The following is a 55,761-nucleotide window of genomic DNA, read 5'->3' as shown; positions in this document are numbered from 1 at the left end:
TGGCTACAACCGTTACCGTGATCGCCAGATAATTACCTTTCGATGAAGGCCGCATATCCATCTTGCCTGCGTGGAAGCTAGGATCATGTACCACCACCACCTCCAGCATCGTCTGCGCAAAGTCATCATGCATCGCCCCCATGATTTTGATGGGGAAGTCGCTTGGGTATTCGATCAGGCTCGCGGCGGGATCGACAGGAGGCAGCATTTGGTTTGACATGATCACAACATTCAGAAAGTGTTAAGCGGCTTTGGCAAGCTGATAGGCCGCATATAGTTTCTGATAGATGGGGCCGGGCACGCCGTTTCCAATAGTCTGCTCGTCTAGCTTGATGACCGCAAGCACTTCTTTGGTCGCGGAGGACAACAACACCTCGTCCGCTGCAAATACTTCGTCTTGCGTGATTTTGCGGGCTTGCAGCGGAATGCCGCCAGCGGCACACAATTCTTCAATTAGTCCGTAGCGTATGCCCTCCAATATCAGATGATCTTTTGGCGGACCGGACAGAACGCCATCTTTGACAATCCAGACATTCGACGCCGATGCCTCGGTCAAAAATCCATCGCGGAACTGAATGCTCTCGGTGACGCCATGTTCTGCTGCATTCTGCGCTGCCAGCACGTTACCCAGCAAAGAGATGGATTTAATTTCGCAACGTAACCAGCGTTTGTCTTCCATCGAGACACAAGCCACACCTTTGGCTCGCACCGCGTCGGACGGTAACACAATCGGGTTGGTCATGATGAAGATCGTCGGCACCATCTCTTGCGGAAACGCATGTGCGCGCTTGGCCACGCCACGCGTCACTTGCAAATACACCATCTGATCATCCGCCGGATGCGCATTCATCACCTGCGCGATCAATGCCAGCCAACCTGCTTTGTCATGCGGATTTGGAATACCGATCGCTGCCAGGCTGCGGAACAAGCGCGCCAGATGCTGATCAGCGCGGAACATTTTACGACCGTACACCGGGATCACTTCATAAATACCATCACCAAAAATAAAGCCGCGATCCAGCACAGGGATCTTGGCTTCAGAGAGCGGAGTCAGGCTGCCGTTGAGGTAAACAAGTGGGTCGTTCATGATGGGATACCGGGTGAGTGATGGAACCTCATTCTTACATAAGCTGCTGATAGGATCGATGCAAAGTTAGCATATCTATGGGTGATAAAAAGCTATTGCATGTTCTGTTTAACGAAACCAAGTTAGGTTATGCCGAACGATTTCTACAGGTTGTTATGATGTTTTTATCAGTCTGGCCAGTAGTTTATATAAAGTTTAAAGCAAATGAAGTCATGAACAACGAGCTTATATTTACGGTTACTATTTTGAATAAATAAAAATAACTGGTTTATCCTCAGGAGACAAAATGGATTTGCTACAGCCCTTATTGATTACACTCGCTTTCGTTATCTTCTTGGTGTTAGAGATCCTCACCGGTCGATTTAAAAAACTCAACGTTGCCAAAGATGATTGGAAGACTGAGATTTTAGTGCCTGTCTTGCTACTGGTGTTGATACAGCCCGGCATCTTGTTTGGCATTCTGTGGATAGGGCAGCATTATTTTCCTGAGTACAAAAATAGCCTTTCGTTCTTGCCGTGGTGGGGGATGTTTTTGATTCTGCTAGTTGCTGATGATATGACGCAATACTGGTGGCATCGGATTTCGCACACGCCTTTGCTGTGGCCACTGCATCGCGTGCATCATTCCGCCAGCTATATGAGCGTTCGTATTGTGTATCGAAATAATTTTTTATATTACGCGATGATGCCGGGAATTTGGATTTCCTCTGCATTGATTTTTCTTGGATTTGCCAAGGTGTATGTGGTCTATGTCGTCCTCAAACTCTTGGTCATTATCGGTGCTCACAGCGCAGTACGCTGGGATGAGCCTCTGTATCGTTTCCGTCTGACAAGACCATTAATGTGGCTGCTAGAGCGCACCATCTCTACACCTGCCACGCACTATGCGCATCATGCGATTACGATGGATGACGGTATAGGTCATTACAAAGGCAATTTTGGTAATTTCTTATTCATCTGGGACATCATGTTTAAAAGCGCCTTAATTACGCGCCAATATCCCCAACAAGTTGGCCTGATGGACGATGTTCAATATGGGAAAGAGGCTTGGCATATTGAAGTGTTTTTCCCAGTGTTTAAATCTAAACGATCACATTCTGCGTTGGGTAAAGAGCGAGTGATTGTTGAATAAATGTATTTTTCTCTGGAATCGCTGAGTACTTCGTCAACAGCAATTCCAGATAGAGAATGCAAAGAAACAAGAAATCTCTTTAGGTTTTTGCAGTGTATGCCAGCACCAAATTCTTGTGCTGGCTTCCTTCCAGATCAAAATAAGTAATGCCTTCTTCAACAAAACCCATGGCAAGATAAAAATCAATTGCGCGCTGGTTTTGCGCGTTTGCCATTAGCCATAGCGTATCGAATTTCCCTTCGATTTCTTGTAAGGCGCTTTGCAGCAGCGCCCGTCCTATGCCTTTAGCTGTGAAGTGCTCCTGCACATACAAGGTCTCTAATTTAGCGCGTCGCTGATCTGCTGGTTTGTCGCTTAGGTCAGCCATGGGTTGATCCATGAGGTGATCCATGTTAAGCGTCGCATAGCCGAGTAAATTGTCGTTATTTTCAGCGACCAAGACGCGCTGCTTGTTGTCTGCGATCAGCGCGCGCATTTTTGTGACAGTAAATTCTTCCAATATATAGCGGGCAATAGGATCAGAAATGCCATTTTTTGCATACGTGTGCAACCAGACGTGAATGCCGAGCGCTTTCAGACGGATGGCATCTGCAGGTTCTGCGGCGCGGACTGTAAAGGAGGTGCGGCTCATTGGTTTTAAAGTCTTGATTTTTGTGAAGGTCAAATCAGAAAAACTCTATTTTAATCTCGATCAATAATAAGAAAAAAGGACAAGAACTGCATGAGCCTTGTCCTTTTTGAGGATGCGTTGATGAATCAATCCATCAGCGCATCTGAAAGCTATCGCTTACTTAAATAGCAAGCGTAAAGAATCCCAGGCGCGACCAAAGATACTTGCCTGATCGACTTGCTCCAACGCCAGTACTGGAAATTCTGCGACCGGTTTGCCGTCCAACATCATCTTGACTGTGCCAACCTGACTATTCAATGGGATAGGAGCGACCAGCGGATCTTTGCGTTCCAGAGCAGGTTTCAGTTTGGCGGCAGCACCTTTTGGCAAAGTCACGTACAGATCACGCGTGAAGCCGATTTTGACTTGGGCTTGTGTACCTTTCCAGACTTCTGGTGTGGCGATGGCCTGACCTTTTTCATACAGCTTGACGGTATCAAAATTGAGGAAACCCCAGTTCAGCAGTTTTAAACTTTCTTGCGCTCTGACCTGATCGCTGGCAGTGCCTGTGACGACAGAAATCAGGCGACGCTGACCGCTACCATTAGGGCGAATCGCGGAGGCAATCAGGCAAAAACCTGCTGCTTCGGTGTGGCCCGTTTTCATACCATCAACGGTTGGGTCTAGCCACAATAAGCGGTTGCGGTTTGGTTGGGTGATTTTGTTATACGTGAAGCTTTTGGTCGAGTAATAGGTTTTATAAAACTGTGGGTGATCATTGATCAGGCGCGCAGCCAAAGTCGACAAATCTTGTGCCGTAGAATAATTCTCAGGGCTAGGCAAACCATGTGGATTAGCGAAGTGGCTGGACTTAAGGCCCATACGCTCAGCTTCTTTATTCATCTGGACGACGAAAGCTTCTTCACTGCCCGCTACCGTCTCCGCCAGCGCGACAGCGGCATCATTACCCGACTGAACGATGAGACCGTACAGCAATTCATTGATGGTGACAGGCTTGTTTGGCTCGATAAACATTTTGGAGCTGCTGGCATCGACCTTCCATGCGTGAGTCGATACGTTAACAGACTGATTCAGATCGAGCTTTTTATCTTTGAGCGCAGAAAACACCAGATACGCGGTCATGATTTTGGTCAGCGATGCAGGTTCAATACGCAGCGTCGCATCTTGTGATGCGATGACTTGATTGCTGGTGGTGTCGACTAAAATCCAGGATTTAGCGGCAATCGTGGGCGCTGGCAGACTTTGGGCATTGGCAATGCAACTGACAGTCAGGCTTGACAATGCGCTGGCAAGTACGAGGACAGCGGAGGAGCTGACGGAGAGGAATCTAGCGAGAAATTTTTTCATTGAATCAGTAAAAAAGTAGCATTGAAAAGTAAAACAGTAAGGACGTTCATCGTCTAGCGGACAAGTTTGGTCTAGCGTGGGTTAGCCTGCATTGGCAGACTCATCCCACAAATTGACGACATAATTTTTTATATGTTGTAGTTTGCGATGGAAGAAATGATCTGCTCCCGGGATCACAATGACGGGAATATCTTGTGGTCGTGCCCAATCAAAAACGGCTTGCAGCGGGATCGTATCGTCGAGTTCGCCATGGATCAAAATCGTATTGGCTGGTACATCCGGCATCGGCCATTTGCCTGCCGCGGTACCGATCAATGCCAGTCTCTCTGCTGGCGTGCCTTGCGCAATCAGCTTCTGTTGCAATTGTGCCTGCACAAAGGTACCAAAAGAAAATCCGCCTAAGGCCAGCGGCAGATCAGGATAACGCGTCCGCATCTGCGCCAGAAGTAAAGCCATGTCATCAGTTTCCCCGACGCCGTTGTCATGCACACCTTCTGACTTGCCGACGCCGCGAAAGTTCATCCTGACTGCGACATAACCCAAGGTAACAAAAGCACGTGCCAGTGTTTGGGCGATTTTATTATCCATCGTCCCTCCAAACAAGGGGTGCGGATGAGCAACTAAGGCAAGCCCGCGTGGTGCTGGAAAATGTTCTGCATCAGGTAAATCCAGTGCACATTCCAGCTGACCAACCGCACCTTGCGAGAAAAAATATTCTGTTTGGGCATTCATATTGTTAAATCTTCAAACTTAAATCTTGAGGCGCTCTACCGTACCGCCACCGACCAGATCCACTTCGATAATTTCATCGATGTCGGATTGGTCGACGAAGGTGTACCAAGTACCTTGCGGATAAATCACCATCACTGGACCTTCTTCGCAGCGATCCAGACATCCCGCCTTGTTGATGCGAATTTTGCCGTGACCGCTGAGGTTGAGTTGCTTAATCCGTTTCTTGGTATGTTCTTGAGCAGCCTGCGCGCCACGATCAGCGCAGCAAGGGCGGCCATCTTCACGTTGGTTCATGCAGAAAAAAACATGCTTTTCAAAATACGGTGCGTCGGGAGTTTTGGAATTATTAAGAGTATCAGCCATGATCATTTATCGTGTTCTGAGGTGAGTGAGCGCATTTGATGTAGACGAATGCATAGGCGACTATGATACACGCTCAAACTAGGATCAAGCTCAACGTAAGCAGATCGGAACACTTCGTTACGTTTTTTATTGATGATAGTTATTTACTCTTGATGGATGTTTTTCTGCTCAGCAATATCCACAAGCTGATGAATGGCCAGAGCAGACATAAAAATTGCGCAGCGCCGTTAAAGTTAAGAAACTTGCCTTGCACCCAGGTTTGCAGCGTGACCGTAAAGTAAGGATTGCTGGGGATCAGGTTAATTACCGTTAAGCTAATCACCAGCATCAAAATCGCTAGCCGTCGCTGCACCTGGTGCGGTGCGAACGAAAATCCGTACAACATAATCAGCGCGATCAATAGGCCGCCTTGTGCGCCGGGAGTAAGCCAGGCGAAAGCATATTCCGGTTTAAACAGTAGGGCGCTTGCTAGTGATTTGATGCCAATAGCCGCTAGTAAAAGTAAGCCTGATAAGCGGACCTTGGGCGCATGGCGATTCAGAATAAACAGGCAAATCAGTACCGCACTGGTACAACCGCAGGCCGTGATAATGGTTTCTGCCAGCAGGAATTTCTCTGGACTGAGTTCTATCCCGTTGAGTAGCATGCCGCCCAAGTCAATTGGCATATCTAAAAAATCACTCAGCCAAAACGATAAAATCGGCAGGATTTGACCCAGACCAAACAAGTAGGCTTGCGGGTAAATTTGTGCCATTGGCCACAAGCCGAGCACTAGGACTTCCCGGCTGGCTTCCCCATACAGCCATTGCTTGCGGAGTAATCGCAAACGTCCTTTTTCTAGCAGCAAGGGGATCAGCAGCGCACCGAGTATGGACCCCAGAATAGCGCCGCCAGAGTTAGTCAAAAAATCCAGTAAGGAGGTCACGCGGCTGGGCAAAAAATACTGCGTCGTTTCCATGCTAGCCGAGAGTACCGCGCCAGAAAACGAGGCAATCAACACGGACCAGCGCCGCCTGCACACCGGATATAGCGCAAATACAATCAGCATACCTAGTGGCATGTAGCCGATCACGTTGGTAACCGCATCAAAGCCAGTCCAATAGCGTGGCCACTGTTTTATCACATCGGTCAGTGCTGCCAGATTATCGTTTTGCCAGCCGGAGAAAGGGTACAGACTGGCATAAACAATCAGGAAGGCATACGCAAGCAAAGCGACCCGCGCAAATGGCGAGGCCTGGCGCTGGATTTCAAGTGGCGTTTCAATCTGCGGCTCGATATTTTTTGACGACGTATTCTGCATTGCGATGATCGAGAATGAGGGTTGAATCAATATACTCCCCATTATTTTTTATAAATATACCGGATTGTCCAGGTATCGTATGGACACTCAATATATACCTACTACCAGTATATTAAGAGCACTATATTATTTTACGTTTTGTTCCTGACTTTATTCCCATCTCCCGCTTGCGGGAGATGGAGCAAAAGCGACTTCGATTTTATTTCCATTTCTAGCAATGTGAACAAAACAAATTCTCTCTAGTTCAACCTTAATGTCTGCATCCATGTAATCACGTCGCTGATCAAGGCATCGCTGGCAGTGACCATGGCTTTTGCACCGCCCGGCGCATCCGCAGTTGGCGTTACGACCTGCTGCTGAAAACTTCGCTGCGCCAGTAGATTACGTCCTTTGAAGACGGTAGCGAGGATTTGGATTTGCGCAATGCTACTGCTAGCGGAGGAAAACAATTGTGAAAACTCATCTAGATCCATTTGCAAGACTGGCAAACTGCTTACTGCATCCCGGCTGGCGATCACGGTACCGCCAGCCGCGGCGATTCTGGTTTTTAATCGCTGTGTCAGCAATTGCGCTGGAGGCATGCTCCAGCGATGTTGCGCGTACGGGCGCGCTTGCTGCGCATTATCGTATTGCAGCCGGTATAGCATCGCTGTGCTGTCTAGCGAGGCGGGGGCATTGATATCTGCCAGACTGATAGCCAATGTGGGAGTAATCGCAGTCGATGCAGACGCCGACGCAGATAAAGGCCCAAAGTCATAACTTTGCTTCTGTGCCGGAGCGCTTGAGCAGCCTGTTAAAACTATTGCCAGTGCAATTAACATCAAGCTATACGTCCGTATGACACCAGAAAGTGATGGATAAATCTGCTTGTGATTCATGAACAATCCTTATTTTTTATACGCGATTACTTCGGTGCGACAAAGCCCGGTTCACCAGGCCCTGGTGCTGGCGCTGCATTGCCAAATAACAGACTTTGCGGGCGCTCATTGAGTGCATCGGTGGTACGGTTGATCGCGCGCAAACTGCTGCGGGCATCGTTGGTGATGGCATTGATTTTGGGCAGGGTTTCTTGACTGATGCCGGCGCTGATTTGTTCTACTGACTGGTTGAGCCTGGCTAAAGGGCCGTCTGGTGCCTGCATGCTGACCGTGAACTGGTTGATATTATTGCTGAGTTTGCTGGCATCGCCCGACAAGGTTTTGATCGCAATCAGAGTGCTCTGGGTTTGCTCGGCAAGTGCGGGCAATTTGTCCAGCGCCGGGCCAAGTTTTTCCGGCACGGTTTGCCAAGCGGCGGCGGCTTTGCCGATGTTTTCTACTGCGGTGGCGATGGATTGGCGATTATTTGGATCGAGCAACAGGTTCAGGCGCTTAGTCAGTTCTTCGGTCTGGTTCAGGATGGCGACGCCACGTTGCTCCAGATTTTGCATCATGCCCGGGCGTAGCGGAATCCGTGGAATCACATCGTTTTGAGTCGAAGCCAGTAGTGGTGCATGATCTGCATGAATATTGTCTTCATCCAACTGCACAAACGCAATACCGGTCACGCCTTGGTAAGCCAGTGTGGCATAGGTGGATTTGGTCACCGGTGTGTCTGACATCACTTCAATATGCAATAAAATCTGACCAGGTGTGGTGGGATCAAAGCTGATATTGCTGACATTCCCCACTCGTATGCCTTTGTAGCGCACCGCGGCTTGCATGTTCAATCCGGCGACCGACAATTTGGTCGCAATTTCATACGGTGTGCGCTTGATTTTATCTTTGCCCAGCCAGAGCGCAAAGACCGCAGCCAGAACCAATAAGGCAATCGTAAAAAAACCTGCCATCAGTGCGTGAGATCTGTTTTCCATCAGGTATTAACTCCTTTGCCGTGCGCATCGTCCACGCTACCGCTGTTGCTCTTACTATGACTATGATCACTGCTATCTTTGACATCAGGTGACGTGAATACTTCCATCGCTCTGCAACCACGTCCACCCAGAAAGAAGGTCTGAATAAACGGGTGCTGAAACGCCACCACTTCTTGCGGTGTGCCGATGGTAACGACTTTTTTCTCTGCTAACACGGCGATCCGGCTGGACAAGGCGAATAAGGTATCCAGATCATGCGTCACCATAACGACTGTCAAATGTAATTGCTGACGCAGGGATTGGATCAGCTTGACGAAACTGTCAGAACGATCAGGGTCCAGCCCGGCCGTTGGCTCGTCCAAAAATAATAATTCGGGATCAAGTGCCAAGGCACGTGCCAGCGCAATCCGTTTGATCATGCCGCCGGACAAATCGGCGGGCATTTTTTTCGCATGTTCAAACCCAATCCCCGCCATGTGTAGTTTGAGATACACCATGTCGGCAATCAGACTCTCCGATAAGGTACGGAGTTCCCGCATCGGTTGGGCGACGTTATCAAACACGCTGAGTGCAGAATACAAAGCACCATGCTGAAACAGCATGCCAGAGCGGCGTCGTAAAAAATCCAGATTGTTGGTGCTGGGCGCATGGATGTCTTCATCAAACACGCGAATATTGCCTTGCGCCGGTGTCTCCAAGCCCAGCATCTGGCGCATTAAGACCGTTTTGCCCGAGCCCGAACCGCCAACGATCGATAAAATTTCGCCTTGCTGCACTTGTAAATTTAAATTGTCATGCACAACCGCGTGACCAAACTGGGTACGCAGATGCTGGACATCGATGATGGAATTGGAGGCAGTGGGTGTAACCGAGGCAACCGAGGCAATCGAAGCAATCGAGGTAGTAGCCATCAGTAATATCCTGACTTACTAAACAGGATCGCAAATATCGCGTCAGCAATAATCACAATCGTAATCGAGATCACAACCGAGCTGGTTGTGCCTTGACCCAGACTTTCGGTATTGGGCTTAATGCGCAGGCCAAAATGGCAGGCGACCAGCGCAATCAATATGCCAAAGGTGACACCTTTGAGCATACCAATCCAGTAATTAATTAAGGCAACCGCCTCTGGCAATTTATACAGAAAAAATGTTGGTGACATCCCCAGCCGGGATTGCGCTGCCAGCATGCCACCGGCTAATGCCATCACATCGGTCCAGATCACCAGCAAAGGCATCGCAATCGCCAATGCAATCACCCGCGGCATGATTAACCTGTAACCGTGTGGTATGCCCATCACCCGCATGGCGTCTAGTTCTTCCGTCACCCGCATCACACCGAGCTGCGCAGTGATCGCTGACCCTGATCGACCTGCAACCAAGATCGCTGCCAGCAAAGGTCCTAGTTCGCGGACGATGCTCATCCCCAAAATATTTACGATATATAACTCGCCGCCAAAAGCGCGCAACTGTTGCGCCGACAAATAAGACAGCACAATACCGATCAAAAAACCAACTAGCGCCGTAATCCCCAATGCCTGAAAACCAGTACGGTACAGGTTGGCAGAAATTTCTTTCCAGGGACCTTGCAGGGGATGACGGATCAGGCGGAATAAATCCAGGATGAGCTGCCCCAATAAAATGGTCAGACCTTTTCCATGCTCGACAAAACTCAGTACAAATGTACCCAATTGGCTGACCCGCTCCCACCGTTCTTTTGGCAAGTGCGGCACTGGTAACTGGCTGACTTCTTCCAGTCTGACAAATAAGCCTTCGTGATATGTCTGCAATTGCAAATCAGCAGGGCGTTTTTTACCCCAGATTTGCCACAAAATTTGTGCGCCAATATGGTCAAGTGCGGTAATGTCGCGCAAATCCCAGCGCAAATTATTCGGCAACTCCAATGGTGTGCGCAGCGCTTGTAATTGCCTGGTCAAGGTTTGCATCAGCGCTTGGTTGCTTAGTGTGTGCGCCCGCCATGATCCTGCCAGATGGATGGTATTCGGGTTGGATGAGTGTCTGGTCAGCGAGGGAGGTGTGTCACGGGGCATACCCGCAGTGTAAGGGAGATTGAATTGAGCGGCAATCATCCTGACCCAAAATCAGCATGAGCTTGCCAAGCTTGCATTTGCAATCTGATCATGTTTCACTGCAACTTATTTCTACGTTTGTCGCTTTATCTAGCCGCCAATTTCGACGCTATCTCATTTGCTTTTTAACTTATTGACCATCCCCCAGCATGACTTCCAGTCACCATCATTCCACTGGCTACTGTGCCAATTGTGATCACCCAGCACCGAAGAATTTTTGTCCCGCATGCGGTCAAAAAACGCATATAGAAACCCCGACTCTGTGGGAATTTATTCACGAATATCTGCATCACTACATCGCGCTGGAAGGCACCTTAACCCGCACCTTATGGATGTTGATCGCGCATCCCGGCAGGCTGACGGCGGAATACGTGGCAGGAAGACGACAACGTTATATCAAGCCCTTGCAGCTATATCTGACGATGAGCTTTATATTTTTTGTGCTGTTTGGGCTGTTCGGACATCTGCCTGTCAGTGGTGGCGATATTGAGACAGCACAGACGGCTAACAAAGAGAAGGTCATGAAGGAGTTGATGGATGACCCAGACGAAGATGTCGCCGCTACAGCTGCCAGCATTGGCAATATTCTGGAATCCTCAAAAGCAAATGTAAAAAAGGATACTGACAGCGGTAAGGCTGGGCAATCTGTTGGAGAGAATGGCGTATTGCAGGAGACGCCTGAGGAATCTGCGGCATCCGAGACAGTGGAAAACACCCATGCCTCAACACCACCCAAAGTCAAATCACAGTTAGAAGGCAGTCCTATTGCCATTGCATGGATAAAGCGTGCGGCAAAACGCTTTAAGGACTATGAACATCATCCCGAAGAAACCAGAAAAGAATTAGGCAAAGAAGCCTTGCATAAAGCCCCGTATGCCGTGTTCGTGCTAATGCCTGTTTTTGCGTTCTTGTTGTGGCTGGTGTATTTCCGCCGGCGTCTGGTGTATGGCGTTCACCTGGTATTGGCGTTTCATTTGCACGCATTTACATTTTTATTGTTCTTGCTATTGATGATTCCGTTTGTGCCGTCTGAATTGCTGACGATTGGGTTCCCGGTTTATTTTGTGATTGCATTACGGCAGGTCTATCACGGTCGCTGGCTGGCGCAGATACTGCGGGCGCTGATGTTAATGGGGCTGTATCTGATCTGCGTTGGCATCGCGCTGTGCGTCTTGTTTGTGACATTGATTTAATTATTATACTTGGGTGGGTATGATAACTTTTCTTATAAGTGTCCATACAAAGTATGGACATCAAGGCTATAGATGGCAATACTCCCCCAATTTTAATAACTTTGAGTAGTCTCACGCGTTTTAAATATCTGGCAAAAGAAGAGCCATTTCTTGCGATTGTTTTAATTTTGTAGAAATAACATCATTCCTGGTTTACTATCGCCCGACTATTTCCCTCGTTTCGGGGGTATTGATCTAAAGGATGCAGTATGTGGATATTGGGCGCCATTATTGGTTTGATCCTTGGTATAGCGACCTCATCAACCAACGCTGCGGTGTTATATGTCATCGTTGGTGGTTTTGCGGCGCATGTTTTAAAGCAAGTGCTCAGTCAGAACAGTCGGAATAAAAAATCTGATGACGGCAAAAGCCAGAATGCAGAACTGGTCGAACTCAGGGGACAGGTCGCCGCGTTGGAGCGGCGTTTGCAGACGGTAGAGCGGCAACTGGCTGCATCAAGCGCCGTCAGCAAACAATCCCATATCAGCGAAGTTGAAACCGATCAGGTGCCAGCGCTTGATGTGATTGCAGAGCCTGTGATTGGTCCTGTGGCTGCCGTGCCTATGGTTCCTTCTGCTCCTATATCTAAAACAATTCAGACAAGTTCGCTGGCCGAGGCGATCAATGAGATGGCGGCAATTCTGAAGCCAGAATCCGTTGCCGCTCCAGCAGACCCGGCAGTAACGGAGCTAGCAGCGAAGCCAACACAAGCCGCCGTGATCAAAGCCAATACAAACAACGCGCAAATTTCAGTAACTGCATCGACATCGGCAACTACACCAGCGGCGACAGCACGCCCGACGATCGCACCACGACGACCACCGGTGCCGCAGATTCCGTTCCGCGATCGTTTGCCGGAACCTGTCCGTAACTTGATCTATGGCGGCAACGCGCTGGTGAAAACTGGCGTACTGATTTTATTCCTTGGGCTAGCCTTCTTATTACGTTACACCGCCGAGCGCGTTACGGTGCCGATTGAGTTGCGCTACGCCGGTGTCGCATTGGTTGGCATGTTCTTATTGGGACTGGGATGGTTCTTGCGACATAAGCGCCGAGATTACGGCTTGATTTTGCAGGGCATGGGCGTTGGCGTGTTTTATCTGACGACGCTAGCAGCGATTAAATTTCATGGATTAATTCCGGCCGAAGCAGGGTTTGGATTTATGTTAGCGGTGTCTTTGCTGGGCGCTGCACTGGCGATTTTGCAGAAGGCGCCAGCACTTGCGATCATCGCCGCGCTGGAGGGTTTTGCGACGCCGGTCTTGACGTCGACCGGTGGTAATCATATGGTCGGTCTGTTCACTTACCTGACGATTCTGGATGTTGGGATTGTATTGATTGCTTGGTTTAATGCCTGGCGTGTGTTGAATGTGATCGGTTTTGTCGGCACATTCACCCTCGCCTCGGGCTGGGCCAATCAGTATTACAGCGATGCGCAATACCCGACAGTGCAGGCATTTTTGATCGTATTCTTTTTATTGTTTACGGCGGTCGGATTGCTATTTGCGCGCCGCACTCTGATAGACGCGAAGTTGGGCTCGAAGTTAGCTGAGGCTGACAGTTTGGCTAAACAAGCTGGCGCAGCCTTGGTGCAAGTTGGCCGAGTCGACAGTGCCCTTGTGTTTGGCACACCGCTTACTGCGTTTAGCTTGCAATATCTTCTGATGAAGCCTTGGGAATTCGGAGCCGCCTTTTCGGCATTGGCGCTCAGCGGGTTTTATTTATTGCTGGCACGTATAGTTTTTTCTAAAGAGAAAACTGGGCTGGCGTTATTGGCTGAGGCATATGCGATTGTTGGTGTTATCTTTGGTACGCTCGCCATTCCGCTGGGATTGGAAGGTGTCTGGACTGGCGCGGCTTGGGCGGTGGAGGGCGCTGGTATGCACTGGCTGGGTGTGAGGCAACGTCGCCCGTATGCACGCGGGTTTTCGTATCTGGTATTGCTGGGGGCATCCTATAAATTACTCAACACCATCACGATAGATGCGACCGCTGTTGGTCACTTCTTGCATGGTTCCAGCATTGGCCCGATCTTGCTAGCAGCCAGCGCATTCGCAATGTGGTTGCAACATCGTCGTGCAGCGTTAAACACGACAGACCATTGGGAAGCAATTCCAGGTTCTCTGCTACCTTGGCTGGGTATGGCAGCATTGACTGTGTTGCCGTGGCAATGGTTTGTTCCTTCTGTCGCCGCCGCAGCCACGGCGGTATTGTCGGTCGTGACATTTGGAGTTGCTAACCGCTGGCGCTTAAAGCCTTTGCTGCCTATCGTAGGCACTTTGCAAGTAGTCGCTGTGGTCAGTTTTATCGCAGGTTTGCATCGCTCTGCCAGTAGCCTTGTTCCAGCAAACGGTGCCTTAGAAAGCGGTACGCAAGGCTTACTCACTGCGCTGGTGATCGCCGCATGTATTTTATTCACAGCAGGATGGCGCATGGCCGCAATCTTGCGTGAAGCCAAACAAAATAATCAGGCGCCAAACTGGTCCTTGGCCAATTCAGTCGCGGTGGTTGCAGGTGTGGGTTTGCTGCATCTGGCGATGTTGTTTGCGATTAATTTTCAGCAAGCCGCGTTGATATGGCCGATCACAGCTTGTCTTGCTTTGTGGGTAGCATTGAGAATGTCACATAGTGCATTGGCCGCATTTTCCCTGTTATTGCAAGTGTTCTCCGTGCCTTTATTTTTACTGTACCAAACCGATGCGCCAGCGTTAGCCCAGTTGGACGCTTTGGCCGACTCCGGATCTTTGATGAACAATTCATTCAATTTCTGGACGCCTCTGGTATTTGGTCTGGCGGCATGGTTTAGCGGTGATCGTTTACAAATGGCGGCTAAACAATCAATTGATAACGATGCCAGCATGTCGGCTAAGTCATGGCTCTCTTTGGATGTTTTACTTTGGGCGCCAGTGGTCTGGGGCTTGTTATGGTTGTTGCGCGCTCTGTTTGATGAGGCAGCGTATCGTCTTTTAAATCCCGATTTGTTTAGTTTTATCCCCACCAGCAGAATTGCGATTGTGCTGATGCTGTCTATCGTCATGTCTGTACTGGCGCGTTGGCGCAACTGGTCACAAATGGGACAGGCGACCTTTTTCACCTTACCTGCTTTGATGCTGATTGGCTTGATCGAGTTATTTAGAGCTGCTTACGGCACCGGCGTATTTATACCCTCGCAAGCCTTGGGCTGGTTGCTGTGGCCAATTGCCTTGGCGTGGCATCTACGTTTGTTATTCGTGCAAGCGCGCTGGAGTGAACATTTTTTCCGCAAACTGTTTCATGTATGCGGTTTCTGGTTCTTTGTTTTGCTGGGAGCACGTGAAGTGCAATGGCAGATGAGTAGTATTTCTCAGCCTTGGTCGGCATGGCCTATGCTGGGCTGGATTTTGGTACCTGCAATCAGTTTGTGGCTGGTGCGATCACAGTTTGTATTGCTTCGCTGGCCGCTGACCGAATTCCGTCAGGCCTATGTGGAGATCGCGGGCACACCGGTTGCCGCCTATCTGTTTTTATGGTGCTGTATCAGTAATGTTCTTAGCGCTGGCAGTGCTGCACCTCTGCCTTACATTCCCCTGATCAATCCTCTGGAGTTGGGACAATGGCTGGTCTTAGCGGCACTTGTTACCTGGTGGAGAGCGTTGCCAGTCAAAGCCTATGATGAACAATTAAAATCTACCATCAGCAAACTGGTTGCAGCGTTAGCACTGGCATTGATTACCGGCTTGGTACTGCGCACCGTCCATCATTGGGCGAGTGTGGAGTGGCAGTTTGACAGCTTATTTGCCTCATGGCTGGCGCAAGCTGCGGTGTCAATTACCTGGGCAATTGCCGGTGTCGCAGCGATGTTGTTTGGCAACCGCCGTGGTTCACGCTCTGTGTGGATGGCGGGTGCAGGCTTGCTGGTGGTTGTGGTGCTGAAATTGTTTATTGTTGAATTAGCCGATCGCGGAGGTTTGTATCGCATCGTCTCGTTTATCGGAGTGGGCGTGCTGTTGTTGGTCGTCGGATACTTTGCGCCTGTTCCAGTAAAAAAAGAGTCGTCGCATGCGGAGAAATCTGATCTGAAGCCGGATGCAGAGCCCGTTTCAAAGCCCGAATCTGGAGCTACCGTATGACGTCGCGCAATCTCTTCAGCTTGCTTGGGTGCATGGCGGTTTCTTTTGCTACACAGACCGCCAATATCGCTGCTGCCGATGTGACTAAGTCAAAGCCCGTTCAGCAAGCTACCATCACCCTCAGTGGTGACGGACCGTTTTATCAATTGAGTTTGCCAACGACGATTTATCCTTCTGCCGCTCACGCCGATTTGCGCGATGTTCGCATCCTCAATGCCAGCGGCGCCGCAGTGCCGTATGCATGGCTTCAGCAAGCGCAGCAAGATGCAACTGCGCCCGAATTCATATCAAACAAACTCCCTGTGTTTCCTTTGAAAACGGCCGTCGCTGATCAATCTGCTTCGCGTAATGATGTGCAACTCAGCTTTACACAGAAACCGGATGGCTCTTTGATTTCCATCAGTACGGGCAAGCTTGCTGCGCAAACGCCAGCATCGGCCGGCGATTGGATTATCGACGCCAGCCAGGTTCAAGGACAATTTTTGCAAGCGCGTGTGAGCTTGGCAGACAATGCGGAAGGTTTGTTTCCCTTGACGCTGGAAGCGAGCGATGATTTGCATCAATGGCGCAGCATAGGTGGTGAGCAGCAACTGGCGATACTCAAACAACAGGGCGCGACGATAGAACGACTAACCCTGGATTTATATGGCGTCCATGCCCGGTTTTTACGTTTGCGTTGGCTTGATTCAGCCCGCAGTGCGGCGATACTCTCGTTCACGCTGGATAGTGTGAAGCAGCTAGAAACGCTGTCGCCCTTGCAATGGTCTAGCCGTATTTCGGCGATAAGGTGCGAGATTCATTATTGCGATTACCTGTTACCCAAGAATACGCCGATCGATAGCCTGCGGATTCGGCTTGCAGAGATTAATACACTGGCAGATGTGCAGATTTTGGGTGAGTTACCAGCGAATACATCGGGTAATCCGGATGGTACAAGCTATGGAGAGCATCGCCTATATCACTCGCCGCTGTACGTTTTATACGTCTTGCATGCTTTGCGCCATAAGCGCCAGGCAGATGCCGCGCCGGTAGATAATTTCATTGGATTAACTCAGAGTGTCTTGTATCGCTTAAAGCAAGGTGAGTATGAGGTCGAGTCAGAAAATCTGCCCATGAACGGTGATATTTATACCCGTTTGCGCTTACAAACAGCAGGTGCGATTAGTTTGCTTGGGGCGACGCCGCCGACAATAGAAATTGCCAGTATTCCACGTAATCTGGCCTTTTTAGCGCGAGGAAATCCACCGTTTAGCCTGCAATGGGGCGTGGATCAAAAAGACAGCAGCGCGCTGCCGCTAGCGACATTACTACCTGCTTACCGTAAAGATCAGGTATTTAAAATGGATGCGGCAAGCGTGAATATCTCAGCTGCTACAACACCGGTCGAATCCGCAGCAGCAAATCCGCAGCCATCAGCGACAAAAGAGAACAAAAGTGCGTCCAACAAAATCTGGTTATGGGCAGCGCTGGCAGCAGGTTTACTCCTACTCGGCGGAATGGCGTGGTCTTTATTTCGGACGATGTCTAAAGAAAGCGGGAATTAATCGCCGCTTTCTTATCTGACGAGTTTTGGTTAGTTTTGGGTAGTTTAATTTATATACATGAGGGTGTATGGTGTAGTTGGCTGACATTGTCCATAGAATGATTGGACAATACGGCTTTCAATTCACATACTCCCCTGTTTTTTTTATTTCTCTTGCGTCAGCGGTGTCTTTTTATCCATCACCTCACGGCAATCACCTTTGAATGTCGCATTGTCATAGTTGGTCCAGCCATAGCTATCAACATAGCGAATATGGGTTTGCAACTTCGGACTTAGAAAACTCCATTCAAGGCGCTCGCCAGGGTAATGGATATTCGCCATGTCCAATAAAGAATGAAATACGTTCTCTGTGGACAGCCTGGCGTTCTGGTGTTTGTACAATTGTTTGATCTTGTCGGGATACTGGGCTTGATACGCGTCCGAGTACCACATGAAAGCCGGAATATGGAATTCATACTGCGTGTTATGGCCATGAAAGGCGAGGTTGCAACTGCCGTCATACAAGGTTTGTCCGTGATCAGATACATACAGCATCGAGGTTAGCTGCTGACTCGTTTTGAGTCGCTTGATTACCTCAGACAACATCCAGTCAACATACAGCACGGAATTGTCATAGCTATTATTGAGCGCTTGCTTGTTTTTTAGATCGGTATAGGCCGGATTGTTGATGCCAAATAACGATGGCTTCCACTGGTCGAATTCTTTAGGATGGCGATGGCTGTAATTCCAATGATTACCCAAGGTGTGCAGCACAATCAGTTTTTTAACTGCTGGGTCGTGCATGGCATTTTCCATCGGCGACAACAAAATTTGATCCAGACTGGAGTTATTCGTAAAGCCGCCTAGATTTAAAAACTGTGTGACGTCGGCTTCTTTGGCAAACACAGAGGTCGGCGTATCAAATTGCCCAAAGCTCATTTGATTTGACAACCAAAATGTTTTAAAACCCGCTTCTTTGAACGCGCTGATAAACGACTTTTCAGCAAAACCCGCTTTTAAACTCTGTGCCGCAGGCTTGCGCGAGACGATGATAGGTACCGACAAACGGGTAGCAGAGACGGCAGTTACTACATCGGTAAAACTGACGAGCTTGCTTTCCTGCTTTAACAATGGATTGGTAGCGCGCTCATAGCCGTTGAGACTCCAACGGTCATAGCGTGAGGATTCTCCAATCACCATGACGACGATTTGGGGCTGATTTTTATCGCCAGTCAGACTCGCTTTAAAGTGGAATTCACTACTCTTTTCGGCAAGCTGCGACAAATAACTGCGCTCATTCCAAAAATCCTTGCCCCGGATAACTAGGCCGAACGGCCAGGTGCGGGCAAAGGTTTCCTCGTCGTAAGGGATCTTTGCCCAATGAGGTAGTTTGGGGAGCGTCGGCAGTAGCTGATTCCAGGCTTTCTCATAGAAAGTGATCTTTTTACCTGTCACTGATGGTGCTGAGACAGATGCTGGCACTGATATTGATGCTGCTGTTGGTGCCGAGGTACTGCTGTCGTCGTCTTCATCCTCATCTTCTTCCTCGCTGGCAGAGGTGCTAGCGCTTAAGCTAGTTGACACCTTTGCGCTGGCTTTGGCGGATGCAGATGCTATGCCAACTTGCTCGCCGTAAGTCCATGTGACTGCGCCGCACAGCACTAAGACGATGACCACCCAGCGCGACTTGTGTGTCCAATCCAGCGCCTGAGTTCGTTTGCTTAACTTTAAAATACTCCACCACCAGGCAATGACGGTGATCGATACGAGTAACAATAGCCAGACTTTATTGCCTAAAAATTCAAGCGCTTCTTTCGGGCTGGTCTCTGCGATGATACCCAGATGGTGCGTTGAGATACCTTGCCCAAAAAACAGACGCAAATAGATTTCCGTTGGTACCGCAAAAAAAGCAGGGAGCAGCAACCAGTGAAACCAGCGCGGCCGCTTCATGGTTGCCCATAAGGCAAGCCAGGTGATTACTTCCATCATCACAATCTGCCAAGCCTGTTCTACGGACTTACCTAGCAGCAATGAGAAGAATGGTAATGCCGACAGTAAAAAATAGCTGACAACAATATAAATAGCGGCGGGCTGCAACAAAGGCGGCATGGTGATGGTGGTCCGGTGTGATTTGCCAGGCGCGATGCCCAGACATGCGCCAAGCGCGGTGAATCGTGAATACAGCGAAAACCGAGATTTTCCATCCGGCGCACCGGTCGTGCTATTTGAGTGCTGACGGAACATTTTTGGTCACTTTTGATGTACTTCGTTGCCAATGGCTCGCCATCAGCACCTTATTTACAACAAGCTCATGCCAAAACTGCCTTGAAAAGTGTATCCGTCATCAACTCAAATCCTAATGTTAATTCTCGGTTAAAGCGCGTAAATATAAAGGATTTAAGATGGCTTGGTGTTAATGAGAAAAACTATGTTGCAATTTATTTTCAAGCTGTTTGTGAATACGACCCTAAATGCTTGCCTTGTATTCCAGCGCAAACGGGCTATTCTGTAAGCCCAAACTTATGATCATTCCGCGCTAACTACTTGATTTGGTGCAGCTTACGCCCACACAAACAGATTGACAGCGGCAAGATCTAGGGTTTAAACTTGCGAGTTCTCGATTTTGGATGGTCTATAGCTTGCATATTTTCCCAAAAATATGGTTGGTTTACTCAGCAAAAATCGGGTGTGTCGGATGAAAGTTCGATGCCAATAAAGATTTAAGTCCCCGGGCAACCGTTTCCGGGTTTGTGTTTAACGTTGTATTTTGTTGGATTAAAAACGATGCCAACCATCAATCAACTGATTCGCCAGCCACGTGTTTCTGTACGTGTCAAAAGCAAATCACCGGCGCTGGAAAACAGCCCGCAAAAACGTGGCGTTTGTACCCGCGTTTATACGACAACTCCAAAAAAGCCTAACTCGGCTTTGCGTAAAGTTGCCAAAGTACGTCTGACTAACGGTTTCGAAGTAATTTCGTATATCGGTGGTGAAGGCCATAACTTGCAAGAACATAGCGTAGTGCTGTTGCGCGGTGGTCGTGTAAAGGATTTGCCGGGTGTGCGTTACCATATGGTTCGCGGTGCTTTGGATACTCAAGGCGTTAAAGACCGTAAGCAAGCTCGTTCCAAATACGGTACGAAGCGCGCTAAGGCCGTTAAGAAGTAATACTCTTGTAAATTAATCTCCATAAAATGGAGCAGTGTCGGCCCCTAATGGGCTGAGTAAGTGGCAGGTTATGATGGCTTGCCGCGAGAAGTAGATGAAATGTTATCTGCGACTCAACTGAAGATTGAAAAGGAATCGAAATGCCACGTCGTCGTGAAGTCCCGAAACGGGATATTCTGCCGGACCCAAAGTTCGGCAATGTAGAAGTAGCAAAATTTGTAAACGTATTGATGTTGTCAGGCAAGAAGTCTGTTGCTGAGGGCATTATTTACGGTGCGTTTAATCACATCCAGCAAAAATCTGGTAAAGATCCATTGGAAGTGTTTGCACTGGCAATCAGTAATGCTAAACCGTTGGTTGAGGTTAAGTCTCGCCGCGTTGGTGGTGCTAACTATCAAGTGCCAGTTGAAGTTCGTCCAGTTCGCCGTTTGGCTTTGTCTATGCGTTGGTTGCGTGAAGCAGCTAATAAGCGCAGTGAAAAATCTATGCCACAACGTTTGGGTGGCGAACTGCTCGAAGCTGCAGAAGGTCGCGGCGGAGCAATGAAGAAGCGTGATGAAGTTCATCGTATGGCAGAAGCCAACAAGGCTTTCTCCCACTTCCGTTTCTAAAAGTAAAAGTAAGGGGCTATTGTGTATTTTTATGCAATGGTTCTGGCAGGTAATTTGAATCAGGCCGGGCGTAATTTTCAAAAAAAATTGCGCTCGGTTTTGTCCATTAAAAGATTTAGGATTAGCTATGGCCCGTAAGACCCCCATTGAGCACTACCGCAATATCGGTATTTCGGCTCACATTGATGCTGGTAAAACGACGACAACTGAGCGCGTTTTGTTTTATACCGGTGTAAACCACAAAATCGGTGAAGTGCATGATGGCGCGGCTACCATGGACTGGATGGAGCAAGAGCAGGAACGTGGTATTACTATCACCTCTGCTGCGACAACATGCTTCTGGAAAGGCATGGCGAATAATTTTCCTGAGCATCACATTAATATTATTGATACTCCTGGTCACGTTGACTTCACGATCGAAGTTGAGCGTTCCATGCGTGTTCTTGATGGCGCCTGCATGGTTTACTGTGCGGTAGGTGGTGTGCAGCCTCAGTCTGAAACTGTATGGCGTCAGGCTAATAAGTACAAAGTTCCACGTTTGGCTTTCGTCAACAAAATGGATCGTACTGGCGCAAACTTCTTCAAAGTGTATGAGCAAATGCGTACACGTTTGAAAGCAAATCCAATTTTGATGCAAATCCCTATCGGCGCAGAAGAAAACTTCTTGGGCGTAGTTGATCTGGTCAAGATGAAGGCAATCTATTGGGATGAAGCCTCTCAAGGTATGAAATTTGACTATCGCGAAATTCCTGCTGAACTTGCTGCTTCAGCTCAAGAATGGCGCGAAAAAATGTTGGATGCTGCTGCAGAATCAACAGAAGAGTTGATGAACAAATACCTTGAAGAAGGCGATTTGTCTGAGGAAGACATCAAAACAGCAATTCGTGCACGCACTATTGCGGCTGAAATTGTTCCTATGATGTGCGGTACTGCATTTAAAAACAAAGGCGTACAAGCCATGTTGGATGCGGTTATTGAATACTTGCCTTCACCGGTTGATATTCCGCCAGTCACAGGATTGGATGAGTACGACGAGCCGACTTCGCGCAAGCCAGAAGATACTGAGAAGTTTTCAGCTTTGGCCTTTAAAATCATGACTGATCCGTTTGTTGGTCAGTTGATTTTTTTCCGCGTCTATTCTGGTATGGTTAAGTCGGGTGATACAGTATTCAACCCGAACAAGAATAAGAAAGAACGTCTTGGTCGTATTTTGCAGATGCATGCAAACCAGCGTGAAGAAATCAAAGAAGTACATGCGGGTGATATTGCTGCTGCTGTTGGTCTGAAAGATGCTACTACCGGTGAGACTTTGTGCGATCCATCTTCCATCATTACTTTGGAGCGTATGGTATTCCCTGAGCCAGTTATTTCTCAGGCAGTTGAGCCGAAAACTAAACAAGATCAGGAAAAAATGGGTCTAGCGTTGAATCGCTTGGCGCAAGAAGATCCTTCTTTCCGCGTGAAGACGGATGAAGAATCTGGTCAGACTATCATCGGCGGTATGGGTGAGTTGCATCTGGAAATTATTGTTGACCGTATGCGTCGTGAATTCGGCGTTGAAGCGACTGTCGGCAAACCACAAGTTGCATACCGTGAAACTATTCGCAAGACTTGCGAAGAAATCGAAGGTAAATTTGTTAAGCAATCTGGTGGTCGTGGTCAATATGGTCACGTAGTTCTGAAAATCGAACCGCAAGAACCGGGTAAAGGTTTTGAATTCGTTGATGCGATCAAAGGTGGTACTGTTCCTCGTGAATATATCCCCGCGGTAGAAAAAGGCGTGATTGAAACTCTAGCTTCAGGCGTACTGGCTGGTTATCCAGTCGTTGACGTTAAAGTCACATTGTTCTTCGGTTCTTACCATGATGTCGATTCCAACGAAAACGCATTCCGTATGGCAGGTTCGATGGCATTTAAAGATGGTTGTCGCAAGGCGAGTCCAGTTATTCTCGAGCCAATGATGGCCGTTGAGGTTGAAACTCCAGAAGATTACGCTGGTACAGTGATGGGCGATTTGTCCTCACGTCGCGGGATGGTCCAAGGTATGGATGAGATTCCTGGTGGCGGCGGTAAGATCATTAAGGCTGAAGTGCCTTTGTCCGAAATGTTTGGTTACTCGACTTCTTTGCGTTCTGCAACGCAAGGTCGTGCAACATACACTATGGAATTTAAGCATTATGCAGAAGCGCCGAAAAACGTTATCGACGCAATCGTGACTTCGAAATCAAAATAATCTGAATTCAGTCCATTAAAAAGTTTTAAAGCATCTGACAAGCCCACTTCATGCCGAAGTGGGTTCATTATTGATAAATCGTTCTTTTTGAAGGAAGAATAAAATGGCAAAAGGTAAGTTTGAGCGCACCAAGCCGCACGTCAACGTAGGCACAATTGGTCACGTAGATCACGGTAAAACCACATTGACGGCAGCGATCGCGACAGTATTGTCCAAGAAGTTTGGCGGCGAAGCCAAAGCCTACGATCAAATTGACGCAGCGCCAGAAGAAAAAGCACGCGGCATCACGATCAACACAGCCCACGTTGAATACGAAACAGCCAATCGCCACTACGCCCACGTAGACTGTCCAGGCCATGCTGATTATGTTAAAAACATGATTACTGGCGCAGCACAGATGGACGGCGCGATCTTGGTTTGCTCCGCAGCAGACGGCCCAATGCCACAAACTCGTGAGCACATCCTGTTGGCGCGCCAAGTTGGTGTTCCTTACATCATCGTATTCCTGAACAAGTGCGACATGGTTGATGACGCTGAATTGTTAGAACTCGTTGAAATGGAAGTACGTGAATTACTGTCCAAATACGAATTCCCAGGCGACGACCTGCCTATCATCCAAGGATCCGCAAAATTGGCGCTCGAAGGCGACAAAGGTCCACTGGGCGAAGAAGCCATCATGAAACTCGCTGATGCACTAGACAGCTACATCCCAACACCAGAACGCGCTGTTGACGGCGCCTTCCTGTTGCCAGTAGAAGACGTCTTCTCCATCTCCGGTCGCGGTACTGTCGTAACAGGCCGTATCGAACGCGGTATCGTCAAAGTTGGTGAATCATTAGAAATCATCGGCATCAGCGACACGGCAGTTACGACTTGCACAGGCGTTGAAATGTTCCGCAAATTGCTCGATCAAGGTCAGGCAGGCGACAACGTTGGTGTATTGTTGCGCGGCACTAAGCGTGAAGACGTACAGCGCGGTCAAGTATTAGCAAAGCCAGGCTCCATCAAGCCACATGCTCACTTCACAGGTGAAATCTACGTCTTGTCCAAAGACGAAGGTGGTCGTCACACACCATTCTTCAACAACTACCGTCCACAGTTCTACTTCCGCACAACGGACGTAACTGGCTCGATCGAGTTGCCGAAAGATAAAGAAATGGTCATGCCAGGTGATAACGTCTCTATCACAGTCAAGCTGATCAACCCGATTGCGATGGAAGAAGGCTTGCGCTTCGCGATTCGTGAAGGTGGTCGTACAGTTGGTGCTGGTGTTGTTGCTAAAATCTTGGCCGATTAATTCAGTCAGAGTTCGTGACTTCATTAAGCATGAACTTGTTTTGACCTAATCGTAATTTTGTTCTTTGTTTGAAAAAATGCTACGGATCTGAATTTAATATCCGTAGCTCGTTCTTTTTAGGAAATGTTATGTCTACTAATCAAAAAATCCGTATTCGTCTAAAGGCTTTCGATTACAAATTGATCGATCAGTCTGCTCTTGAAATCGTGGAAACAGCTAAACGTACTGGCGCTGTTGTTAAAGGGCCAGTGCCTTTGCCAACACGGATTCAGCGTTTTGACGTTTTGCGCTCGCCACACGTGAACAAAACTTCTCGCGATCAATTTGAAATCCGCACTCATCAACGCCTGATGGACATCGTTGATCCAACTGATAAAACGGTTGATGCCTTGATGAAGTTAGACTTGCCAGCTGGTGTGGATGTAGAAATCAAGTTGCAATAAATTTTATAGTCGCAAATAGAAAATGCTACATACCATAATTTTTAGCATTTTCAAATAAATAGTCTTGTGAAATAAAATTTAGCAAGCTATAATCGAAGGCTTAGCTGTAGATCGACATGTGTCGATCTATTTGTTTAAGTTTTTTAATAGTCAGCCTCACCCAATCGTAGGTGAGAATGGAGAAAAAAATGAGCTTGGGCCTTGTAGGTCGCAAGGTTGGCATGATGCGTATCTTTACAGATGATGGTGATTCAATTCCAGTTACTGTGCTAGACGTATCCAACAACCGCGTGACACAAATTAAAACTCCTGAAACAGATGGTTATTCCGCTGTTCAGGTCACTTTCGGCCAGCGCCGCGCATCCCGTGTAACTAAGGCGGCTGCCGGTCATCTTGCAAAAGCGGGTGTTGAAGGTGGTACTGTATTAAAAGAATTCCGTGTTGATGCTGTTAAGGCTTCTGAGATGAAGGCGGGCGATGTTGTGCCTGTTGGATTGTTTGAAGTTGGTCAGAAGGTCGACGTTCAGGGTGTGACAATTGGTAAGGGGTATGCCGGCGTTATCAAGCGCTATCATTTTTCTTCCGGTCGTGCAACACATGGTAACTCGCGTTCCCATAATGTTCCTGGTTCAATCGGTATGGCGCAAGACCCAGGTCGTGTGTTTCCTGGTAAGCGTATGACGGGTCATCTTGGTGATGATAATCGTACGGTGCAAAATTTGGTGATCGCACGTGTAGATGCTGATCGTCAATTATTGCTTGTTAGGGGTGCCGTGCCAGGCGCAAAAAATGGTCAGGTAATTGTATTGCCGGCTATTAAAGTTAAAACGAAGAACGGAGCTTAATTATGGAACTGAAGCTCCTAAATGCAGATGGTCAATCTGCTTCTAATGTTGTTGCTCCGGATACTATTTTTGCTCGTGACTATAACGAGGCTTTGATTCACCAAGTCGTCGTTGCTTTTCAGGCAAATGCGCGTAGCGGTAATCGCAAACAAAAAGATCGTGAAGAAGTTCATCACACTACGAAGAAGCCTTGGCGTCAAAAAGGTACTGGCCGTGCTCGTGCTGGTATGTCATCTTCGCCACTCTGGCGTGGTGGTGGTCGTATATTTCCAAACTCACCGGATGAAAATTTTTCACACAAGGTTAACAAAAAGATGTATCGCGCTGGTATCTGCTCGATATTGTCTCAGTTGGCCCGCGAGGGTCGCCTGAGTATTGTAGATAGTATTGCTGTTGATGCGCCGAAAACGAAATTGCTGTCTGAAAAATTGAAGACAATGGGATGTTTGGATTCAGTGTTAATTATTACTGAAGAATTCAATGAAAACTTGATGCTTGCTGCTCGCAACTTGGTAAATGTTTTAGTTGTAGAGCCTCGTTATGCTGATCCAGTTTCTTTGGTTTTCTACAAGAAAGTATTGATTACCAAGTCTGCATTGATCAAGATTGAGGAGATGCTGGCATGAACGCATTAGTTAAACATAGCGAAGAGCGCCTGATGAAGGTGTTGCTGGCTCCTGTGATTTCAGAAAAGGCGACTATGGTTGCTGAGAAGAATGAACAGGTAGTATTTTTGGTTATGCCAGATGCTACAAAGCCAGAAATTAAAGCTGCCGTAGAATTGCTGTTTAAGGTTCAGGTTGAATCTGTTCAAGTAGCAAATCGTCAAGGTAAACAAAAACGTACTGGTAGATTTAATGGTCGCAGAAATCATACAAAACGAGCTTTTGTGTGTTTAAAGCCGGGCCAAGAAATCAACTTCACTGAAGGGGCATAAGCATGGCACTCGTTAAGATGAAGCCAACCTCGCCAGGTCGTCGTGGTATGGTAAAAGTGGTAACAGAGGGTCTTTATAAAGGTCGTCCGTTTGCCGCATTGTTGGAAAAGAAATCTAAAACTGCTGGCCGTAATAATAATGGCCATATCACTACTCGTCACATCGGTGGTGGTCACAAACAGCATTATCGTTTAGTTGATTTTAAACGTAATAAAGATGGTATTCCTGCAAAAGTAGAGCGTATTGAATACGATCCTAATCGTACTGCACACATCGCGCTGTTGTGTTATGCAGATGGTGAGCGTCAATATATTATTGCTACCAAGGGAATGGCCGTTGGTGATCAGTTAATGAATGGCTCCCAAGCGCCGATTAAATCCGGTAATTGCTTGCCTATTCGCAATATTCCGGTAGGTACGACAATGCATTGCGTCGAAATGTTGCCTGGTAAGGGCGCTCAAATCGCTCGTACTGCTGGTGCTGGTGTCGTTCTGATGGCGCGTGATGGTACTTATGCACAGGTTCGTTTGCGTTCAGGTGAAGTTCGCCGTATCCATATTGAATGTCGTGCAACAATCGGTGAAGTCGGTAATGGAGAGCACAATCTGCGTAAGATTGGTAAGGCTGGTGCTATGCGTTGGCGTGGTGTTCGACCTACCGTTCGGGGTGTTGTTATGAATCCTGTTGATCACCCGCATGGTGGTGGTGAGGGTAAAACAGCAGCAGGTCGTCATCCAGTATCTCCATGGGGTCAGCAAACCAAGGGTAAAAAGACTCGTCGCAACAAGCGCACGACCTCGATGATCGTCTCACGCCGCGGCAAGAAATAAGGGGTAATACATGACACGTTCAGCGAAAAAAGGGCCGTTTTGCGACGCCCACTTGGTGAAAAAAGTCGAAACTGCGCAAGCAATTAAAGACAAAAAGCCAATTAAAACATGGTCACGTCGTTCGACAATCATGCCGGACTTTATTGGCCTGACAATCGCGGTGCATAACGGTAAGCAGCACGTACCAGTTTATGTGTCCGAAAATATGGTCGGTCATAAACTTGGCGAATTTGCGTTGACTCGTACGTTCAAAGGTCACGCCGCCGATAAAAAGGCTAAGAGATAGGTGCAATGATGGAAACTAAAGCAATTCTGCGCGGTGTGCGTCTGTCTGAGCAAAAAGGTCGCCTAGTGGCAGATCTGATTCGCGGTAAAAAAGTAGATCAGGCATTGAATATCTTGGCTTTCAGCCCGAAAAAAGGTGCAACAATCATTAAAAAAGTCTTGGAATCTGCAATTGCAAATGCTGAGCATAATGATGGCGCTGATATCGATGAGTTGAAAGTAAAGACTATCTATGTTGAAAAAGGCACGATTTTGAAGCGTTTTACAGCGCGTGCAAAAGGTCGTGGCGATCGTATCTCTAAACAATCCTGTCACATATACGTGACTGTCGGTAATTAAGGAGTCGCGATGGGACAGAAGATACATCCAACCGGTTTTCGTCTTGCGGTAACGCGTAACTGGTCATCTCGTTGGTATGCAGGCAATGGTAATTTTGCTTCTATGCTTGGGGAAGATCTTAAAGTACGTGCGTATCTGAAGAAAAAACTGAAGAATGCATCAGTAGGTCGTATTACTATTGAGCGTCCAGCAAAAAATGCCCGTATTACCATTTATAGCTCCCGTCCGGGTGTTGTAATCGGTAAAAAAGGCGAAGATATTGAACTGTTGAAGGCGGATTTGGCCAAGTTGATGGGCGTGCCAGTTCATGTCAATATCGAGGAAATTCGTAAGCCAGAGATTGACGCGCAATTAATTTCCGATTCTATTGCTCAGCAACTCGAAAAACGTATTATGTTTCGTCGCGCGATGAAACGTGCTATGCAAAATGCGATGCGTTTAGGCGCTAAAGGCATTAAGATTATGTCTAGTGGTCGCTTGAACGGTATCGAAATTGCTCGTAAGGAATGGTATCGTGAAGGCCGCGTGCCGCTGCACACATTGCGTGCCGACATCGATTACGGTTTTAGCGAAGCATCTACTACTTACGGAATCATCGGTGTTAAGGTTTGGGTTTATAAAGGTGATCGCTTAGCTAATGGTGATGCGCCAGTTATAGAATCTACTCCAGAAGACGATAAGAAGCGTCGTGGTCCTCGCCGTGACGATGGTAAGCCAAGTAGCCGTCCTCGCACTAAGCGTCCAGAAGGTCAAACAACCGGTATCGCAGCAGCACCTGCAGCCAAGCGTGCTCGCACGAAAGTAGATGGCGCAACAGTTGCGGCACCGGCTGAGAAAGCAGGAGAATAATCATGCTGCAACCAGCACGTAGAAAGTACCGTAAAGAACAAAAAGGTCGTAACAAGGGGATTTCTCATTCCCGTGGTACTGCTGTTTCTTTTGGTGAGTTTGGTCTTAAGGCAATAGGTCGTGGTCGTATTACTGCTCGACAAATCGAAGCAGCACGTCGTGCTATGACTCGTCACATTAAACGTGGTGGCCGTATCTGGATCCGTATTTTCCCAGATAAGCCAATCTCTCAGAAGCCTGCAGAAGTTCGTATGGGTAATGGTAAGGGTAATCCTGAGTACTATGTTGCCGAGATTCAACCAGGTAAAATGTTGTACGAAATGGATGGCGTTGATGAAACGCTCGCACGCGAAGCGTTTCGCTTAGCTGCAGCTAAACTGCCGTTATTGACTACGTTCGTCGTGCGTCAAGTCGGCCAATAATAGGGGTTGTAAATGAAAGTATCTGAACTCCAAGGTAAAGATCCGGCGGCGTTGGCAAAAGAACTGAATGAACTGTTGAAAGCTCAATTTAGTCTGCGTATGCAAATTGCAACGCAGCAATTGAACAATACTTCTCAGCTCAAAAAGGTTCGCCGCGATATCGCACGCGTAAAAACTGTTATGAATCAGAAGGATGCCAAATAATGAACGATCAAGTTAGTGTTCAAACAAAAGTGGCATTGAAGCGCACATTGATTGGTAAGGTTGTTTCTGACAAGATGGACAAGACTGTAACAGTAGTCGTTGAACGTCATGTCAAACATCCTTTGTACGGTAAAATCATCGTTCGTACTAACAAGTACCACGCTCATGATGAAGCAAACCAAGCTAAGGCTGGGGATACCGTTGAAATTCAAGAGGGTCGTCCTATTTCCAAGACTAAAGCTTGGACTGTGACGCGTGTGGTTCAAGTCGCACAAGTTTTATAAAGTTATTGCACAATTTGTTTTTTGATGTAATAATAGTTGGCTGTCATTTGCAAATTATGTATGTGGCAGCCTAAATGCCTTTCGCAGAATGAAAAACGTTTGTGAGAGTAATTAAAATTCGTCCACCTAATCAGTTGGCTCGTGCATTGTTTGTTGTGTATTGGGTTGGCTGGCAGGACCAAAACTGACTACAGATTTGCATCGTGCGGATTGTGTGGATTAAGTTGGGAAAGAGAACATTATGATTCAAACAGAAAGCCGGCTTGAAGTGGCTGACAATACTGGTGCGCGCGAAGTTTTGTGCATTAAGGTATTGGGTGGTTCTAAGCGTCGTTATGCGGGTATAGGTGATGTAATTAAAGTCACTGTTAAATCTGCTGCGCCTCGTGGTCGTGTAAAAAAAGGTGAAATTTACAATGCTGTTGTTGTGAGAACTGCTAAGGGTGTTCGTCGTCAAGATGGTTCCTTGGTTAAGTTTGATAGCAATGCTGCAGTTTTGTTAAATGCAAAGTTAGAGCCTATAGGAACTCGTATTTTCGGCCCAGTGACACGTGAATTGCGTACTGAGCGCTTTATGAAAATCGTTTCGCTAGCTCCAGAAGTGCTGTAAGGGGTTGTGATGAACAAAATTCGTAAAAACGATGAAGTCATTGTCTTGACAGGTAAAGACAAAGGTAAGCGCGGTCAAGTGCAGCAATGCGTAGACGCGAATTACATAGTTGTGGCAGGTGTCAATGTTGCAAAAAAAGCGACTAAGCCTAATCCAATGACTGGGGCAGTTGGTGGCATCGTTGATAAATTGATGCCGATTCATGTTTCCAATGTTGCAGTATTTAATGCGGCATCTGGTAAAGCAGATCGTGTAGGCTTTAAGGTAGTGGATGGTAAAAAAATCCGTATCTATAAGTCTACCGGTGAAGTTGTGAAGGCGTAACATCATGGCTCGTCTACAAGCATTTTATAAAGAAAAAGTTGTTGCAGATTTGACAGAGAAGTTTTCTTACAAGTCTCCAATGGAAGTGCCTCGGATATTAAAAATCACCCTAAATATGGGTTTATCAGAAGCAATTGCTGATAAAAAGATTATTGAGCACGCTGTTGGTGATTTGACTAAGATTGCCGGGCAAAAGCCTGTGGTAACTAAGGCGCGTAAAGCGATAGCTGGTTTTAAAATTCGCGAAGGTTATCCAATCGGTTGTATGGTGACTTTGCGTGGCGCTCAAATGTATGAATTCCTAGATCGTTTCGTAACTGTGGCTTTGCCGCGTGTGCGTGATTTCCGTGGTGTGTCTGGTCGTGCGTTTGATGGTCGTGGTAATTATAATATCGGTGTCAAGGAGCAAATTATTTTCCCTGAGATTGAGTACGACAAGATCGACGTGCTGCGTGGTATGAATATTAGTATCACGACGACAGCAAAGACCGACGAAGAAGCGAAAGCTCTTCTCGCCGCATTTAAATTTCCGTTCAGAAACTGAGGTCGCCATGGCAAAATTGGCACTGATTAATCGTGAGCAAAAGCGTGCAGACCTTGTGAAGAAATTTGCTGGTAAACGCGCCGAATTGAAGGCCATCATTGATGACCAATCAAAATCTGAGGAAGAGCGGTATGAAGCTCGCCTTAAATTGCAGGCATTGCCACGTAACTCTAATCCGACTCGTCAGCGCAATCGCTGCGCCTTGACAGGTCGCCCACGTGGCACATTCCGTAAATTCGGTTTGGGCCGTATTAAGATCCGTGAGTTCGCTATGCGTGGCGAAATTCCGGGTATGACTAAAGCCAGCTGGTAATAGGAGAATATGCAATGAGTATGAGCGATCCTATCGCCGATATGCTGACCCGCATCCGTAACGCGCAAGTTGTTCAAAAAACTGCAGTTGCTATGCCATCTTCCAAAGTAAAGATTGCAATCGCAAGCGTACTTAAAGATGAAGGTTACATTGAGGATTTCGCAGTTGTTGAAGCTGCAGGTAAGTCCGAATTAAAAATCGGTTTGAAATATTACGCAGGACGTCCTGTTATTGAGCGCTTGGAGCGTGTTTCTCGCCCTGGTCTTCGTGTTTACAAAGGTAAAGACGAGATTCCAAGTGTTATGAACGGTTTGGGAGTGGCGATTGTCTCCACACCAAAAGGCGTTATGACTGACCGCAAAGCACGCGCAACCGGTGTCGGTGGCGAAGTTATTTGCTACGTCGCCTAAGGAGTGCAAGATGTCTCGAGTAGGTAAAATGCCAATCGCTTTGCCAGCAGGATCTGAAGTTAAGATTTCAGCAGAGCAGATTATAGTAAAAGGCCCGATGGGTGCGCTTACACAGAACTTAAACGGTTTGGTGAAAGTAGTTAATGACAACGGAACTTTGAGTTTTTCACCCGCTAATGACGGTCGTGAAGCCAATGCAATGACGGGTACTTTGCGTGCTCTAGTCAATAACATGGTTAGCGGCGTTACTAAAGGATTTGAAAGAAAACTCAACCTGGTTGGAGTTGGTTATAAAGCCCAAGCACAAGGCGATAAATTAAATTTGTCCTTGGGGTTTTCACATCCAGTTGTGCACCAAATGCCAGAAGGCGTAACGTGTGCTACACCAACGCCTACCGAAATCCTGATTAAAGGGGTTAATAAGCAACAGGTAGGTCAAGTGGCAGCTGAAGTCCGTGCATACCGCAGCCCAGAGCCGTACAAAGGCAAGGGTGTCCGCTACGCGGACGAAGTGGTTGTGATTAAAGAAACCAAGAAGAAGTAATAGGGGTTGACGATGGATAAGAAACAATCACGTCTGCGCCGCGCGACTCAAACACGTGCCAAGATCGCAGAGCTCAAGGTTATTCGCCTTGCAGTGCATCGCACAAATCTGCATATCTATGCGAACATCATTGGCCCTGATGCCAAAGTGTTAGCATCGGCATCTACTTTAGAGGCTGAAGTGCGCGCAGAGTTGGCGGCAATATCTGGCAATGGCGGTAACGCAGTAGCTGCAACTTTGGTTGGTAAGCGTGTTGCAGAAAAAGCGTTAAAAGCAGGGGTTACCGAAGTCGCGTTTGATCGCTCCGGTTTCCGTTACCATGGTCGCATCAAGGCGTTGGCGGAAGCTGCGCGTGAAGCTGGCTTGAAGTTCTAAGGAAAATTCGTCATGGCAAAAATGCAAGCGAAGATGGCGGCTGATAAGCCCGATGATGGCATGCGCGAAAAAATGATCGCGATTAACCGAGTAACCAAAGTGGTTAAAGGTGGTCGTATCATGGGTTTTGCTGCATTGACAGTAGTTGGTGATGGTGATGGTCGTATCGGTATGGGTAAGGGAAAATCGAAAGAAGTTCCTGTAGCCGTTCAAAAAGCGATGGAAGAAGCTCGCCGTAAAATGATAAAAGTCACTCTCAAGAATGGCACTCTGCAGCACGCCGTTACCGGACAGCACGGTGCATCTAAAGTGATGATCATGCCAGCAAAAGAGGGTACTGGTGTTATTGCTGGTGGTCCAATGCGCGCAATTTTTGAAGTGTTAGGTGTAGTGAATGTTGTTGCTAAATCCAATGGCTCCACCAATCCATACAATATGGTTCGTGCTACTTTGGATGGTTTGTCCAAAATGAGTACGCCATCAGAAATTGCCGCTAAACGTGGCAAGACCCTTGAAGAAATTCTGGGCTAAGGTGATTGAAATGACAAAGACAGTAAAAGTAACTTTGGTCAAAGGTCTGATCGGGACTCGTGAGTCTCATCGTGCTACAGTTCGCGGTTTGGGCTTGCGTCGTGTGAATTCAGTTTCTGAATTGCAAGATACACCATCAGTACGCGGCATGATCAACAAAGTCTCGTATCTTGTGAAGGTTGTATCGTAAGCTCTCAGGCTTATGATCGGAGCAAATTATGGAATTAAATACAATACAGCCGGCTGATGGCGCTAAACACTACAAACGTCGTGTGGGTCGTGGTATCGGTTCTGGTTTGGGTAAGACAGCAGGCCGTGGTCACAAAGGTCAAAAATCTCGTTCAGGCGGTTTTCACAAAGTCGGCTTCGAAGGCGGTCAAATGCCTTTGCAGCGTCGATTGCCCAAGCGTGGTTTTAAATCCTTGGCTACGCCATATAAAGCGGAAGTTAGATTGACGGATCTGGAGAATTTACCAGTTTCTGAGATCGATATCCTAGCATTGAAACAAGCTGGTGTAGTTTCTGAGCTCGCACGCGTAGTTCGCGTGATTATGGCGGGAACAATCACTAAAAAAGTGACTTTGAACGGTTTGATCGCCACTAAAGGCGCAAGAGCTGCAATCGAAGCTGCTGGCGGCACAGTCGCTTAATCAGTGCGGACACTGGAGCAATAATTGGCAACATCTCCACAACAGGCTAAAAGTGCAGCTAGCGGTTTTCCTTGGGGAAGACTATGGTTTTTACTAGGTGCACTTGTCGTATATAGGGTTGGCGCGCACATACCAGTTCCTGGTATAGATCCAACGTCTCTGGCTGAATTGTTTAAACAAAACCAAGGTGGCATTCTTGGAATGTTTAATATGTTCTCCGGTGGGGCTTTATCACGTTTTACGATATTTGCCTTAGGTATCATGCCGTATATTTCTGCATCGATCATTATGCAGTTAATGTCAATAGTTTCACCACAGCTAGAGGCCTTGAAAAAAGAAGGCGAATCTGGACGTCGGAAGATTACACAATATACACGTTATGGTACTTTGTTGTTAGCAACGATACAGGCATATTTCATAGCTTTTGGTTTGGAGGCACAACCTGGATTGGTAATTGATCCTGGAATGGCATTTCGATTTACGACTACTGTGACTTTAGTTACCGGTACGATGTTTTTGATGTGGTTAGGTGAGCAAATTACCGAACGAGGTCTTGGTAATGGTATATCAATTATTATCTTTGCTGGTATTGCTTCTGGATTGCCAAACGCGTTGGCTAGCTTATTTGAATTGGTTCGTACGGGTTCTATGCATTACATATCTGCAATGTTGATATGTTTAATCGCCGGTGCTGTTACTTTCCTAGTTGTTTTTATTGAGCGTGGTCAACGTAAGATATTAGTCAACTATGCTAAGCGTCAGGTTGGAAATAAAGTTTACGGTGGGCAGAGTAGTCACTTGCCTTTGAAGTTGAATATGGCAGGTGTGATTCCCCCAATATTTGCTTCTTCCATCATCTTATTTCCGGCAACGATTACTAGTTGGTTCACTAAGGGTATGGATTCTTCAGAGAGTAGTTTTATACGCTTTTTGAAAGATTTGGCGGCGTCAATGGCGCCTGGTGAACCGATTCATGCATTGTTGTACGCAGTTGCTATTATCTTCTTTTGTTTTTTCTATACTGCGCTAGTTTTCAACAGTAAGGAAACAGCAGATAACCTGAAAAAGAGCGGTGCGTTTGTGCCAGGTATCCGTCCAGGTGATCAGACCGCACGTTACATTGATAAGATTTTGATGCGCTTGACTTTAGCTGGTGCGGTTTACATTACTCTAGTATGCCTGTTGCCAGAATTCTTGATAGCGCGTTGGAAAGTGCCATTTTCGTTTGGTGGTACGTCTTTATTAATTATCGTAGTGGTTACGATGGATTTTATGGCTCAAGTGCAAAACTATGTGATGTCACAGCAATACGAATCGCTTCTTCGTAAAGCAAATTTCAAGGGCGGAATTCCTTCTAGGTAACGCCCAGAGGAACAGCAGATCGAATGGCAAAAGACGACGTTATACAAATGCAGGGTGAGATTTTAGAGAATCTTCCAAATGCAACATTTCGAGTTAAGTTGGAAAACGGGCATATTGTACTAGGCCATATCTCAGGAAAAATGCGTATGAATTATATTCGCATCTTGCCTGGCGATAAGGTGACGGTAGAATTGACGCCTTATGATTTGAGCCGGGCGCGAATAGTGTTCCGTACTAAGTAAACAAGTAACTAGAAGGAAAGAGGGCAAAAATGAAAGTTCTCGCATCAGTAAAGCGGATTTGCCGCAACTGCAAGATCATCAAGCGCAAAGGTGTAGTTCGTGTGATTTGCACAGAACCACGCCATAAACAGCGTCAAGGTTAATTGACGTTATTTGACGAGGAATAACGAATGGCACGTATCGCAGGGGTTAATATCCCAAATCATCAACATACCGTAATTGGCTTAACTGCTATCTATGGTATCGGCCGCCCGCGCGCACAAGATATTTGTGTGGCTACTGGTGTTTTGACCAGTAAAAAGGTTAAAGATCTGGACGACAACGAACTAGAGAAACTCCGTGACGAAATTGCAAAATTCGTCGTAGAGGGTGACTTGCGTCGTGAACTCTCGATGAACATCAAGCGTTTGATGGACTTAGGTTGCTACCGCGGCCTGCGTCATCGTAAGGGCTTGCCTTGCCGTGGTCAACGTACACGTACGAATGCTCGTACACGTAAGGGTCCACGTAAAGCAGCGCAATCTTTGAAGAAATAATCTAGGAAACTAGATTCAAGGAAATATTATGGCAAAAGCACAAAATAACGCAGCCGCAGCCCGCGCTCGTAAAAAAGTTAAAAAGAACGTTGCAGAGGGTATAGCTCACGTGCACGCCTCTTTTAACAATACAATCATTACGATCACTGATCGTCAAGGCAATGCGCTTTCCTGGGCAACTGCTGGTGGTGCGGGTTTTAAAGGTTCGCGTAAATCTACGCCGTTTGCAGCTCAGGTTGCAGCGGAAGCAGCTGGTAAAGTTGCTGTTGAATGCGGTATCAAGAATCTGGAAGTTCGTATCAAGGGCCCTGGTCCAGGACGTGAATCTTCAGTACGCGCTTTGAATAACCTTGGAATTAAAATTTCCTTGATTCAAGACGTTACACCAGTCCCACACAATGGTTGCCGTCCTCCTAAACGTCGTCGCATCTAATAGCTAAGATATCGAAAGATATCGCTGCTAGCTTTTTATCGGTTTAGCCGTTAAAATGTAGCCCGCCAATGAAATTGGTGGGTTTTGTGTTGTATTGATTATTATTTTAAGACCACCGTCTGGTTGTCAGCAGATCAGACTAGCGCAGCGGAGTAATGTCTCTGCTCTGCGTCATTAAACAAAGGAAATTACCGTGGCACGTTACATCGGACCAAAAGCAAAATTATCCCGCCGTGAAGGTACGGATTTGTTTCTTAAAAGCGCTCGTCGCTCTTTGGATTCAAAATGTAAGTTAGATGCAAAACCAGGTCAACATGGTCGCACTTCTGGTGCTCGTACCTCTGACTACGGTAATCAATTGCGCGAAAAGCAAAAAGTTAAACGTATGTACGGTATTTTGGAACGTCAGTTCCGCCGTTACTTCGCTGAAGCTGACCGTCAAAAAGGTAATACAGGTGAAACTCTGCTTAAGTTGCTGGAGTCTCGCTTGGACAACGTTGCTTATCGTATGGGTTTTGGTTCTACCCGTGCTGAAGCGCGTCAATTGGTCAGCCATAAAGCATTCACTGTTAATAATATCGTTGTTAACATTGCTTCTTATCAAGTTAAAGCTGGTGACGTTGTTGCTGTTCGTGAAAAGGCGAAAAAGCAAGTGCGTATTGCCGAGGCTTTGTCTTTAGCAGAACAAAATACTATGCCATCTTGGGTTGCGGTTGATTCCAAGAAAATGGAAGGCACTTTCAAGTCTATGCCAGATCGTAGCGACATCGCTCACGACGTTAATGAATCTTTGATTGTTGAATTGTATTCACGTTAATATTCAAGTTTCACTGCCTGCCTATTTCTGATAGGCAGGCTTTTTTCTTTAATGCCATCAGCCTTATCGGTGTAACGAGCCGAGGGTATTGAAAAGGACATTGCAATGCAAAACAATCTGTTGAAGCCACGTATTATTGATGTGGAAATGTTGGGTGCTGGTCATGCAAAAGTGACTATGGAGCCGTTTGAACGTGGCTATGGTCATACATTGGGTAATTCATTGCGTCGTGTTTTGCTATCTTCTATGGTTGGTTATGCCCCAACTGAAGTAACTATCGCTGGCGTAGTTCATGAATATTCATCTTTGGATGGCGTTCAAGAAGACGTAGTTGATATGTTGTTGAATTTGAAGGGTATCGTCTTCAAATTGCATAATCGTGATGAAGTTACGCTGACATTAAAGAAGGATACTGAAGGCGCTGTATTGGCTTCTGATATCGATTTGCCACATGATGTAGAGCTGATTAATCCAGATCACGTTATTGCGAACCTGACTGCCGGTGGCAAGTTAGAGATGCAAATCAAAGTTGAAAAAGGCCGTGGTTATGTGCCAGGTAACGTTCGCCGTTTGTCCGAAGATGCGAATAAAACAATTGGTCGTATGATTCTGGACGCATCGTTTTCTCCAGTGCGCCGCGTTTCTTACGCAGTAGAGTCAGCTCGTGTTGAGCAGCGTACCGATTTGGATAAACTGGTCATTAACATTGAGACCAACGGTGTCATTACACCTGAAGAAGCGATTCGTCAGTCTGCACGTGTTCTGGTTGACCAATTGAATGTATTCGCAGCTCTGGAAGGTACCGAAGCTGCTGCTGAAGCGCCATCCCGTGCGCCGGCTGTTGATCCAGTATTGTTGCGCCCAGTTGATGATTTGGAATTGACGGTTCGTTCAGCAAATTGCCTTAAAGCAGAAAATATTTACTACATTGGCGATTTGATCCAACGTAGCGAAAACGAATTGTTGAAGACGCCAAATCTGGGTCGCAAATCTTTGAACGAAATCAAAGAGGTATTGGCGTCCCGTGGCCTGTCTTTAGGTATAAAGTTAGAAAACTGGCCACCTGCTGGCTTGGAAAAATAATTGGTTGTAACGGCTGTGTGGCAAATGTTTAATTAATATTTTGCCGGGCAGTCGTATTAGTAGATTGACTGTAATAGATAGTTTTTGTAATTTGAAGTGCCAAGCAATTACCGGCCCGCGCTGCACAACGCAGTGATAGAAGAGCTGGAATTTTTTTAAAAATCTGAAAGGAAATATCATGCGTCATCGTCACGGCTTACGTAAGCTGAATCGTACTTCTTCCCACCGTTTGGCTATGTTGCGCAACATGACAGTATCGTTGCTGCGCCACGAAGCCATCAAAACAACTTTGCCAAAAGCAAAAGAACTGCGCCGCGTTATCGAGCCGATTCTGACTTTGGGTAAAACAGATACATTAGCGAACAAGCGTCTGGCGTTTTCTCGTTTGCGCGATCGCGAAATGGTCTTGAAATTGTTTGCTGAATTAGGCCCACGTTATGCAAATCGTAATGGTGGTTATCTGCGTATTTTGAAAATGGGTTTCCGTGTTGGCGACAACGCGCCTATGGCCTACGTAGAATTGTTAGATCGTCCAGAAGTCACGGACGTAGATGCAGCTCCAACAGCAGAATAATTTGTTGTTTGCATCAAAATATAGAAAGCCAGGCTAAGCCTGGCTTTTTTATTGTCTCTATCGATTTGGGCAGGTATTCTCATTGCTTGTTAAAATGCAAGACTAATTTTTATTTTGAGAAATAGAAACGATCGTCTTGCTGGTGATTACCCAGTTTTTGATGAGAGAGCGGTAACACCAAATATTTTGTGTTTATAAATATGAAGGTAGTATCTGTGAACCTCAAATCAAAAATACTATTTGGACATCGTCAGTATTTGGCACAACAATTATCCATTGTGTTTGGATTTTTGATCAAATTAACCAATGCAGATTGCGATGAGTTATTAGCGATTATTTAAAGATCGCATCAGCAGGAAATACCGCAAATTATCACCACCTTCAATTGCGCACGAATCACCTGTTTGTGTGCGATGGATCATCCAAGAAATAGGACTTGCATGAAGATTCAATATTCCAACGAGAAAAACACGTTCAATCGCTATCTTAATCAGTTACGTATTCAATTTGCTTGTGTTGCGGCGATGATATTGCTTTGCTTTGGTTTTTCATCTGTTGCGATTGCGGATGATTTTTTAGATCCCGAAGTCGCCTTCAAAGTTAGCGGTAAAATGATCGAGCCTGGCGTAGCAGAAATCAACTTCAATATTGCTGATGGATATTACCTGTACCGCGAACGCTTCAAGTTTGCTTCGGACGATGCAAAGCTGGGTGATATCGTGATACCTAAAGGTAAAGTTAAGTTTGATGAGACCTTTCAAAAAGAGGTTGAAACTTATCGTCATAGCTTAGTCGTCAAAGTTCCCGTACAAGCTTCAGGTGACTTCACGCTCAAAGTCACTAGCCAAGGTTGTGCTGACCAAGGACTGTGTTATCCACCGCAAGACGCTTTGATTAAGTTATCGATCGCCGATGCTCCAGCCAAATCGGACGTCGCCAATACCGTATCTGATCATAGCGCTGATACTGAAATCCACAGCATTAGTGCAGCACTAAAAAGTGGCAAGCTGATCGTTATCCTTCCTTTATTTTTATTACTTGGGCTTGGTCTCTCATTTACGCCTTGCGTATTGCCTATGGTGCCAATTTTGTCGTTCATTATTGTCGGCGAGGGTACCTCAGTCCGCCGCAGCCGTGGCTTTTTGCTGTCCTTAGTGTATTCATTGGGGATGGCTCTGGTTTACACCGCATTAGGTATTGGTGCTGGCCTGGTAGGCGAAGGTCTTGCGGCAACACTGCAGAATCCTTGGGTGCTGGGTACGTTTGCATTGCTGATGGTAGTTTTGTCTTTGTCGATGTTTGGGGTTTATCAATTGCAAGTACCGGCGGCTTTACAAACCAAGCTGACCGTTGCTTCTGAGGGGCAGCGTAATGGTAAGTTATTCGGTGTATTCGTCATGGGGGCAATTTCTGCATTGATCGTTGGCCCTTGTGTGGCTGCGCCGCTGGCAGGTGCCTTGGTTTATATTAGCCAGACCCGCGACGTCGTGGTGGGCGGTTCTGCTCTGTTTGCAATGGCAATTGGTATGAGTGTTCCACTATTGTTGGTTGGTTTATCCGCAGGTAGTTTATTGCCACTCGCGGGGGCATGGATGGAAAGCATCAAACGTTTCTTCGGTGTGCTGATGCTGGCGATGGCATTGTGGATGGTTTCACCTGTGATCCCAGTATGGGTGCAGATGATTGCGTGGGCGGTACTATTGCTTGGCTATGCAATTTTCCTATTGTTCTTGCACAAAGGTAATTTGTATTCCAAAGGATTCGCTGTGATCTTTGCTGTTCTGGGGCTAATTCAGTTGGTTGGTGTGCTCACAGGTGGTCGTGACGTATTTGCGCCATTGTCGCATTTGACCGGTAGCGAAAAGCATGGCGTGACTTTCACCCGTGTGCGCTCTGTCGCAGAATTAGATGCTGCCCTGGCGCAATCAAAAGGTAAAGCGGCGTTATTAGATTTTTATGCTGACTGGTGCGTCTCTTGTAAAGAGATGGAAAAATTGACTTTCACCGATGATAAAGTGAAGGCAAAAATGGATCAGATGTTATTGCTGCAAGTCGACGTCACCGCCAATAATGCAGATGACAAAGCATTACTGAAACGGTTTGGTTTGTTTGGTCCGCCTGGGATTATTTTCTTTAATCAGCGCGGAGAAGAAATTACTGGTGGACGTGTGATTGGTTACCAGAATGCTGAGAAATTTCTAAAGTCGATTACTGCTTTTGAAGCATCGCGTTAAGTCTTTAGAGCAAAGTAATGCCTTTGAATAACGTCGATATAACAGCTAAGATATAAGCAAGCAACTACTCTGTCCTTGAAACGGGAGCGTACAAGTTCTATAGTCTTTAACTTAACAGTTGAATGGAGAATGAAATGACTTTACGTTTAGGTGATACCGCTCCCGATTTTGAACAAGATTCTTCGATAGGGAAATTGAATTTCCATGCCTGGGCAGGTGATTCTTGGGTGGTATTTTTTTCACACCCTGCTGATTTCACCCCGGTCTGCACTACCGAATTGGGACTAACCGCCAAGCTGAAGCCTGAGTTTGATAAGCGCAACGTCAAAGCGATTGCCTTATCAGTAGATGGCGCAGAATCTCATTTGAAATGGATCAAGGATATTGAAGAGACGCAAAAGACTGTCGTCGGCTTTCCTATCGTTGCCGATGCGGATCGCAAAGTTGCGGCGCTATACGACATGATTCATCCGAATCAATCTGAAACGGTCACAGTGCGCTCGTTGTTCGTCATCGATCCTAAGAAAAAAGTTCGTCTGATCATTACTTATCCGCTGACGACCGGTCGCAACTTTGACGAAGTTTTGCGTGTGATTGATGCCTTGCAATTGACGGATGGCTATACCGTAGCGACGCCTGGTAATTGGCGTGACGGCGATGATGTCATCATCCCTTTATCGATTAAAGATGAAGAAGTGATTAAGCAAAAATATCCAAAAGGATACACATCGCCAGTGCCGTATTTGCGGATTACGCCGCAGCCGAATAAGTAATTGTGTCGTTACTCTCAAAGAAAATGCCCCGTTATTACGGGGCATTTTTTATAGTGGTTTGCGCTGATAGCGCTACTATCTTACTGGCACAACCATCTCCGCGTAATCGTATAAGGCACCTAGAATTTCTTCATCACTTTCACTAGCAGTTTCGGACAACTGATCAATCTGATTAAAAAAATCATCAACCGTCCGTGCTTTGCCAGCACCATCTAACATACGGGCGATGCGGTGTTCTTCCCACTGTGCTTGTTCAGCTTCGCTTAAGCTATCCGGGAAGTTGCGGGCGCGATAACGAAATACTAATTCTGCCAAACGACTATCTTGAAAATCAGGATGTGTCTTAGCGAGTTGTGCAGGACTCATATTGCGTAGTTCATTCAGCAGGCGCCTGTCACCCGCGCCTATAAATCCGCCATAAAGATCCTCATCAACATCCGCCGCCTCGTGCTGTGGGCGTGCATAGACTTGCTCCCACAGCGTACGCATGGCATCAGCTTGATCTGCCATTAACGTAGCCGTTTTTTGTGCATGCTGGTGGACTTGCGTCAGATCGATTTGCCAGCGCTCTGCCATTGGCGCGGATAAAGTTTTTAAGTTGCCGATCACGATGGGGGATTTGTTCAGGTGAATTGTCTTGACTGGCAAGCGTGTGACGTCCTCAGGCAGATCATTGGTTTTGCTGAACATGCGTAGTTGTATGCTGGCTGCATCAAGTGTCGCCAGTTCGGACGGATCATGCGCCAGATCCCAGGCGATCACTTCATTTTTATTTTTGGGATGGATCGCTAACGGCCACATCACAGCAAGGCAACCGCGCTCGGTAGGAAACATACCGGAGACGTGCAGAAAAGGTTTGCCTAGCAGCGGTATGCCGATCTCACTCGCCGCTTTTTCTTTTTTATGCAGCGCCAGACAAAACTCAAATAACTTAGGCTGATGCTGGCGCACCAGGCGGGCGAGGGCAATGGTTGCGCGCACATCGGATAAGGCATCATGCGCTGATTCATGCGCAATGCCATTCGCAGCGGTCAGGTGTTCTAAGCGGAAACTCGGCTTGCCATCGTCATTCGTCGGCCAATGTATGCCCTCTGGTCGCAGCGCATAGGTCGTGCGCAGCATATCCATAATGTCCCAGCGCCCGCACTGGTTTTGCCATTCGCGCGCATAAGGATCGATCAGATTGCGCCAGAACATAAAGCGCGTGATCTCGTCATCAAAACGGATCGTGTTATAGCCAACACCGATGGTGCCAGTGTGCGCGAGTTCTGCCTCTATTTTTGCCGCAAACTCGTATTCAGGGATGCCGCGTTCCAGACAGGTTTGCGGGATGATATGAGTGATCAGGCAGGACTGCGGGTCAGGCAAAAAATCATTCGCTGGCTGGCAGTACCACATCATGGGCTGACCAATTTCGTTCAACTCAGCATCGGTACGGATTGCGGCAAATTGGGCAGGACGATCACGCCTTGCTTGCGCGCCAAAGGTTTCGTAATCGTGCCAGAGGAAGGTGGTTTCTTGCATTGGTCGTTTTTATCTGTACAAAAAATGTAAACAAAAATTAAAAATAAGGGGAGTATATTTTATTGTCCATATAAATTCTGGGCAATAGAGCATATTATCGATGTACACCTGCCCAGTATATGGCTATAGCACGCCAATTGGATTAATCTCGTCGTTTGCTGGCTTTGTCTTCCAGATAGCGCTGGCTACGGAAATACAGCAACAAAATAATCACAATCGCCAGCATCATACCCATGGTGATCCAGAATCCTGCAGCATGTTTCAGCAAAGGCATCTCAACGAAGTTCATCCCAAAAATGCCGGTGATTAAGGTCAGCGGCATAAACAAGGCGGTGATGACGGTCAGCATGCGCATGATTTCGCTGGTGCGGTGAGCCATTGCCGAGAAGTGGATTTGTACCGCCGACTCCAAGGATGCCTCCAGCCGCCGCGCATGGTTCAGAACACGGCTGATGTGTTCCATCACGTCGTTGGTGCGCACCAGTAGCAAATCTTTGGCACGACCGTCGCCACTATCGCTACCGTCATGCGTATCTACAATGTGATCGCGCAGCTCTTGCAGGGCGTCACGCTGCTCCTCGCACAGGCTGTCGAGCTTGCGCAATTCAATGCGTGAATCCAACAAGGCAAACCAATTCTTAAAAGGCCGGCGCGGATCGAGCAAGGCATGCTGCCAGCGGTCAAGCTGTTGGGTCAGCGGTTGACGCAGTTCCAGATATTGATCAACCATCGCATTGAGTATGCGCAGCATTAAATCTTCTGGCGAGCAAGGCAGGCGGCTGGAGTGACCATTACCTTCTGCCTTATGTTTGTAATTGAGCAAACGGCTACGGGCATTGTCGATGGTGCGACTTTTGACTGAGCGCACGGTGACTAAAGCATTCCCCATCAAGAAAAACGATACTGGCACCGTCAATAGCTTGTTGAGTACAGCAGGGATTTTTCGCTTTTGAATCTCGTTTGTTTCTGCGTTAGGGATTGCTGCTGCTTCACCATTCAGTGCCAGTTTGCGGAATACCACCATCTCATAATCTTGTGTCGCATCGAAGTAGGACGGATGCGTCAAGTTGACAGCGTCTTTTAAATGCAAATCATAAATTTGCGTGCCGGTGATGCGAGTGACTTCTTCGCGCCAGGCTTCGGGATCAAGGTTCACTTCATCATGCGTCGCATCTAGCCAGACAAATCCCGCCGGCTTAATGGACGCATCAGGATTAAGTAAAACTTGTGTGTCATTGATGTGAAAAATATCCATACGAACGATTACTTTTTAAAAATCAGCCACAGCGCGGCAAGAGAAATAATACAGGTCGATGCTATCGCTATTTGCGCAATGAAAGTTAAGCTGACAAGCGCAAACCAAGTGCCGCCAATGAGTACCATCAGTAGCGTTGCCAGAAGGCGAACTGCTTCCAGTTTGACATAGAGTTTTTGCTGCTCCATTAAACCACCAACGATCCATAATCCAGCGATCAGCCAGATCGCATACGGTAGCAAGCTACTAAATGCTGTGTTGGGTGCAATCGTCAAAAAATGTGTGCCTGCTTGCAGCGTAATAACAAACTGCACCAAGCAATACCACATCTTTGCGCCAGTCAACGGCGGGTTAAATTCAGGGCGTTGCAGGTCGAATGATTTGGCAGGTGATGTTGCGACAATATCGGCGGGACGCCAGCCGGGTGGCATAAACCAGATGCGACATTTATCCCACCAATTTTGTGTATGCCACGCATCTGAGGCAACGGCTTTGTACACCTCTACATTTGCCCATAAAGGATTCCAGCTACGCAGCGGGCTACGGGTACCAAAGACGACAGGATGTGCGTCTTGTTCTTCTATAAACGTACCGAACAAGCGGTCCCATAAAATTAGAATGCCACCATAGTTTTTATCCAGATACAGATCATTCACACCGTGATGTGCACGGTGGTTGGATGGCGATACGAACACGCGATCAAACCAGCCCATCTTATCGATTTGCTCGGTATGTATCCAAAATTGGTATAACAAATCGATCAGCGCAATGATGATAAATACATGAACCGGAAAACCGAGCACAGCCATCGGCAAATAAAAAATCCAGCCAAATAAAGCGCCACTACTGGTTTGCCGCAGCGCGGTCGTCAGATTATAGGATTCGCTTTGATGGTGTACCACATGTGCGGCCCAGAGCAGATTGGTTTCGTGTCCCATTCTGTGTAGCCAGTAGTACAAAAAATCATACAGTAGCAGGCCAGAAACCCACACCCATACACTGTTATCAGATAAGTCAAAAATCGCAAAATGTTGCGCTACCCAGGCATAAATGCCGATTGCCAGGACTTTTAAAAACACACCGATGATTTGGCTCATCACGCCGAGACTCAGACTATTGATCGCATCATTAATACGGTACAGGTGTCGTTGCCGGCGTCGTGCGACGATAAATTCAATTGCGATTAGCAAGAAAAAAACAGGACTCGCAAAGGTAATGATTTTTTCTTGCATGATAGTGGGTAGTTGGCAGGTAGTTTTAGTTTGATGCAGGATTTAGTAAGTTTTAACCGAGCGTGCGATCAGGTAAAGCGCCAGATAATAGGTCGCCAGTATCAGTAGGGCGGCATGCGGCAACGGGGCATTAAACTTATTGTATGCCAACAGCGTGTCGGACAACATAAATGCCAGACCGCCAGCCATGGCAAGCTTACTGGCCTTGGTTTTTAAGACCAAATGCCGCGCCAGTGCTTGCGATGTCATGCAGAGCAAGCAGACAACATAGACGACCACGGGGACGCGTAACTCACCCGGAATACCTGGCCATAAAATAATGAGATTAATTACACCGATCATGCCGATAATTAAAAAAATCCAGGGCCGTGATACCAGCCGTGTGTCGCTGATAAACGCCCGTAAAAAACATAGATGCGCTAATAAGAAGCTGGCCAGACCGAGTAAAAATCCAGACTTGAACAGCGTCAGTGGCAGCATGAGAAAAACATCACCCACGAGTGAAAAGAGGATGCCGATCAAAATCGCTTTGCGGTACCTCACATTGAAATGTCGGACGCCAAAAGCCACCCAAAAAATCAGTAAAGTGGTCAGCGGTTTAAACGCATAGTGCAGCCAGATCAGCTGGTCTGTTTGGCCTGTAATTTGTTCCGCAGCGCCAAATATAGCTAGCGCTGCGGCAAGGACGATGAGAGACAGCTTTAGCATAAGACTTTATGCATTGTGCTTGAGCAGACGGGCAACGTCACGGGCAAAGTAAGTGAGAATCCCATCAGCACCAGCACGCTTGAAAGACAGCATGGTTTCCATCATGGTTTTGTTGTGATCCAGCCAGCCATTTTGTGCGGCAGCTTTGATCATCGCGTACTCACCGCTGACCTGATAGGCGAAAGTAGGGACTTTAAATTCATCTTTGACACGACGGACGATGTCCAGGTAAGGCATGCCGGGTTTGACCATCACCATGTCGGCACCTTCGGCTAAATCGAGGGCGACTTCACGTAAGGCTTCGTCGCTATTTGCGGGGTCCATCTGATAATTAGCTTTATCACTTTTTCCCAGATTGCTGGCTGAGCCAACCGCGTCGCGGAAAGGGCCATAAAATGCAGACGCATATTTGGCTGAGTAAGCCATGATGCGGGTATGGATGTAGCCATTCGATTCCAGCGCCTGACGGATGGCGCCAATACGGCCATCCATCATGTCGCTCGGTGCGACGATATCGGCTCCGGCCTCTGCCTGAGTCAATGCCTGACGTACAAGCATCGCGGTGGTTTCATCATTGAGTACATAACCATTTGCATCCAGCAAACCATCCTGACCGTGACTGGTATACGGGTCGAGCGCCACGTCTGTCAAAATACCTAACTCAGGAAAGCGGCTTTTTAATTCGCGGATAGCACGTGGAATTAAACCTTTGGGATTAGTTGCTTCAATGCCGTCAGCGGTTTTTAAACTTGGGCTGATCGCTGGAAATAATGCCAATACGGGGATGCCAAGCGCAACGCAGTCCTCTGCCACGCCGAGTAATACATCGACTGTAACGCGTTCTACACCGGGCATCGATGCAACTTTTTCTGATTGATTAGTGCCTTCAATCACAAACACGGGATAAATTAAATCGGATACCGTCACACTGTTTTCGCGCATCAGTGCGCGGGAGAACACATCTTTACGCATGCGGCGCATACGAACAGCGGGAAATTGGAACGGTTTGATTGAATTAGGCATGATGGTCACCAAAATTTATATTGAGGTTAGTGAAACTTTTCGCAAGATGCAGGCTCAGACAAGCAGGTTGTAAATTGTGTTCAGCTCCGGGATGTTCAATTTTAATTTGAAAGTGTAATTAAAATTGTAAATCCCAGCGTCAAACTCATCTTCAGCTTACCGCTTCTCATCCCTGAGCGGGCGCCTGTTGTCCTATATGACGGGCGTTATTGCCTCGGCACGATTTAGTTCTGCCGAGGCTTTTTTATTCGTGTACTTATTATGACTGTTGTGACTGATGTTGCTGGGCCGAGACGCTACCATCTTCACCCTCATTATTATCGTTGTCATTAGCAAGACGCGATGGTGGCGTATAAGGCAAATCCAAACCTAATAAAGATTGCAGTTTTGCATCTGCTTCTTCAATGCCAGTGCGTTTTAACGACGAGAATAGTTGAGCTGTAAACGGGAAGGGCTTACCTTCCGCATCGGTGTAGCTAGCCAGCACGGTTTGCGTCAGACGCAAGGCGTTGGTGGAATCATTGCGATTGAGTTTATCGGCTTTCGTCAGCAGGCAATGCACAGGACGGCCGGTCGGAGCGAACCATTGCAGCATCTGCGTATCCAGATCAGTAAAAGGGCGGCGCGCATCCATAATCAAGATTAGTGCTGACAACTGGTCGCGGTTTTGCACATAGGATCCCAATAGCTGGTTCCAGTGATGCTTGGCGGCGCCAGGCACCTCGGCATAGCCGTAGCCTGGTAGATCGACCATCATGGCGCGAATTTCATCGGCACGGGTCTCATCCTTACGATGTTGGCCGACATGCGCACCACCGATGGAAAAGTAATTAATATGCTGTGTGCGTCCTGGTGTTTTAGAGGCAAAACATAATTTTTTCTGATTACACAGAATGTTAATGGCAGTTGATTTGCCTGCGTTGGAACGGCCTGCAAAGGCGATTTCCGGCACGGATGAATTGGGCAAATCGCGTAAATGATTGACCGTTGTAAAAAAACGGGCTTGCCAAAGGATAGACATAGAAGTTGCTTGTAAAGGTGAGTGAGTGCTTGATAAGTACTAAATAAGTGCTTAATTATTGCTTAGGTGCTTACATGCCTACGTGCTCGGTACATGGAAATTGCATGGAAAAATGCAACAGAAGAAAGAGAATCGCTTAAAGCTATTGTACAATAAGGGGTTAGGTATTGGGCTGCATGTTTCCAATCCTGTATTTTGTGCTTATTGTTTTACTTGCGTTTTGCTTGTGCGCTTGATTCAGGTTTGATCTGGGTTTTAGTCGCAGCAAACGTGCGTTGCCAATAGGGCAGATTCCATAAATTAGTCTCAAGGTGTTTGAATGAACCGTGCTTTTTTACCTTTTTTAAAGTCTATCAGCATCGCCATGTTAGCGATGTCTGCAATCACCTCTGTGGCATATGCCAACCAAGAAGCGAAGGCCCCTGCAAAAGCGGATGCAGCCAAAGGTGAGGCGCTTTTTACGAACGGTGATGCAGCACGTGGGATTGTCGCTTGCGTATCTTGCCACGGCGCAGCGGGTAATTCGACTATTTCGGTCAATCCAAAGTTGGCTGGACAACATGAGGCTTACATCGCCAAGCAGTTGTCAAATTTCACTGGTCCAGACCGCAATAATCCAGTCATGACCACATTTGCAAAAGCAATGACAGAAGACGATATGAAAAACGTCGCTGCCTACTTAAGCACACAGAAACCAAAACCAGGCGCGGCCAAAAATAAAGACATCGTCGAGCTCGGCAAACAAATTTATCGTGGCGGTATCGCTGAGAAAAACGTACCCGCCTGCGCTGGTTGCCATAGCCCTAACGGCGCTGGTATACCTGCGCAATTCCCACGTATTGCGGGTCAGCATCAGGACTACACGGTCGCCCAGTTGACTAACTTCCGTACTGGTACACGTAAAAACGGCATACAAATGACAACCATCGCCAAACGTATGTCAGATGATGAAATGAAAGCAGTTTCCGATTACATCGCTGGCTTGAAATAAATACAGAGATACAACAAAAGAAACAAATTAAAGAATAAACGGAGGGGGTGGCAAAAGCCATCCCCTTTTTTATTTTTAGAACAAATTAATTATGGAAATAATTGTGGAAACTGATACCGCCGGATTGCAACTCCAGACCGAGCGCCGCTGGTTAGCCGATGGCATAGAATTGCTCTCATCTATGCGATTTGCCATTAGTTTGTTGGTATTGATTGCAGTCACTTCTATTATCGGTACGGTATTAAAGCAAAACGAGCCTATGCCGAATTATGTGAATCAATTCGGACCGTTCTGGTTTGACGTGTTTCATAAAATGGGCATGTATTCCCTATATTCCGCTTGGTGGTTTTTACTGATTATGGCGTTTTTGGTGCTATCTACCAGCTTATGCTTAATTCGTAATGCGCCGAAGATGCTAAAAGACATGCGTAGCTGGCGCGAGAATGTACGCGAGCAATCTCTGCGTAATTTTCATCACAAGGCAGAGTGGCAAGCGACCAATACGCGACCTTTAACTGTGCAGCAAATAACGGCGCACATCACTCGCCTTGGCTACAAGTTCAAAGTAGTAGAAAAAGATCATGCGACTTTGATCGCAGCTAAACAAGGTGCAGCAAATAAGTGGGGTTACATTTTTGCGCACAGTGCAATCGTGATCATCATGGTGGGTGGCTTACTTGATTCTGATTTATCTATCCGTTATCAGCAATGGTTTATGGGTAAAGTTCCTTTTGATGGCAGTGGCATCATTGCCAAAATTCCGGCACAACACCGACTGGCGCTAGGTACTCCCACCTTCCGCGGTAATACCACTATTCCAGAAGGCGCTACAAGCAGTACTGCAATTATTCAGCAACAAACAGGTGTACTGATTCAGGATTTGCCATTTACGATCAAACTGAATAAATTCATCATCGACTACTACTCAACGGGCATGCCCAAACTTTTTGCCAGCGAAGTGATGGTGAAAGATCATGAGACAGGTAAAACTTTTTCAGCCACTATCAAAGTGAATGAGCCGCTGATTTATAAAGGCGTTGCGGTTTACCAGTCCGGTATTGAGGACGGCGGTAGTCATTTGTCGCTGGCCGCATATCCCATGTCGGGTGATGCAATGACGAGTATTGCCATATCTGGTGATGTCAATGGCACGACACCTTTGCCATCTGCCAGCGGTAATGACTACACAGTAGAGTGGACTGGTTTTCGCGTGGCTAATGTAGAGAATATGGCTAACAACACGCAGGACGTCCGTGCCGTCAATTTGAATCAGAGTTTTAATCAGCAACTGGCCTCCGATCTGGATAAACATACTGGATCAGCAGGAAAAAGCGCCAACAGCAAAAATCTGAAAAATGTTGGCCCTAGCGTGCAATACAAATTGCGCGATAAAAATGGTCAGGCTAAAGAGTTCTCTAACTATATGCAACCGGTAGAGTTGGATGGCGCGTCGATTTTTTTAGCGGGCATGCGTGATAATCCTGATGATGCTTTTCGCTACCTGCGGATTCCGGCGGATGATGATGACACCGTCGTTGAGTGGATGCGTTTGCGGGCAGCATTGGCCAATCCTGAATGGCGCCAAATAGCGGCACAGCGCTATGCCAAACGCGCTTTGCCCAATAATGACGCAAAGTTACAAGAGCAACTAGGTCTGTCTGCCTTCAAAGGCTTATCGATTTTTGCAGGCCAACCTGGTGACGCTGGTAAAGTAAATCAGAAATCAAATCAACCGTCGGGTTTTGTCGCTATTTCTCAATTTTTGGAACAAATTCCTGCGGCTGAGCAAGCCAAGGCTGCCGATGTATTTATGAAAATTTTAAATGGCAGCATGTGGGATCTGTGGCAAGTTGCGCGCGAAAAAGCGGGACAGCCAGAGATTGAGCTAAATGAAAAGCATGTAAAGTTTTTGCAATTGGCGACTAGTGCTTTGTCGGATTCGTTTTTCTATGGCGCTCCATTTTATTTACAATTGAGCGGTTTTGACGAGGTAAAAGCTTCTATCTTGCAAGTGACTCGCTCACCCGGAAAAAACATCGTCTATCTGGGCTGCCTGTTTTTAGTGATTGGTGTGTTTTCGATGTTTTATATTCGTGAACGCCGTCTTTGGATTTGGTTGAAAGATGCCGATGTTGGTGCTAATCCTGAGGGCAAGCCAGCAACCAAAATATTAATTGCCCTCAGTTCCCAGCGCAAAACCCTCGATTTTGAGAAAGAGTTCGATCAGTTGAAGGCAGAATTGCCACAAGTAATTAAACCAGCAAACGATCCACCTTCGCAGTTGTAATCGACTACACTGTTCTTTGAAGTGCTTTAGCAGCAGATTGTTTAGATATCGGAAATATGATGGAAATGACACAAAACTATACGCCTTACCAAGGCTTCTTTAAGCGGCTGAGTGCAATCGACTGGTTTTATGCCCTAGCTCTTAGCGTAGGTGCTTTATTCGCATTAAGTCGTTTTGGCATGTATATGGATGGCTATGAAAAAGGGATTTTACTGTTTGCCGTGCCCGCATTTGTATGGCTAGGCTGGCATTGGAAGCCCGTGCGCTGGCTGCTGGTTGTGCTGACGTTGATTTCTCTGTTTGCTATTTACCTGTACGCAGGTTCGCTGGAGATGGCCAATCAAAAGTTTTTCCTCAAATATCTGTTTTCTAGTCAATCCGCGATTTTGTGGATGAGCACTTTATTCTTCTTATCTACCCTATTTTATTGGGGTGGTTTGGTTGTCCGCTCTGATTTTGGATCTTCTATCGGCTCGACTTTGTGTTGGGCTGCCGTGATTATGGGTTTTACTGGCATGCTAGTGCGCTGGTATGAGTCGTATCTGATCGGTGTAGATATTGGTCATATTCCGGTATCCAATTTGTACGAAGTGTTCATCCTGTTTTCCATGATCACGGCTTTGTTTTACCTGTATTACGAGCAGCAATATAAAACCCGTCAGTTGGGGCCGTTTGTATTGATCGTGATTTCTGCGGCAGTCGGATTTTTGTTGTGGTACACGGTCAAGCGCGACGCGGCAGAGATTCAGCCACTGGTTCCGGCATTACAAAGCTGGTGGATGAAAATCCACGTACCTGCTAACTTTATCGGCTACGGTACATTCTCGCTGGCAGCGATGGTTGGGGTGGCGTATTTGTTGAAATCTAAAGGTTATTTGCAAGACCGCTTGCCCTCTTTGGAAGTGCTGGACGACGTAATGTATAAAGCCATTACGGTCGGTTTTGCTTTCTTCACGATTGCGACGATTTTAGGCGCGTTGTGGGCAGCAGAAGCATGGGGTGGTTACTGGTCTTGGGACCCGAAAGAAACTTGGGCTCTGATTGTCTGGCTGAACTATGCCGCCTGGTTGCATATGCGCCTGATGAAAGGCTTGCGTGGCCAGATTGCCGCATGGTGGGCTTTGATTGGCTTGCTGGTAACGACTTTTGCTTTCCTCGGCGTGAATATGTTTTTGTCGGGCTTGCATTCTTACGGAACCTTATAAATCCACGAGCACAATTCGCTTCTAAAGCTTTTACACAAATTCAAAGCCTCGCAAACGCATGTTGCGAGGCTTTTTTTCTTTGTTTCTGTAAAAAATGTAAGGTTCAGCAGACTCTGGCGACTCATGAGAAACTATTCGCAATCTAAAGACTCAAACCAGTAATAAAAAATTGTTGTTCTTGCATTTTCATCTCGTCGCATAGGGAGTCACCATGTTGATCAAACGTAGTCCAAACGGCATCGACTTGCCATTTTCATCCGAAATCACACCTCGCTCTATTTTTGAATCGCGCCGTGATTTTATTCGTCAAATGGCGGTGGGTTCGGTCGCTGGCACTGCCTTGTTTGAAATGGCACAGCGCGAAGCATTTGCGCAATCGGCTACAGCACAAAAGCTGGCCGCGACCCTCAATCCCGCTTATGCGCTGGTGGAAAAAAAGACCAGCTATAAAGACGCGACGACCTATAACAATTTTTACGAGTTCGGTACCGATAAATCAGAGCCTGCGATGAACGCTGGCTCGCTCAAACCACGCCCCTGGACTGTGACGATTGAGGGCGAAGTGAAAAAGCCAATGACACTGGACTTGGATGCTTTGCTTAAACTGGCTCCACTGGAAGAGCGCATCTATCGTATGCGCTGCGTTGAAGGCTGGTCTATGGTGATACCTTGGACTGGTTATTCTTTGTCGAATCTGATCAAAAAGGTGGAGCCGACGGGTAATGCCAAGTTTGTGGAATTCACGACGTTGGATGATAAAAAACAAATGCCTGGACTACGTCGCCCGGTATTGGAGTGGCCGTATGTGGAAGGTCTGCGTATGGATGAGGCGATGCACCCTCTCGCTCTGCTAAGTCTGGGTATGTATGGCGAAGTATTGCCAAACCAGAACGGTGCACCGGTGCGGATGGTGTTGCCTTGGAAATATGGTTTTAAATCGGCCAAATCCATCGTCAAAATTCGCTTCACCAAAGAGCAGCCAAAAACTGCCTGGAATATCGCCGCACCTAGCGAGTATGGTTTCTATTCCAACGTGAATCCAGAGGTCGATCATCCGCGTTGGTCGCAAGCGTCTGAGCGTCGTATTGGTGAGGACGGGATTTTGTCCAGAAAGCGCAAAACACTGATGTTTAACGGTTACAGCGAAGTGGCTTCTTTGTACGCCGGCATGGACTTGAAGAAGTTTTACTAAGGTATGAAATTGCCTTCATTTCAGCCCTCACCAAAACAGTTGAGTCTGATCAAAGCAGTCTTGTTTGTGATCGGTTTGCTGCCATTTGTCCGTTTGGTCGCATTCACCTTTCTCGATAAGCTGGGTGCCAATCCGGTGGAGTTTATTACCCGCAATACCGGTGACTGGACGCTATATCTGCTTTGCATCACCTTGTCGGTGACGCCGCTACGTAAATTGACGCAATGGAACTGGCTTATCCGCTTGCGGCGTATGACGGGTTTGTTTGCTTTCTTTTATGCCTTACTGCATTTCACCACGTTTTTATGGTTCGATCACTTTTTTGATCTGACTGAAATGTGGGCTGATGTAATTAAGCGTCCGTTTATCACAGTCGGCTTTATCGCGTTTGTTTTGCTGTTACCGTTGGCGCTGACCAGCACCAATAGCATGATCAAACGCCTGGGCGGCAAGCGCTGGCAATGGTTGCATCGGCTGGTGTATGTGATTGTGCCGCTAGGGATATTGCATTATTTCTGGATGAAGGCCGGCAAGCATGATTTTTTTCAACCCATCATTTTTGGCACGATCGTTGCGCTCTTATTGTTGATGCGAGTGTATTGGCGCTGGCACAGCAGGACGGCACTTACTCCTACCGCAGTCAGATAAAGAAAAACGCGCTGTGAGCGCGTTTTTTTATAGGAAAAAATGGGAGTATCAGCCCAAAACATGGGCGGATTCAAGTACGAAAAGCAACATTGAATAAAAAGTCAAAGGGTCAGATGCGATAGCATTCTGCCTTTTGACCAGCCAGTCGAAAGTTGCCGAATATGCGCTATACACACC

The 55,761-nt window shown here is 47.1% G+C and carries 64 protein-coding genes (1 of these 64 only partly in view); 46 read left to right on the top strand and 18 right to left on the bottom strand.

Annotation, left to right across the window (positions count from 1 at the left end):
* Both AAKU64_RS14525 and AAKU64_RS14520 read right to left on the bottom strand, forming a co-directional pair.
* Positions 1-220, bottom strand: the 5' portion of a protein-coding gene (locus tag AAKU64_RS14525) for a DUF493 family protein (protein WP_354330020.1). Its footprint begins 71 nt before the window's first position; 220 of the gene's 291 nt are visible here — the first part of the coding sequence; it begins with the start codon at positions 218-220; the stop codon falls past the left edge of the window.
* Between the two features lie 21 nt (positions 221-241).
* Positions 242-1,087 (bottom strand): D-amino acid aminotransferase, encoded by an 846-nt coding sequence (locus AAKU64_RS14520; RefSeq protein ID WP_354362337.1) that lies wholly within the window; start codon positions 1,085-1,087, stop codon positions 242-244.
* Positions 1,088-1,373: 286 nt separating this feature from the next.
* On the opposite strand from AAKU64_RS14520, the gene AAKU64_RS14515 reads away from it, so the two are divergent.
* The gene (locus AAKU64_RS14515; protein ID WP_354330024.1) at positions 1,374-2,219 is read left to right on the top strand and encodes a sterol desaturase family protein; all 846 of its coding nucleotides are present in this window, start codon (positions 1,374-1,376) and stop codon (positions 2,217-2,219) included.
* A 79-nt stretch (positions 2,220-2,298) separates the two neighbouring features.
* On the opposite strand, the gene AAKU64_RS14510 is transcribed toward AAKU64_RS14515, so the two are convergent.
* The 9 genes from AAKU64_RS14510 to AAKU64_RS14470 all read right to left on the bottom strand — a co-directional run bounded on the left by AAKU64_RS14510 (position 2,299) and on the right by AAKU64_RS14470 (position 10,494).
* Complete coding sequence (locus tag AAKU64_RS14510) at positions 2,299-2,850, bottom strand: GNAT family N-acetyltransferase (protein ID WP_354330026.1); 552 nt, start codon at positions 2,848-2,850, stop codon at positions 2,299-2,301.
* Between the two features lie 156 nt (positions 2,851-3,006).
* Positions 3,007-4,197 carry a D-alanyl-D-alanine carboxypeptidase family protein gene (locus AAKU64_RS14505; protein WP_354330028.1) on the bottom strand — a complete coding sequence of 397 codons (1,191 nt, stop codon included), beginning with the start codon at positions 4,195-4,197 and terminating at the stop codon, positions 3,007-3,009.
* Positions 4,198-4,278: 81 nt separating this feature from the next.
* Positions 4,279-4,929 carry an alpha/beta hydrolase gene (locus AAKU64_RS14500; RefSeq protein ID WP_354330030.1) on the bottom strand — a complete coding sequence of 217 codons (651 nt, stop codon included), beginning with the start codon at positions 4,927-4,929 and terminating at the stop codon, positions 4,279-4,281.
* 18 nt (positions 4,930-4,947) lie between these two features.
* Complete coding sequence (locus AAKU64_RS14495) at positions 4,948-5,292, bottom strand: (2Fe-2S) ferredoxin domain-containing protein (protein WP_354330032.1); 345 nt, start codon at positions 5,290-5,292, stop codon at positions 4,948-4,950.
* Positions 5,293-5,431: 139 nt separating this feature from the next.
* A complete protein-coding gene (locus AAKU64_RS14490; protein WP_354362336.1) occupies positions 5,432-6,622 on the bottom strand; it encodes a VanZ family protein in 1,191 nt (396 codons plus the stop codon).
* A gap of 209 nt (positions 6,623-6,831) precedes the next feature.
* Entirely contained in the window at positions 6,832-7,470 is a 639-nt protein-coding gene (locus tag AAKU64_RS14485) for an ABC-type transport auxiliary lipoprotein family protein (RefSeq protein WP_354362335.1), read from the bottom strand.
* Positions 7,471-7,496: 26 nt separating this feature from the next.
* Positions 7,497-8,444 carry an MlaD family protein gene (locus tag AAKU64_RS14480; protein ID WP_354362334.1) on the bottom strand — a complete coding sequence of 316 codons (948 nt, stop codon included), beginning with the start codon at positions 8,442-8,444 and terminating at the stop codon, positions 7,497-7,499.
* Positions 8,444-9,355: an ABC transporter ATP-binding protein gene (locus tag AAKU64_RS14475; protein WP_354330039.1), complete on the bottom strand. Its 912-nt coding sequence runs from the start codon at positions 9,353-9,355 to the stop codon at positions 8,444-8,446. Before AAKU64_RS14475 ends, AAKU64_RS14480 begins: the two co-directional genes overlap by 1 nt.
* A complete protein-coding gene (locus AAKU64_RS14470) occupies positions 9,355-10,494 on the bottom strand; it encodes an MlaE family ABC transporter permease (RefSeq protein WP_354330041.1) in 1,140 nt (379 codons plus the stop codon). The genes AAKU64_RS14475 and AAKU64_RS14470 overlap by 1 nt, the downstream gene beginning before the upstream one ends.
* A gap of 188 nt (positions 10,495-10,682) precedes the next feature.
* Between AAKU64_RS14470 and AAKU64_RS14465 the strand changes: the two genes are divergently transcribed.
* The 3 genes from AAKU64_RS14465 to AAKU64_RS14455 all read left to right on the top strand — a co-directional run bounded on the left by AAKU64_RS14465 (position 10,683) and on the right by AAKU64_RS14455 (position 17,418).
* A complete protein-coding gene (locus AAKU64_RS14465) occupies positions 10,683-11,726 on the top strand; it encodes a DUF3667 domain-containing protein (protein ID WP_354330043.1) in 1,044 nt (347 codons plus the stop codon).
* Between the two features lie 248 nt (positions 11,727-11,974).
* Positions 11,975-15,874: a DUF2339 domain-containing protein gene (locus AAKU64_RS14460; protein ID WP_354362333.1), complete on the top strand. Its 3,900-nt coding sequence runs from the start codon at positions 11,975-11,977 to the stop codon at positions 15,872-15,874.
* Positions 15,871-17,418 carry a DUF3999 domain-containing protein gene (locus tag AAKU64_RS14455; RefSeq protein WP_354330046.1) on the top strand — a complete coding sequence of 516 codons (1,548 nt, stop codon included), beginning with the start codon at positions 15,871-15,873 and terminating at the stop codon, positions 17,416-17,418. The genes AAKU64_RS14460 and AAKU64_RS14455 overlap by 4 nt, the downstream gene beginning before the upstream one ends.
* 143 nt (positions 17,419-17,561) lie before the next feature.
* Here the strand turns inward: AAKU64_RS14455 and AAKU64_RS14450 are convergent, their stop codons facing one another.
* Positions 17,562-19,640 (bottom strand): phosphoethanolamine transferase, encoded by a 2,079-nt coding sequence (locus AAKU64_RS14450; RefSeq protein ID WP_354330047.1) that lies wholly within the window; start codon positions 19,638-19,640, stop codon positions 17,562-17,564.
* A 15-nt stretch (positions 19,641-19,655) separates the two neighbouring features.
* Between AAKU64_RS14450 and AAKU64_RS14445 the strand changes: the two genes are divergently transcribed.
* The 37 genes from AAKU64_RS14445 to AAKU64_RS14265 all read left to right on the top strand — a co-directional run bounded on the left by AAKU64_RS14445 (position 19,656) and on the right by AAKU64_RS14265 (position 42,498).
* Positions 19,656-19,922 carry a hypothetical protein gene (locus AAKU64_RS14445; RefSeq protein ID WP_354362332.1) on the top strand — a complete coding sequence of 89 codons (267 nt, stop codon included), beginning with the start codon at positions 19,656-19,658 and terminating at the stop codon, positions 19,920-19,922.
* 258 nt (positions 19,923-20,180) lie between these two features.
* Positions 20,181-20,564 (top strand): 30S ribosomal protein S12, encoded by a 384-nt coding sequence (gene rpsL / locus AAKU64_RS14440; RefSeq protein WP_322120247.1) that lies wholly within the window; start codon positions 20,181-20,183, stop codon positions 20,562-20,564.
* A 140-nt stretch (positions 20,565-20,704) separates the two neighbouring features.
* Positions 20,705-21,175 (top strand): 30S ribosomal protein S7, encoded by a 471-nt coding sequence (gene rpsG / locus AAKU64_RS14435; protein ID WP_322120246.1) that lies wholly within the window; start codon positions 20,705-20,707, stop codon positions 21,173-21,175.
* 127 nt (positions 21,176-21,302) lie between these two features.
* Positions 21,303-23,408, top strand: coding sequence for an elongation factor G (gene fusA, locus AAKU64_RS14430; protein WP_354362331.1), 2,106 nt, complete (start codon positions 21,303-21,305; stop codon positions 23,406-23,408).
* Between the two features lie 103 nt (positions 23,409-23,511).
* On the top strand, positions 23,512-24,705 hold the full coding sequence (tuf, locus tag AAKU64_RS14425; protein ID WP_322120244.1) for an elongation factor Tu: 1,194 nt from the start codon (positions 23,512-23,514) through the stop codon (positions 24,703-24,705).
* Between the two features lie 128 nt (positions 24,706-24,833).
* Positions 24,834-25,148 (top strand): 30S ribosomal protein S10, encoded by a 315-nt coding sequence (gene rpsJ / locus AAKU64_RS14420; protein ID WP_262834989.1) that lies wholly within the window; start codon positions 24,834-24,836, stop codon positions 25,146-25,148.
* 188 nt (positions 25,149-25,336) lie between these two features.
* Positions 25,337-25,993 carry a 50S ribosomal protein L3 gene (gene rplC, locus AAKU64_RS14415; RefSeq protein ID WP_354362330.1) on the top strand — a complete coding sequence of 219 codons (657 nt, stop codon included), beginning with the start codon at positions 25,337-25,339 and terminating at the stop codon, positions 25,991-25,993.
* 2 nt (positions 25,994-25,995) lie between these two features.
* Positions 25,996-26,619, top strand: a complete 624-nt coding sequence (rplD, locus tag AAKU64_RS14410; RefSeq protein ID WP_322120242.1) for a 50S ribosomal protein L4 — start codon at positions 25,996-25,998, stop codon at positions 26,617-26,619.
* A complete protein-coding gene (gene rplW, locus AAKU64_RS14405) occupies positions 26,616-26,930 on the top strand; it encodes a 50S ribosomal protein L23 (RefSeq protein ID WP_354330054.1) in 315 nt (104 codons plus the stop codon). Before rplD ends, rplW begins: the two co-directional genes overlap by 4 nt.
* Before the next feature lie 2 nt (positions 26,931-26,932).
* On the top strand, positions 26,933-27,760 hold the full coding sequence (rplB, locus tag AAKU64_RS14400; protein WP_322120240.1) for a 50S ribosomal protein L2: 828 nt from the start codon (positions 26,933-26,935) through the stop codon (positions 27,758-27,760).
* Positions 27,761-27,770: 10 nt separating this feature from the next.
* Positions 27,771-28,046: a 30S ribosomal protein S19 gene (gene rpsS, locus AAKU64_RS14395; RefSeq protein ID WP_322120239.1), complete on the top strand. Its 276-nt coding sequence runs from the start codon at positions 27,771-27,773 to the stop codon at positions 28,044-28,046.
* A gap of 5 nt (positions 28,047-28,051) precedes the next feature.
* Positions 28,052-28,384: a 50S ribosomal protein L22 gene (rplV, locus tag AAKU64_RS14390; protein WP_262834995.1), complete on the top strand. Its 333-nt coding sequence runs from the start codon at positions 28,052-28,054 to the stop codon at positions 28,382-28,384.
* 9 nt (positions 28,385-28,393) lie between these two features.
* Positions 28,394-29,233, top strand: a complete 840-nt coding sequence (rpsC, locus tag AAKU64_RS14385) for a 30S ribosomal protein S3 (RefSeq protein ID WP_323492307.1) — start codon at positions 28,394-28,396, stop codon at positions 29,231-29,233.
* Positions 29,234-29,235: 2 nt separating this feature from the next.
* Entirely contained in the window at positions 29,236-29,655 is a 420-nt protein-coding gene (gene rplP, locus AAKU64_RS14380; RefSeq protein ID WP_040723969.1) for a 50S ribosomal protein L16, read from the top strand.
* Between the two features lie 12 nt (positions 29,656-29,667).
* A complete protein-coding gene (gene rpmC, locus AAKU64_RS14375) occupies positions 29,668-29,859 on the top strand; it encodes a 50S ribosomal protein L29 (protein ID WP_322120237.1) in 192 nt (63 codons plus the stop codon).
* The gene (gene rpsQ, locus AAKU64_RS14370; protein WP_322120236.1) at positions 29,859-30,143 is read left to right on the top strand and encodes a 30S ribosomal protein S17; all 285 of its coding nucleotides are present in this window, start codon (positions 29,859-29,861) and stop codon (positions 30,141-30,143) included. The genes rpmC and rpsQ overlap by 1 nt, the downstream gene beginning before the upstream one ends.
* Positions 30,144-30,384: 241 nt before the next feature.
* Positions 30,385-30,753, top strand: coding sequence for a 50S ribosomal protein L14 (gene rplN, locus AAKU64_RS14365; protein WP_016836029.1), 369 nt, complete (start codon positions 30,385-30,387; stop codon positions 30,751-30,753).
* 9 nt (positions 30,754-30,762) lie between these two features.
* Positions 30,763-31,077 (top strand): 50S ribosomal protein L24, encoded by a 315-nt coding sequence (rplX, locus tag AAKU64_RS14360; RefSeq protein WP_354330060.1) that lies wholly within the window; start codon positions 30,763-30,765, stop codon positions 31,075-31,077.
* 4 nt (positions 31,078-31,081) lie between these two features.
* The gene (gene rplE / locus AAKU64_RS14355; protein ID WP_322120234.1) at positions 31,082-31,621 is read left to right on the top strand and encodes a 50S ribosomal protein L5; all 540 of its coding nucleotides are present in this window, start codon (positions 31,082-31,084) and stop codon (positions 31,619-31,621) included.
* Positions 31,622-31,628: 7 nt separating this feature from the next.
* Positions 31,629-31,934 carry a 30S ribosomal protein S14 gene (rpsN, locus tag AAKU64_RS14350; protein ID WP_322120233.1) on the top strand — a complete coding sequence of 102 codons (306 nt, stop codon included), beginning with the start codon at positions 31,629-31,631 and terminating at the stop codon, positions 31,932-31,934.
* Between the two features lie 14 nt (positions 31,935-31,948).
* Positions 31,949-32,344: a 30S ribosomal protein S8 gene (gene rpsH, locus AAKU64_RS14345; protein WP_354330063.1), complete on the top strand. Its 396-nt coding sequence runs from the start codon at positions 31,949-31,951 to the stop codon at positions 32,342-32,344.
* 10 nt (positions 32,345-32,354) lie between these two features.
* Positions 32,355-32,888, top strand: a complete 534-nt coding sequence (rplF, locus tag AAKU64_RS14340) for a 50S ribosomal protein L6 (protein WP_322120231.1) — start codon at positions 32,355-32,357, stop codon at positions 32,886-32,888.
* Positions 32,889-32,900: 12 nt separating this feature from the next.
* The gene (rplR, locus tag AAKU64_RS14335) at positions 32,901-33,263 is read left to right on the top strand and encodes a 50S ribosomal protein L18 (protein ID WP_354362329.1); all 363 of its coding nucleotides are present in this window, start codon (positions 32,901-32,903) and stop codon (positions 33,261-33,263) included.
* A 12-nt stretch (positions 33,264-33,275) separates the two neighbouring features.
* Complete coding sequence (gene rpsE, locus AAKU64_RS14330; RefSeq protein WP_322120229.1) at positions 33,276-33,794, top strand: 30S ribosomal protein S5; 519 nt, start codon at positions 33,276-33,278, stop codon at positions 33,792-33,794.
* Between the two features lie 10 nt (positions 33,795-33,804).
* Entirely contained in the window at positions 33,805-33,984 is a 180-nt protein-coding gene (gene rpmD / locus AAKU64_RS14325; RefSeq protein ID WP_126771746.1) for a 50S ribosomal protein L30, read from the top strand.
* Positions 33,985-34,012: 28 nt separating this feature from the next.
* Positions 34,013-34,444 carry a 50S ribosomal protein L15 gene (gene rplO, locus AAKU64_RS14320; RefSeq protein ID WP_322120227.1) on the top strand — a complete coding sequence of 144 codons (432 nt, stop codon included), beginning with the start codon at positions 34,013-34,015 and terminating at the stop codon, positions 34,442-34,444.
* 24 nt (positions 34,445-34,468) lie between these two features.
* Positions 34,469-35,806 carry a preprotein translocase subunit SecY gene (secY, locus tag AAKU64_RS14315; RefSeq protein ID WP_354362328.1) on the top strand — a complete coding sequence of 446 codons (1,338 nt, stop codon included), beginning with the start codon at positions 34,469-34,471 and terminating at the stop codon, positions 35,804-35,806.
* Positions 35,807-35,829: 23 nt separating this feature from the next.
* A complete protein-coding gene (infA, locus tag AAKU64_RS14310; protein ID WP_014004414.1) occupies positions 35,830-36,048 on the top strand; it encodes a translation initiation factor IF-1 in 219 nt (72 codons plus the stop codon).
* Between the two features lie 29 nt (positions 36,049-36,077).
* On the top strand, positions 36,078-36,191 hold the full coding sequence (rpmJ, locus tag AAKU64_RS14305) for a 50S ribosomal protein L36 (RefSeq protein ID WP_014004415.1): 114 nt from the start codon (positions 36,078-36,080) through the stop codon (positions 36,189-36,191).
* 27 nt (positions 36,192-36,218) lie between these two features.
* Positions 36,219-36,584: a 30S ribosomal protein S13 gene (rpsM, locus tag AAKU64_RS14300; RefSeq protein ID WP_322120225.1), complete on the top strand. Its 366-nt coding sequence runs from the start codon at positions 36,219-36,221 to the stop codon at positions 36,582-36,584.
* 28 nt (positions 36,585-36,612) lie between these two features.
* Positions 36,613-37,017 carry a 30S ribosomal protein S11 gene (rpsK, locus tag AAKU64_RS14295; protein WP_110255932.1) on the top strand — a complete coding sequence of 135 codons (405 nt, stop codon included), beginning with the start codon at positions 36,613-36,615 and terminating at the stop codon, positions 37,015-37,017.
* Positions 37,018-37,210: 193 nt separating this feature from the next.
* The gene (rpsD, locus tag AAKU64_RS14290; protein ID WP_322120224.1) at positions 37,211-37,834 is read left to right on the top strand and encodes a 30S ribosomal protein S4; all 624 of its coding nucleotides are present in this window, start codon (positions 37,211-37,213) and stop codon (positions 37,832-37,834) included.
* Positions 37,835-37,939: 105 nt separating this feature from the next.
* Positions 37,940-38,917 carry a DNA-directed RNA polymerase subunit alpha gene (locus AAKU64_RS14285; RefSeq protein WP_354362327.1) on the top strand — a complete coding sequence of 326 codons (978 nt, stop codon included), beginning with the start codon at positions 37,940-37,942 and terminating at the stop codon, positions 38,915-38,917.
* 178 nt (positions 38,918-39,095) lie between these two features.
* Entirely contained in the window at positions 39,096-39,491 is a 396-nt protein-coding gene (rplQ, locus tag AAKU64_RS14280; RefSeq protein ID WP_262835016.1) for a 50S ribosomal protein L17, read from the top strand.
* A gap of 215 nt (positions 39,492-39,706) precedes the next feature.
* Positions 39,707-39,832, top strand: coding sequence for a hypothetical protein (locus AAKU64_RS14275; protein WP_354330072.1), 126 nt, complete (start codon positions 39,707-39,709; stop codon positions 39,830-39,832).
* A gap of 99 nt (positions 39,833-39,931) precedes the next feature.
* Positions 39,932-41,725 carry a protein-disulfide reductase DsbD gene (gene dsbD, locus AAKU64_RS14270; RefSeq protein WP_503012707.1) on the top strand — a complete coding sequence of 598 codons (1,794 nt, stop codon included), beginning with the start codon at positions 39,932-39,934 and terminating at the stop codon, positions 41,723-41,725.
* A gap of 134 nt (positions 41,726-41,859) precedes the next feature.
* Complete coding sequence (locus tag AAKU64_RS14265; protein WP_354362326.1) at positions 41,860-42,498, top strand: peroxiredoxin; 639 nt, start codon at positions 41,860-41,862, stop codon at positions 42,496-42,498.
* Between the two features lie 75 nt (positions 42,499-42,573).
* On the opposite strand, the gene sbcB is transcribed toward AAKU64_RS14265, so the two are convergent.
* From sbcB to yihA, 6 genes are all read right to left on the bottom strand, one after another.
* Positions 42,574-44,022 (bottom strand): exodeoxyribonuclease I, encoded by a 1,449-nt coding sequence (sbcB, locus tag AAKU64_RS14260; RefSeq protein WP_354362325.1) that lies wholly within the window; start codon positions 44,020-44,022, stop codon positions 42,574-42,576.
* Positions 44,023-44,164: 142 nt separating this feature from the next.
* A complete protein-coding gene (locus tag AAKU64_RS14255; RefSeq protein WP_354330076.1) occupies positions 44,165-45,277 on the bottom strand; it encodes a magnesium transporter CorA family protein in 1,113 nt (370 codons plus the stop codon).
* Positions 45,278-45,285: 8 nt separating this feature from the next.
* The gene (locus AAKU64_RS14250) at positions 45,286-46,509 is read right to left on the bottom strand and encodes a sterol desaturase family protein (protein WP_354330078.1); all 1,224 of its coding nucleotides are present in this window, start codon (positions 46,507-46,509) and stop codon (positions 45,286-45,288) included.
* Positions 46,510-46,551: 42 nt separating this feature from the next.
* Entirely contained in the window at positions 46,552-47,217 is a 666-nt protein-coding gene (locus AAKU64_RS14245; protein WP_354330080.1) for a lysoplasmalogenase, read from the bottom strand.
* 6 nt (positions 47,218-47,223) lie between these two features.
* The gene (gene hemB, locus AAKU64_RS14240) at positions 47,224-48,240 is read right to left on the bottom strand and encodes a porphobilinogen synthase (protein WP_354330082.1); all 1,017 of its coding nucleotides are present in this window, start codon (positions 48,238-48,240) and stop codon (positions 47,224-47,226) included.
* A 259-nt stretch (positions 48,241-48,499) separates the two neighbouring features.
* Positions 48,500-49,261, bottom strand: a complete 762-nt coding sequence (gene yihA, locus AAKU64_RS14235; protein ID WP_354330083.1) for a ribosome biogenesis GTP-binding protein YihA/YsxC — start codon at positions 49,259-49,261, stop codon at positions 48,500-48,502.
* A 319-nt stretch (positions 49,262-49,580) separates the two neighbouring features.
* Here yihA and AAKU64_RS14230 point away from each other — a divergent pair, with 319 nt between their 5' ends.
* The 5 genes from AAKU64_RS14230 to msrQ all read left to right on the top strand — a co-directional run bounded on the left by AAKU64_RS14230 (position 49,581) and on the right by msrQ (position 55,584).
* Complete coding sequence (locus AAKU64_RS14230; protein WP_354330085.1) at positions 49,581-50,252, top strand: c-type cytochrome; 672 nt, start codon at positions 49,581-49,583, stop codon at positions 50,250-50,252.
* A gap of 91 nt (positions 50,253-50,343) precedes the next feature.
* Complete coding sequence (locus AAKU64_RS14225) at positions 50,344-52,539, top strand: cytochrome c biogenesis protein ResB (protein ID WP_503012579.1); 2,196 nt, start codon at positions 50,344-50,346, stop codon at positions 52,537-52,539.
* Between the two features lie 59 nt (positions 52,540-52,598).
* On the top strand, positions 52,599-53,744 hold the full coding sequence (ccsB, locus tag AAKU64_RS14220) for a c-type cytochrome biogenesis protein CcsB (RefSeq protein WP_354362324.1): 1,146 nt from the start codon (positions 52,599-52,601) through the stop codon (positions 53,742-53,744).
* 211 nt (positions 53,745-53,955) lie between these two features.
* Entirely contained in the window at positions 53,956-54,936 is a 981-nt protein-coding gene (gene msrP, locus AAKU64_RS14215; RefSeq protein ID WP_354330091.1) for a protein-methionine-sulfoxide reductase catalytic subunit MsrP, read from the top strand.
* A 3-nt stretch (positions 54,937-54,939) separates the two neighbouring features.
* Positions 54,940-55,584 (top strand): protein-methionine-sulfoxide reductase heme-binding subunit MsrQ, encoded by a 645-nt coding sequence (msrQ, locus tag AAKU64_RS14210; RefSeq protein ID WP_354362323.1) that lies wholly within the window; start codon positions 54,940-54,942, stop codon positions 55,582-55,584.
* Positions 55,585-55,761: the final 177 nt, after the last annotated feature.

This window comes from Undibacterium sp. GrIS 1.8 (assembly GCF_040544445.1).
GTDB lineage: Bacteria > Pseudomonadota > Gammaproteobacteria > Burkholderiales > Burkholderiaceae_D > Undibacterium.
The sequence above is the reverse complement of the archived record's forward strand: the minus strand, read 5'-3'. Positions and strand labels throughout refer to the sequence as shown.

What these genes read in the sequence shown, in the direction of transcription:
- AAKU64_RS14455 (WP_354330046.1), top strand. Translation starts at nt 15,871, where the DNA reads ATGACGTCGCGCAATCTCTTCAGCTTGCTTGGGTGCATGGCGGTTTCT.
- rpmC (WP_322120237.1), top strand. Translation starts at nt 29,668, where the DNA reads ATGAAAGTATCTGAACTCCAAGGTAAAGATCCGGCGGCGTTGGCAAAA.
- infA (WP_014004414.1), top strand. Translation starts at nt 35,830, where the DNA reads ATGGCAAAAGACGACGTTATACAAATGCAGGGTGAGATTTTAGAGAAT.
- rpsC (WP_323492307.1), top strand. Translation starts at nt 28,394, where the DNA reads ATGGGACAGAAGATACATCCAACCGGTTTTCGTCTTGCGGTAACGCGT.
- AAKU64_RS14510 (WP_354330026.1), bottom strand. Translation starts at nt 2,850, where the DNA reads ATGAGCCGCACCTCCTTTACAGTCCGCGCCGCAGAACCTGCAGATGCC.
- rpmJ (WP_014004415.1), top strand. Translation starts at nt 36,078, where the DNA reads ATGAAAGTTCTCGCATCAGTAAAGCGGATTTGCCGCAACTGCAAGATC.
- msrQ (WP_354362323.1), top strand. Translation starts at nt 54,940, where the DNA reads ATGAAATTGCCTTCATTTCAGCCCTCACCAAAACAGTTGAGTCTGATC.
- AAKU64_RS14480 (WP_354362334.1), bottom strand. Translation starts at nt 8,444, where the DNA reads ATGGAAAACAGATCTCACGCACTGATGGCAGGTTTTTTTACGATTGCC.
- AAKU64_RS14520 (WP_354362337.1), bottom strand. Translation starts at nt 1,087, where the DNA reads ATGAACGACCCACTTGTTTACCTCAACGGCAGCCTGACTCCGCTCTCT.
- ccsB (WP_354362324.1), top strand. Translation starts at nt 52,599, where the DNA reads ATGGAAATGACACAAAACTATACGCCTTACCAAGGCTTCTTTAAGCGG.
- AAKU64_RS14255 (WP_354330076.1), bottom strand. Translation starts at nt 45,277, where the DNA reads ATGGATATTTTTCACATCAATGACACACAAGTTTTACTTAATCCTGAT.
- yihA (WP_354330083.1), bottom strand. Translation starts at nt 49,261, where the DNA reads ATGTCTATCCTTTGGCAAGCCCGTTTTTTTACAACGGTCAATCATTTA.
- AAKU64_RS14470 (WP_354330041.1), bottom strand. Translation starts at nt 10,494, where the DNA reads ATGCCCCGTGACACACCTCCCTCGCTGACCAGACACTCATCCAACCCG.
- sbcB (WP_354362325.1), bottom strand. Translation starts at nt 44,022, where the DNA reads ATGCAAGAAACCACCTTCCTCTGGCACGATTACGAAACCTTTGGCGCG.
- fusA (WP_354362331.1), top strand. Translation starts at nt 21,303, where the DNA reads ATGGCCCGTAAGACCCCCATTGAGCACTACCGCAATATCGGTATTTCG.
- hemB (WP_354330082.1), bottom strand. Translation starts at nt 48,240, where the DNA reads ATGCCTAATTCAATCAAACCGTTCCAATTTCCCGCTGTTCGTATGCGC.
- rplF (WP_322120231.1), top strand. Translation starts at nt 32,355, where the DNA reads ATGTCTCGAGTAGGTAAAATGCCAATCGCTTTGCCAGCAGGATCTGAA.
- AAKU64_RS14515 (WP_354330024.1), top strand. Translation starts at nt 1,374, where the DNA reads ATGGATTTGCTACAGCCCTTATTGATTACACTCGCTTTCGTTATCTTC.
- rpsL (WP_322120247.1), top strand. Translation starts at nt 20,181, where the DNA reads ATGCCAACCATCAATCAACTGATTCGCCAGCCACGTGTTTCTGTACGT.
- rpsJ (WP_262834989.1), top strand. Translation starts at nt 24,834, where the DNA reads ATGTCTACTAATCAAAAAATCCGTATTCGTCTAAAGGCTTTCGATTAC.
- rplX (WP_354330060.1), top strand. Translation starts at nt 30,763, where the DNA reads ATGAACAAAATTCGTAAAAACGATGAAGTCATTGTCTTGACAGGTAAA.
- msrP (WP_354330091.1), top strand. Translation starts at nt 53,956, where the DNA reads ATGTTGATCAAACGTAGTCCAAACGGCATCGACTTGCCATTTTCATCC.
- tuf (WP_322120244.1), top strand. Translation starts at nt 23,512, where the DNA reads ATGGCAAAAGGTAAGTTTGAGCGCACCAAGCCGCACGTCAACGTAGGC.
- rplN (WP_016836029.1), top strand. Translation starts at nt 30,385, where the DNA reads ATGATTCAAACAGAAAGCCGGCTTGAAGTGGCTGACAATACTGGTGCG.
- rplE (WP_322120234.1), top strand. Translation starts at nt 31,082, where the DNA reads ATGGCTCGTCTACAAGCATTTTATAAAGAAAAAGTTGTTGCAGATTTG.
- AAKU64_RS14230 (WP_354330085.1), top strand. Translation starts at nt 49,581, where the DNA reads ATGAACCGTGCTTTTTTACCTTTTTTAAAGTCTATCAGCATCGCCATG.
- AAKU64_RS14450 (WP_354330047.1), bottom strand. Translation starts at nt 19,640, where the DNA reads ATGTTCCGTCAGCACTCAAATAGCACGACCGGTGCGCCGGATGGAAAA.
- rpmD (WP_126771746.1), top strand. Translation starts at nt 33,805, where the DNA reads ATGACAAAGACAGTAAAAGTAACTTTGGTCAAAGGTCTGATCGGGACT.
- AAKU64_RS14250 (WP_354330078.1), bottom strand. Translation starts at nt 46,509, where the DNA reads ATGCAAGAAAAAATCATTACCTTTGCGAGTCCTGTTTTTTTCTTGCTA.
- AAKU64_RS14485 (WP_354362335.1), bottom strand. Translation starts at nt 7,470, where the DNA reads ATGAATCACAAGCAGATTTATCCATCACTTTCTGGTGTCATACGGACG.
- AAKU64_RS14265 (WP_354362326.1), top strand. Translation starts at nt 41,860, where the DNA reads ATGACTTTACGTTTAGGTGATACCGCTCCCGATTTTGAACAAGATTCT.
- AAKU64_RS14465 (WP_354330043.1), top strand. Translation starts at nt 10,683, where the DNA reads ATGACTTCCAGTCACCATCATTCCACTGGCTACTGTGCCAATTGTGAT.
- rplB (WP_322120240.1), top strand. Translation starts at nt 26,933, where the DNA reads ATGGCACTCGTTAAGATGAAGCCAACCTCGCCAGGTCGTCGTGGTATG.
- rpsM (WP_322120225.1), top strand. Translation starts at nt 36,219, where the DNA reads ATGGCACGTATCGCAGGGGTTAATATCCCAAATCATCAACATACCGTA.
- rplO (WP_322120227.1), top strand. Translation starts at nt 34,013, where the DNA reads ATGGAATTAAATACAATACAGCCGGCTGATGGCGCTAAACACTACAAA.
- rplP (WP_040723969.1), top strand. Translation starts at nt 29,236, where the DNA reads ATGCTGCAACCAGCACGTAGAAAGTACCGTAAAGAACAAAAAGGTCGT.
- rplR (WP_354362329.1), top strand. Translation starts at nt 32,901, where the DNA reads ATGGATAAGAAACAATCACGTCTGCGCCGCGCGACTCAAACACGTGCC.
- rpsG (WP_322120246.1), top strand. Translation starts at nt 20,705, where the DNA reads ATGCCACGTCGTCGTGAAGTCCCGAAACGGGATATTCTGCCGGACCCA.
- AAKU64_RS14245 (WP_354330080.1), bottom strand. Translation starts at nt 47,217, where the DNA reads ATGCTAAAGCTGTCTCTCATCGTCCTTGCCGCAGCGCTAGCTATATTT.
- rplV (WP_262834995.1), top strand. Translation starts at nt 28,052, where the DNA reads ATGATGGAAACTAAAGCAATTCTGCGCGGTGTGCGTCTGTCTGAGCAA.
- rplW (WP_354330054.1), top strand. Translation starts at nt 26,616, where the DNA reads ATGAACGCATTAGTTAAACATAGCGAAGAGCGCCTGATGAAGGTGTTG.
- dsbD (WP_503012707.1), top strand. Translation starts at nt 39,932, where the DNA reads ATGAAGATTCAATATTCCAACGAGAAAAACACGTTCAATCGCTATCTT.
- rpsQ (WP_322120236.1), top strand. Translation starts at nt 29,859, where the DNA reads ATGAACGATCAAGTTAGTGTTCAAACAAAAGTGGCATTGAAGCGCACA.
- AAKU64_RS14505 (WP_354330028.1), bottom strand. Translation starts at nt 4,197, where the DNA reads ATGAAAAAATTTCTCGCTAGATTCCTCTCCGTCAGCTCCTCCGCTGTC.
- rpsS (WP_322120239.1), top strand. Translation starts at nt 27,771, where the DNA reads ATGACACGTTCAGCGAAAAAAGGGCCGTTTTGCGACGCCCACTTGGTG.
- rpsE (WP_322120229.1), top strand. Translation starts at nt 33,276, where the DNA reads ATGGCAAAAATGCAAGCGAAGATGGCGGCTGATAAGCCCGATGATGGC.
- AAKU64_RS14495 (WP_354330032.1), bottom strand. Translation starts at nt 5,292, where the DNA reads ATGGCTGATACTCTTAATAATTCCAAAACTCCCGACGCACCGTATTTT.
- rplD (WP_322120242.1), top strand. Translation starts at nt 25,996, where the DNA reads ATGGAACTGAAGCTCCTAAATGCAGATGGTCAATCTGCTTCTAATGTT.
- rplQ (WP_262835016.1), top strand. Translation starts at nt 39,096, where the DNA reads ATGCGTCATCGTCACGGCTTACGTAAGCTGAATCGTACTTCTTCCCAC.
- AAKU64_RS14475 (WP_354330039.1), bottom strand. Translation starts at nt 9,355, where the DNA reads ATGGCTACTACCTCGATTGCTTCGATTGCCTCGGTTGCCTCGGTTACA.
- rpsN (WP_322120233.1), top strand. Translation starts at nt 31,629, where the DNA reads ATGGCAAAATTGGCACTGATTAATCGTGAGCAAAAGCGTGCAGACCTT.
- AAKU64_RS14225 (WP_503012579.1), top strand. Translation starts at nt 50,344, where the DNA reads ATGGAAATAATTGTGGAAACTGATACCGCCGGATTGCAACTCCAGACC.
- rplC (WP_354362330.1), top strand. Translation starts at nt 25,337, where the DNA reads ATGAGCTTGGGCCTTGTAGGTCGCAAGGTTGGCATGATGCGTATCTTT.
- AAKU64_RS14285 (WP_354362327.1), top strand. Translation starts at nt 37,940, where the DNA reads ATGCAAAACAATCTGTTGAAGCCACGTATTATTGATGTGGAAATGTTG.
- AAKU64_RS14500 (WP_354330030.1), bottom strand. Translation starts at nt 4,929, where the DNA reads ATGAATGCCCAAACAGAATATTTTTTCTCGCAAGGTGCGGTTGGTCAG.
- AAKU64_RS14460 (WP_354362333.1), top strand. Translation starts at nt 11,975, where the DNA reads ATGTGGATATTGGGCGCCATTATTGGTTTGATCCTTGGTATAGCGACC.
- rpsK (WP_110255932.1), top strand. Translation starts at nt 36,613, where the DNA reads ATGGCAAAAGCACAAAATAACGCAGCCGCAGCCCGCGCTCGTAAAAAA.
- rpsH (WP_354330063.1), top strand. Translation starts at nt 31,949, where the DNA reads ATGAGTATGAGCGATCCTATCGCCGATATGCTGACCCGCATCCGTAAC.
- AAKU64_RS14445 (WP_354362332.1), top strand. Translation starts at nt 19,656, where the DNA reads ATGTACTTCGTTGCCAATGGCTCGCCATCAGCACCTTATTTACAACAA.